This is a genomic window from Streptomyces sp. NPDC098789 (assembly GCF_044759975.1).
Taxonomy (GTDB): Bacteria; Actinomycetota; Actinomycetes; order Streptomycetales; family Streptomycetaceae; genus Streptomyces.
Map to the genome: position 1 here is coordinate 1 of NZ_JBIWAJ010000002.1, position 57671 is coordinate 57671.

Annotated in this window: 45 protein-coding genes, 1 rRNA gene, 1 other RNA gene and 1 pseudogene; 26 read left to right on the forward strand and 22 right to left on the reverse strand. The window is 72.9% G+C overall.

Translation table 11 applies throughout. The features are described 5' to 3' along the window. Positions 1–138: 138 nt before the first annotated feature. Positions 139–255: ribosomal RNA gene (rrf, locus tag ACIQWR_RS04250) — 5S ribosomal RNA — on the forward strand. Positions 256–338: 83 nt separating this feature from the next. Here the strand turns inward: rrf and ACIQWR_RS04255 are convergent. The 6 genes from ACIQWR_RS04255 to ACIQWR_RS04280 are packed head-to-tail and all read right to left on the reverse strand — an operon-like array spanning position 339 to position 6596. Then, a complete protein-coding gene (locus ACIQWR_RS04255; protein WP_404005051.1) occupies positions 339–935 on the reverse strand; it encodes a Uma2 family endonuclease in 597 nt (198 codons plus the stop codon). A gap of 35 nt (positions 936–970) precedes the next feature. Beyond that, on the reverse strand, positions 971–2281 hold the full coding sequence (locus ACIQWR_RS04260) for a DUF58 domain-containing protein (protein ID WP_404005052.1): 1311 nt from the start codon (positions 2279–2281) through the stop codon (positions 971–973). Beyond that, positions 2281–3282 carry an AAA family ATPase gene (locus ACIQWR_RS04265; RefSeq protein ID WP_404005053.1) on the reverse strand — a complete coding sequence of 334 codons (1002 nt, stop codon included), beginning with the start codon at positions 3280–3282 and terminating at the stop codon, positions 2281–2283. The genes ACIQWR_RS04260 and ACIQWR_RS04265 overlap by 1 nt, the downstream gene beginning before the upstream one ends. Further along, complete coding sequence (locus ACIQWR_RS04270; RefSeq protein ID WP_404005055.1) at positions 3279–4532, reverse strand: DUF4350 domain-containing protein; 1254 nt, start codon at positions 4530–4532, stop codon at positions 3279–3281. The genes ACIQWR_RS04265 and ACIQWR_RS04270 overlap by 4 nt, the downstream gene beginning before the upstream one ends. Continuing rightward, positions 4529–5224, reverse strand: a complete 696-nt coding sequence (locus tag ACIQWR_RS04275) for a DUF4129 domain-containing protein (protein WP_404005056.1) — start codon at positions 5222–5224, stop codon at positions 4529–4531. Before ACIQWR_RS04275 ends, ACIQWR_RS04270 begins: the two co-directional genes overlap by 4 nt. Positions 5225–5228: 4 nt before the next feature. Next, complete coding sequence (locus ACIQWR_RS04280) at positions 5229–6596, reverse strand: hypothetical protein (RefSeq protein WP_404005057.1); 1368 nt, start codon at positions 6594–6596, stop codon at positions 5229–5231. Positions 6597–6833: 237 nt separating this feature from the next. Here ACIQWR_RS04280 and mtrA point away from each other — a divergent pair, with 237 nt between their 5' ends. The 6 genes from mtrA to ACIQWR_RS04310 all read left to right on the forward strand — a co-directional run bounded on the left by mtrA (position 6834) and on the right by ACIQWR_RS04310 (position 14126). Continuing rightward, the gene (gene mtrA / locus ACIQWR_RS04285) at positions 6834–7523 is read left to right on the forward strand and encodes a two-component system response regulator MtrA (RefSeq protein ID WP_354383973.1); all 690 of its coding nucleotides are present in this window, start codon (positions 6834–6836) and stop codon (positions 7521–7523) included. 1 nt (position 7524) lies between these two features. Further along, positions 7525–9540, forward strand: a complete 2016-nt coding sequence (gene mtrB / locus ACIQWR_RS04290; protein ID WP_404005058.1) for an MtrAB system histidine kinase MtrB — start codon at positions 7525–7527, stop codon at positions 9538–9540. After that, complete coding sequence (locus ACIQWR_RS04295) at positions 9530–11389, forward strand: LpqB family beta-propeller domain-containing protein (RefSeq protein ID WP_404005059.1); 1860 nt, start codon at positions 9530–9532, stop codon at positions 11387–11389. Before mtrB ends, ACIQWR_RS04295 begins: the two co-directional genes overlap by 11 nt. Before the next feature lie 78 nt (positions 11390–11467). Next, positions 11468–12181 carry a ComF family protein gene (locus ACIQWR_RS04300; protein ID WP_404005060.1) on the forward strand — a complete coding sequence of 238 codons (714 nt, stop codon included), beginning with the start codon at positions 11468–11470 and terminating at the stop codon, positions 12179–12181. A gap of 322 nt (positions 12182–12503) precedes the next feature. Continuing rightward, the gene (gene hpf / locus ACIQWR_RS04305; protein WP_404005062.1) at positions 12504–13199 is read left to right on the forward strand and encodes a ribosome hibernation-promoting factor, HPF/YfiA family; all 696 of its coding nucleotides are present in this window, start codon (positions 12504–12506) and stop codon (positions 13197–13199) included. Between the two features lie 201 nt (positions 13200–13400). Continuing rightward, positions 13401–14126 carry a response regulator transcription factor gene (locus ACIQWR_RS04310; protein WP_354383978.1) on the forward strand — a complete coding sequence of 242 codons (726 nt, stop codon included), beginning with the start codon at positions 13401–13403 and terminating at the stop codon, positions 14124–14126. 55 nt (positions 14127–14181) lie between these two features. On the opposite strand, the gene ACIQWR_RS04315 is transcribed toward ACIQWR_RS04310, so the two are convergent. Beyond that, positions 14182–15348, reverse strand: coding sequence for a winged helix-turn-helix domain-containing protein (locus ACIQWR_RS04315; RefSeq protein ID WP_404005063.1), 1167 nt, complete (start codon positions 15346–15348; stop codon positions 14182–14184). A gap of 62 nt (positions 15349–15410) precedes the next feature. Further along, the gene (locus ACIQWR_RS04320) at positions 15411–15992 is read right to left on the reverse strand and encodes a GNAT family N-acetyltransferase (protein ID WP_404005065.1); all 582 of its coding nucleotides are present in this window, start codon (positions 15990–15992) and stop codon (positions 15411–15413) included. 242 nt (positions 15993–16234) lie between these two features. Here ACIQWR_RS04320 and secA point away from each other — a divergent pair, with 242 nt between their 5' ends. After that, the gene (secA, locus tag ACIQWR_RS04325) at positions 16235–19015 is read left to right on the forward strand and encodes a preprotein translocase subunit SecA (RefSeq protein WP_404005066.1); all 2781 of its coding nucleotides are present in this window, start codon (positions 16235–16237) and stop codon (positions 19013–19015) included. 604 nt (positions 19016–19619) lie between these two features. On the opposite strand, the gene ACIQWR_RS04330 is transcribed toward secA, so the two are convergent. Next, a complete protein-coding gene (locus tag ACIQWR_RS04330) occupies positions 19620–20021 on the reverse strand; it encodes an Rv3235 family protein (protein WP_404005067.1) in 402 nt (133 codons plus the stop codon). A 312-nt stretch (positions 20022–20333) separates the two neighbouring features. On the opposite strand from ACIQWR_RS04330, the gene ACIQWR_RS04335 reads away from it, so the two are divergent. The 3 genes from ACIQWR_RS04335 (at position 20334) to ACIQWR_RS04345 (ending at position 26862) form a co-directional block, all read left to right on the forward strand. Then, positions 20334–20834 carry a DUF6912 family protein gene (locus tag ACIQWR_RS04335; protein WP_404005068.1) on the forward strand — a complete coding sequence of 167 codons (501 nt, stop codon included), beginning with the start codon at positions 20334–20336 and terminating at the stop codon, positions 20832–20834. Between the two features lie 11 nt (positions 20835–20845). Next, positions 20846–21517, forward strand: coding sequence for an HAD family hydrolase (locus tag ACIQWR_RS04340; RefSeq protein WP_404005070.1), 672 nt, complete (start codon positions 20846–20848; stop codon positions 21515–21517). Between the two features lie 380 nt (positions 21518–21897). Then, positions 21898–26862: an NAD-glutamate dehydrogenase gene (locus ACIQWR_RS04345; protein ID WP_404005072.1), complete on the forward strand. Its 4965-nt coding sequence runs from the start codon at positions 21898–21900 to the stop codon at positions 26860–26862. 103 nt (positions 26863–26965) lie between these two features. Here ACIQWR_RS04345 and ACIQWR_RS04350 read toward each other — a convergent pair whose 3' ends face one another. Next, positions 26966–27793 (reverse strand): ABC transporter ATP-binding protein, encoded by an 828-nt coding sequence (locus ACIQWR_RS04350; RefSeq protein WP_404005073.1) that lies wholly within the window; start codon positions 27791–27793, stop codon positions 26966–26968. Next, complete coding sequence (locus tag ACIQWR_RS04355; protein WP_404005075.1) at positions 27786–28688, reverse strand: ABC transporter permease; 903 nt, start codon at positions 28686–28688, stop codon at positions 27786–27788. Before ACIQWR_RS04355 ends, ACIQWR_RS04350 begins: the two co-directional genes overlap by 8 nt. Positions 28689–28834: 146 nt before the next feature. Here ACIQWR_RS04355 and ACIQWR_RS04360 point away from each other — a divergent pair, with 146 nt between their 5' ends. Further along, a complete protein-coding gene (locus tag ACIQWR_RS04360) occupies positions 28835–29521 on the forward strand; it encodes a TetR/AcrR family transcriptional regulator (RefSeq protein WP_404005077.1) in 687 nt (228 codons plus the stop codon). 218 nt (positions 29522–29739) lie between these two features. Here the strand turns inward: ACIQWR_RS04360 and ACIQWR_RS04365 are convergent, their stop codons facing one another. From ACIQWR_RS04365 to ACIQWR_RS04385, 5 genes are all read right to left on the reverse strand, one after another. Beyond that, on the reverse strand, positions 29740–31977 hold the full coding sequence (locus ACIQWR_RS04365; RefSeq protein WP_404005078.1) for a CDP-glycerol glycerophosphotransferase family protein: 2238 nt from the start codon (positions 31975–31977) through the stop codon (positions 29740–29742). A 151-nt stretch (positions 31978–32128) separates the two neighbouring features. Further along, positions 32129–32995, reverse strand: a complete 867-nt coding sequence (locus tag ACIQWR_RS04370) for a carbohydrate ABC transporter permease (RefSeq protein WP_404005080.1) — start codon at positions 32993–32995, stop codon at positions 32129–32131. Then, positions 32992–34326, reverse strand: a complete 1335-nt coding sequence (locus ACIQWR_RS04375) for a carbohydrate ABC transporter permease (protein WP_404005081.1) — start codon at positions 34324–34326, stop codon at positions 32992–32994. The genes ACIQWR_RS04370 and ACIQWR_RS04375 overlap by 4 nt, the downstream gene beginning before the upstream one ends. A 5-nt stretch (positions 34327–34331) precedes the next feature. Beyond that, the gene (locus tag ACIQWR_RS04380; RefSeq protein WP_404005082.1) at positions 34332–35711 is read right to left on the reverse strand and encodes an ABC transporter substrate-binding protein; all 1380 of its coding nucleotides are present in this window, start codon (positions 35709–35711) and stop codon (positions 34332–34334) included. Positions 35712–35830: 119 nt separating this feature from the next. Beyond that, a complete protein-coding gene (locus ACIQWR_RS04385; protein WP_404005083.1) occupies positions 35831–38986 on the reverse strand; it encodes an FtsK/SpoIIIE domain-containing protein in 3156 nt (1051 codons plus the stop codon). Between the two features lie 436 nt (positions 38987–39422). Between ACIQWR_RS04385 and ACIQWR_RS04390 the strand changes: the two genes are divergently transcribed. After that, a complete protein-coding gene (locus ACIQWR_RS04390; RefSeq protein WP_404005084.1) occupies positions 39423–41174 on the forward strand; it encodes a serine/threonine-protein kinase in 1752 nt (583 codons plus the stop codon). Positions 41175–41338: 164 nt separating this feature from the next. Beyond that, positions 41339–42598: a serine/threonine-protein kinase gene (locus ACIQWR_RS04395; RefSeq protein WP_404005085.1), complete on the forward strand. Its 1260-nt coding sequence runs from the start codon at positions 41339–41341 to the stop codon at positions 42596–42598. A gap of 285 nt (positions 42599–42883) precedes the next feature. On the opposite strand, the gene ACIQWR_RS04400 is transcribed toward ACIQWR_RS04395, so the two are convergent. Beyond that, positions 42884–43921 (reverse strand): isopenicillin N synthase family dioxygenase, encoded by a 1038-nt coding sequence (locus ACIQWR_RS04400; RefSeq protein ID WP_404005087.1) that lies wholly within the window; start codon positions 43919–43921, stop codon positions 42884–42886. A 324-nt stretch (positions 43922–44245) separates the two neighbouring features. Here ACIQWR_RS04400 and prfB point away from each other — a divergent pair, with 324 nt between their 5' ends. Then, the gene (gene prfB, locus ACIQWR_RS04405) at positions 44246–45355 is read left to right on the forward strand and encodes a peptide chain release factor 2 (protein ID WP_404005089.1); all 1110 of its coding nucleotides are present in this window, start codon (positions 44246–44248) and stop codon (positions 45353–45355) included. A gap of 102 nt (positions 45356–45457) precedes the next feature. On the opposite strand, the gene ACIQWR_RS04410 is transcribed toward prfB, so the two are convergent. Continuing rightward, a complete protein-coding gene (locus ACIQWR_RS04410) occupies positions 45458–45652 on the reverse strand; it encodes a hypothetical protein (protein ID WP_283448847.1) in 195 nt (64 codons plus the stop codon). Between the two features lie 225 nt (positions 45653–45877). Between ACIQWR_RS04410 and ftsE the strand changes: the two genes are divergently transcribed. The 5 genes from ftsE (at position 45878) to ssrA (ending at position 49738) form a co-directional block, all read left to right on the forward strand. Further along, positions 45878–46567, forward strand: coding sequence for a cell division ATP-binding protein FtsE (gene ftsE / locus ACIQWR_RS04415; RefSeq protein ID WP_283448848.1), 690 nt, complete (start codon positions 45878–45880; stop codon positions 46565–46567). Between the two features lie 9 nt (positions 46568–46576). Then, positions 46577–47500 carry a permease-like cell division protein FtsX gene (ftsX, locus tag ACIQWR_RS04420; RefSeq protein ID WP_404005090.1) on the forward strand — a complete coding sequence of 308 codons (924 nt, stop codon included), beginning with the start codon at positions 46577–46579 and terminating at the stop codon, positions 47498–47500. A 67-nt stretch (positions 47501–47567) separates the two neighbouring features. Then, on the forward strand, positions 47568–48761 hold the full coding sequence (locus ACIQWR_RS04425) for a S41 family peptidase (protein ID WP_404005091.1): 1194 nt from the start codon (positions 47568–47570) through the stop codon (positions 48759–48761). Positions 48762–48779: 18 nt separating this feature from the next. Beyond that, positions 48780–49265, forward strand: coding sequence for an SsrA-binding protein SmpB (gene smpB / locus ACIQWR_RS04430; protein WP_404005093.1), 486 nt, complete (start codon positions 48780–48782; stop codon positions 49263–49265). A gap of 84 nt (positions 49266–49349) precedes the next feature. Then, positions 49350–49738, forward strand: a transfer-messenger RNA (tmRNA) gene (gene ssrA, locus ACIQWR_RS04435). Between the two features lie 89 nt (positions 49739–49827). Here ssrA and ACIQWR_RS04440 read toward each other — a convergent pair. The 3 genes and pseudogenes from ACIQWR_RS04440 to ACIQWR_RS04450 all read right to left on the reverse strand — a co-directional run. Next, a pseudogene (locus ACIQWR_RS04440) lies at positions 49828–50082 on the reverse strand (Txe/YoeB family addiction module toxin); the annotation flags it as partial. Then, positions 50079–50354, reverse strand: a complete 276-nt coding sequence (locus ACIQWR_RS04445; RefSeq protein WP_404005095.1) for a type II toxin-antitoxin system Phd/YefM family antitoxin — start codon at positions 50352–50354, stop codon at positions 50079–50081. The pseudogene ACIQWR_RS04440 and the gene ACIQWR_RS04445, both read right to left, overlap by 4 nt. A gap of 27 nt (positions 50355–50381) precedes the next feature. Beyond that, positions 50382–50663 (reverse strand): hypothetical protein, encoded by a 282-nt coding sequence (locus ACIQWR_RS04450; RefSeq protein WP_404005096.1) that lies wholly within the window; start codon positions 50661–50663, stop codon positions 50382–50384. Positions 50664–50666: 3 nt separating this feature from the next. Here ACIQWR_RS04450 and ACIQWR_RS04455 point away from each other — a divergent pair, with 3 nt between their 5' ends. Beyond that, complete coding sequence (locus ACIQWR_RS04455; RefSeq protein ID WP_404005098.1) at positions 50667–51011, forward strand: hypothetical protein; 345 nt, start codon at positions 50667–50669, stop codon at positions 51009–51011. Between the two features lie 91 nt (positions 51012–51102). Here the strand turns inward: ACIQWR_RS04455 and ACIQWR_RS04460 are convergent, their stop codons facing one another. Then, entirely contained in the window at positions 51103–52392 is a 1290-nt protein-coding gene (locus tag ACIQWR_RS04460) for an MFS transporter (RefSeq protein ID WP_404005099.1), read from the reverse strand. 102 nt (positions 52393–52494) lie between these two features. Here ACIQWR_RS04460 and ACIQWR_RS04465 point away from each other — a divergent pair, with 102 nt between their 5' ends. From ACIQWR_RS04465 to ACIQWR_RS04485, 5 genes are all read left to right on the forward strand, one after another. Continuing rightward, on the forward strand, positions 52495–53463 hold the full coding sequence (locus ACIQWR_RS04465; RefSeq protein ID WP_404005100.1) for a LysR family transcriptional regulator: 969 nt from the start codon (positions 52495–52497) through the stop codon (positions 53461–53463). A gap of 112 nt (positions 53464–53575) precedes the next feature. Beyond that, entirely contained in the window at positions 53576–54937 is a 1362-nt protein-coding gene (locus ACIQWR_RS04470; RefSeq protein WP_404005101.1) for a nitrate/nitrite transporter, read from the forward strand. Between the two features lie 99 nt (positions 54938–55036). Then, on the forward strand, positions 55037–56191 hold the full coding sequence (locus ACIQWR_RS04475; RefSeq protein ID WP_404005102.1) for a uroporphyrinogen-III synthase: 1155 nt from the start codon (positions 55037–55039) through the stop codon (positions 56189–56191). Between the two features lie 215 nt (positions 56192–56406). Further along, on the forward strand, positions 56407–56967 hold the full coding sequence (locus ACIQWR_RS04480) for a GNAT family N-acetyltransferase (RefSeq protein WP_404005103.1): 561 nt from the start codon (positions 56407–56409) through the stop codon (positions 56965–56967). Between the two features lie 64 nt (positions 56968–57031). After that, positions 57032–57601 (forward strand): CGNR zinc finger domain-containing protein, encoded by a 570-nt coding sequence (locus tag ACIQWR_RS04485; RefSeq protein WP_404005104.1) that lies wholly within the window; start codon positions 57032–57034, stop codon positions 57599–57601. The last annotated feature ends 70 nt before the right edge of the window (positions 57602–57671 follow it).

Consider the following 57671-nt stretch of genomic DNA (forward strand, 5'->3'; position numbering starts at 1 on the left):
CAGATGTGGAAGCCCGGTAACGGGTGGAGCTGACTGGTACTAATAGGCCGAGGGCTTGTCCTCAGTTGCTCGCGTCCACTGTGTTAGTTCTGAAGTAACGAACTGTGCCTATATCCGGTTTGGTTAACTTCATAGTGTTTCGGTGGTCATAGCGTTAGGGAAACGCCCGGTTACATTTCGAACCCGGAAGCTAAGCCTTTCAGCGCCGATGGTACTGCAGGGGGGACCCTGTGGGAGAGTAGGACGCCGCCGAACAATTTTTCCGGGAAAGCCCCGCACCTTATGGTGCGGGGCTTTTCTGCGTTCCGGACCCATTCCGTGAGGAATACGGCCGCGCCCTACCAATCGGTGGGGTAGCTCTTGAGGCTGCTCGTGTCGAGGGTCCAGCGGCCGGCGGTGACGGTGTCCCCGAAGGCGTACGGAACCTTCTTGCGGTAGCGGATGCCGTCGGGGCCCTCCGAGCGGTCGCTGTGCACCGTGACGCTCTTCTTGTCCTTGCGGGGGTCCACGACGACGTACAGCGGCACTCCCATCCTCGGGTAGTCGTGCAGCTTGTCGCGGATGTCAGTGAGGGAATTCGTGCGCGAGACGACCTCCACCACCATCAGGACATCCCGGGAGTTGACCACCTTCGCGGTGTCGTCGGTGTCCTCTTCGGCGATGACCATGAGGTCGGGGACCTTGGTGAGGCCGGTCACCGGATCGCCCATGTTCGTGCCGCCCAGCGCGACGACCTCAGGTGTCTGGGCCTCGATCTGGCGGCGCAGCCGGACCACGTTGAGCCCGTGCGGAGCCGTGGGGCTCATCATGGTGAGGGAGATCTGACCGTCGGTGGTCTGCACCTTCCAGCTGTCCTCCTGGTGTTCGGCCAGCTCCGCGAGCGTCTCCGCGAAATCGTGCATGCGGCGCATCTGCTCGGGGGTGAGGTCGGCCATGGTGTCCTCCTGGTGGGTGCCCCGCCAGCCTCCCCCTAGAGGCGGCCCGCGGCCTTCAGGGCGAGGTAGGCGTCGGCTAGGGCCGGGGCCAGGGTGTCGGGGGTGGCGTCGACGACGTGGACGCCGTGCCGGGAGAGCTGGTCGGCGGTGCGGCGGCGCTGGGCGCGGGTCTGGGTGCCCGCGGCGGCCTCGTAGACCGCGTCGACCGTGCCGCGGGCGGTGGCCATCCGGGCGATGTGCGGATCGGCGACGGAGGCGAGCAGGACGGTGTGCCGCTGGGTGAGGGTGGGCAGCAGCGGGAGCAGGCCCTCCTCGATCGGAGCGGCGTCCAGGCTGGTCAGCAGGACGACCAGGGAGCGGCGCGGGGCGCCGCGCAGGATGCTGGAGACCAGGCCGCGGGAGTCCGTCTCGACGAGTTCGGGCTCCAGCGGGGCCATCGCGTTGACGAAGGCGGGCAGCACGTCGCCGGGCGGGCGGCCCTGGACCTGGGCGCGGGTGCGCCGGTCGTGGGCCAGCAGGTCCACGCGGTCGCCCGCGCGGGTGGCGAGGGCGGCGAGCAGCAGGGCCGCGTCCATGGCGGAGTCCAGGCGCGGGGCGTCGCCGACGCGGCCGGCCGACGTACGGCCCGTGTCGAGGCAGATCAGGATGTGCCGGTCGCGTTCGGGACGCCAGGTGCGGACGGCGACCTTGTTCTGCCGGGCGGTGGCCCGCCAGTCGATGGAGCGGGTGTCGTCGCCGGGCACGTAGTCCCGCAGGCTGTCGAATTCCGTTCCCTCACCACGCGTCAGCACGCTGGTGCGGCCGTCGAGTTCGCGCAGCCGGGCGAGCCGGGACGGGAGGTGCTTGCGGCTGGTGAAGGGGGGCAGGACGCGGACCGTCCAGGGGACGACGTGGGTGCCCTGGCGGGCCATCAGCCCGAGCGGGCCGTACGAGCGGACGGTGACGCGGTCGGCCCGGCGGTCCCCGCGGCGGGAGGGCCGCAGCCGGGTGGTGACCCGGCGGCGTTCGCCCGCGGGGACGGTCAGGGCGTGCCGCGAGGCGGCCGCCTCGGCGTCCGGGACCCAGCTGCTCGGGGGCCACGCGTCGCGGATCCGGGCGCGCAGGGTGCGGCCGCCCGGGTTGGTGACGCTGAGGTGGACCTCGGCGCCCTCGCCCAGGCGCACCGCGGTGTCGCCGGAGCGGGCGAGCCGCAGGGTGCGCACCGGGGCGGCGAGGGCGTAGTCGACGGCGCAGGCCAGGGCCAGGGGTCCGTTGACGGCGAGGATCCCCGTCCAGCTCGGTTCGAGCAGGCCGACGGGGAGCGCGCCGAGGGCCGCGACCAGGGCGGCGCGTCCGGTGAGGGCCATCAGCGCGGGACGGGGACGTGGGAGAGGATCGCGGTGATGACCGCGTCCGCGCTGACGCCTTCCATCTCGGCCTCGGGGCGCAGTTGGACGCGGTGGCGCAGCGTGGGCAGGGCGAGGGCCTTGACGTCGTCGGGGGTGACGTAGTCGCGGCCGGTCAGCCAGGCCCAGGCGCGGGCGGTGGAGAGCAGGGCGGTGGCGCCGCGGGGGGAGACGCCGAGGGTGAGGGACGGCGATTCGCGGGTGGCGCGGCAGATGTCGACGACGTAGCCGGTGATCTCGGGGGAGACCGTGGTGGCGGCGACGGCGCGGCGGGCGGCTTCGAGGTCGGCGGGGCCGGCGACGGGGCGCACTCCGGCGGCGTCGAGGTCGCGGGGGTCGAAGCCGGCAGCGTGCCGGGCCAGGACGTCGATCTCGTCCGTGCGGGAGGGCAGCGGCACGGTGAGCTTGAGCAGGAAGCGGTCGAGCTGGGCCTCGGGCAGCGGGTAGGTGCCCTCGTACTCGACGGGGTTCTGCGTCGCGGCGACGAGGAAGGGGTCGGGGAGCGGGCGCGGGGTGCCGTCGACGGTGACCTGGCGCTCCTCCATCGCTTCGAGCAGGGACGCCTGGGTCTTGGGGGGCGTCCGGTTGATCTCGTCCGCGAGGAGGAGGTTGGTGAAGACCGGGCCCTCCTGGAAGGAGAACTCGGCGGAGCGGGCGTCGTAGACCAGCGAGCCGGTGATGTCGCTCGGCATCAGGTCGGGGGTGAACTGGACGCGCTTGGTGCCGATGTCGAGGGAGGCGGCCAGGGCGCGGACCAGCAGGGTCTTGGCGACGCCGGGGACCCCTTCGAGCAGGACGTGGCCGCGGCACAGCAGGGCGACGACGAGGCCGGTGACGGCGGCGTCCTGGCCGACGACGGCCTTGCCGATCTCGGTGCGCAGCGCTTCGAGGGAGGCGCGTGCGCGGTCCGCGTCCGGGTGGGCGGGGGCGGCCTGGTAGGCGTCGGCGGGCGTGGCCGTCATGAGGTACGGACCTCTCTTTCGAGGGCGTCGAGGTGATCGACGAGCGCGACGAGTGCCGCGTCGTCGGAGGGAGCGGGGCCGAAGAGCAGCCCGGGGAGGTCGCCTTCGGCGTCGGTCAGCCGGTCGGCGACCGCGGGCAGCAGGGCGGCGGGGTCCTGGGCGTGCGCGGGCGGTACGCCGACCAGCGCGGCCAGGCGCTCGCGGGTGGCTTCCCGCAGCACGGTGGCGGCCCGGTCGCGGGCCGCGGCCTTGCGGTAGAGGCGGGCGCGGCCTTCGGTGGCCTCGGAGGCGCGGACGACGACCGGGAGCCGCTCGGTGACCAGCGGGCCGAGGCGCCGGGCCCGCCAGAGCGCGGCGAGCACGGCGGCGACGGTGAGTTGGAGCAGGGCCCAGCCCCAGCCGGCGGGGACGAGGTCGAAGAAGCTCTTGTCCTGCTCCCGCACGCCGTCGGCGCTGTCGGCGGGCGAGGGGATGAACCAGACGAGGTCCGGCCGGGAGCCGAGGAGTTGCAGGGCGAGGGCCGCGTTGCCCTCGTCGGCCAGGGTCTCGTTCTGGAGGATCAGCCCGGAGCCGAGGACGACGGTGTCCGCGCCGCCCGCGCCGGGGAGCCGGAGCAGGGTGGCGGCGGAGCCGCTGGGGTAGCAGGACTGTGCGAGCGGGAGGTCGGTGGTGTAGCGCAGGCCGTCGCCGGTCGAGGCGCGCCCGGCCGCGGTGGCCGCGGGCAGGGTGCACCCGGGGGAGAGGTTCGTGTCGTGGGCGGTGCCCTTGAGGCGGACGCCGGGGGTGAGCCCGGCCAGGGCGCGGCCGGTGGGCGCGAGCAGGACCGTACGGCCGCCGGAGAGGTCCATCGCGGTGCGCAGGACCGCTCGGCGTTCCTCGCCGAGCAGGTCGGGTTCGGTGACCAGGAGGGTGGTGCCGGGGCCGGCGGCCGCGGTGGCTTCGGCGGTGGTGGTCACGACGCGGGTGGTGACGCCGCGCTGCTTCAGGAGCTCGGCGAGGGCCCGGCTGCCGGTGGGGTCGGCGGAGCGCGGGTCGAACTGGCCGTGGTGGCTGCCGGAGTGCAGGGAGGCCAGGGCTATGCCGGCGACGAGCAGGGCGGCGACGACGATGAGGAAGCCGCGGGCCCGGCGCCAGATCCCGGTGGGGCTCATGGCGGTGGAGGTGGCGGCGCGGGTGGTCGGGGCGGCCGGTGCGGGCGAAGGCGTGGGCGACGGCGCGGGGGTCGGCGCCGGCGTGGGGGCGGTGCTCATGCGGCCGGTCCTCCCGCGGTGGTCAGGACGGGCTTGGCGCGTTCCAGGGCGAGGTCGAGGTCGCGCAGGCGGCCGTACGTACCGGAGTCGGCGGGGCGACCGCCGTAGGTCACGTCGTCGAACGTCCGGGCGGCGGCGTGCAGTTCCGCGCCGTGGGCGGGGAGGGAGCGGGCCGCTTCGGCGGCGGCCTCGTCGGCGGTGCGGCCGGGGCGCGGGTCGAGCAGGGTGCGCTCCTCCAGGGAGCGCACGACGGCGCGCATGCGTTCCTGGACGGCCTCGGTCCAGTGTCCGGCGGCGGCGTGGGCCTCGGCGCTCGTGCGGTGGTCGGCGGCGCTGCGGACGCCCTCGTCGAAGAGGAGCCCGGCGCTGGTGGCGGCGCGGCGGGGGGAGCCGAGCCGCCACCACAGGGCGCCGATGAGCAGGGCGACCACGACGACGATCACGAGGATCCCCACCAGGCCGCCGGGCGTGGCGTCGGACGCGGAGTTCATGAGGTCGCCGAGCCACTCCCAGAGGCGGTCGATGGCCCGCTGGATCGGGCTCGGGTCGTTCTGGTGGTAGAGCGGCTTGGACAGCTCGCGCTCGGCGGCCTCGCGGGCCGCGTCGCGCGGAGTCGTCAGTGGCGGTACTTCGTCGGTCTGCGGCAGCAGGGCTGCCGTGGTGCGCGTGATCGGTCCCCCCGTGGTGATCACCGCATCAGCCGCCGGCGCCGGGGTGCGGGGTGCCGTTGGCCCCGTAGTTCTCGACGCCGGCCGCGCGGGCCAGTTCCAGGTCGAGGGCCTCGCGCCGGATGCGCTGGTCGATGTAGAGCAGGACGGTGACGCCGGACTGCATCGGCATGGTGATGGCCATGGCGATGACCCCGCCGATCGCCGAGATGAGCAGGTAGGCCCAGCTGTCGGGGGTCTCACCGGCGACCATGGCGTCGAATCCGCCGCCGAAGACGATGGCGAGGACGGTGAACGGCACGGCGATGATCATCGAGATGACGCCGACGATGAGGCCGGTCAGGATCGAGATCCCGAAGATCCGCCACCAGGCGCCCTGGACCAGCTTGGCCGAGCGGGCCAGCGACTTCATGACGGTCGCCTTCTCCAGCATCAGCGCGGGCGAGGCCAGGCTGAAGCGGACCCACAGCCAGGCCAGCAGCACGAGGCCGCCGAGCCCGCCGAGGACGGTGAGGGGGGCGCTGTCCGCGAGGATGCCCGGGAGCATCAGGACGAGGAGCAGGGCGGTGGAGGCGACGGTCAGCAGGAGCGTCAGCCCGGCGAGGCGCAGCAGCTGGGGGCGCGCGTCGCCCCAGGCGCCGGCGACCGTGGAGGACTGACCGAGCACCGCCCGGCTGAAGATCATGGTGAGCAGGGCGGTGGCGAGGATCCCGCCGATGATCTGGATGAAGATGGTCGCCGCCGTGACGGTGAGGCTGCCGCCCATGGCGTCGAGGACCTCGCGGGGTCCGGCGATGGTGTCCGGGTCGGCCGTGAGGCGGTCCAGCGCGTAGCGCTGGAAGACCACGGTGGCGAGCTGGACGATCACGGCGACGACGGCGGTGACGGACAGCACCGAGCGCCAGTGGGTGCGCATGGTGGTGACCGCGCCGTCGAGGATCTCGCCGAGGCCCAGGGGCCGCAGCGGGATCACGCCGGGCTTGGCCGCCGGGGGCTTGCCCCAGCCGCCGGGAACGCCGGGGTAGCCGTACTGGCCGCCGCCGCCGTAGGGGGCGCCGTACTGGCCGCCCTGGCCGCCTTGTCCGCCGCCGTACGAGCCCCAGCCCGCGCCGGGCTGCGGCTGCTGGGGGGCGCCGTCGGAGGGCGCGGTGGGGTCACCGGCGGCCGGGGGCGCGCCGGGGCTGGACCACTGGCCGGGCGGCGGCTGCTGGGCGGACCATTTGGAGTCGGCCGGGGGCTGCGCGGGCTGTCCGGGCTGCTCGGTCGCGGCCGGGTTCTGGGGTGAAGGTGGTGAGGATGGCGGCTGCGCCCCCGTACCGTTCGCGTCGGGAGCGCCGTTGCGCTCGCCTTCGGACGGAGAGGGTCCGGGCGTAGCCCAGCCCGGAGAGTCGTTCATCGTCGCTCCTTCACGTGTACCGCGCTGCCGGTGGCGCTGGATCGCTGCCATCGTGTCACGTGGGAACTCCGGACGGACCGGCTCCCTCCCCCCGGATATCGGGGCGGCCCGCACCTTCAAATGTCGTCCGGATCCGAGGCAGACTGGACGACTGGATCACGACGCAGGTCAGAGGGGCGATTTCCAGCCCTTTTGGCTGTGGGACAGCTCACCGCCAGGTAACGATTAGCTAATGGGATGATGTCAACCATGAAGGGACGCGTCCTTGTCGTCGACGACGACACCGCGCTGGCCGAGATGCTCGGCATTGTGCTGCGTGGAGAAGGTTTTGAGCCGTCGTTCGTAGCGGACGGCGACAAGGCACTTGCTGCTTTCCGGGAGGCCAAGCCTGACCTGGTACTGCTGGACCTCATGCTGCCCGGACGGGACGGCATAGAGGTCTGTCGGCTGATCCGCGCCGAATCAGGCGTGCCGATCGTGATGCTCACGGCAAAGAGCGACACGGTCGACGTGGTCGTGGGGCTGGAGTCCGGCGCCGACGACTACATGGTCAAGCCGTTCAAGCCCAAGGAGCTGGTGGCCCGTATCCGGGCCCGCCTGCGCCGCTCGGAGGAGCCCGCGCCCGAGCAGCTCACCATCGGTGACCTGGTCATCGACGTGGCCGGGCACTCCGTGAAGCGGGACGGCGGCTCCATCGCGCTGACCCCGCTCGAATTCGACCTGCTGGTCGCCCTCGCCCGCAAGCCCTGGCAGGTCTTCACCCGTGAGGTGCTGCTGGAGCAGGTCTGGGGCTACCGGCACGCGGCGGACACCCGCCTGGTCAACGTGCATGTTCAGCGACTGCGCTCCAAGGTCGAGAAGGACCCGGAGCGCCCGGAGATCGTGGTGACCGTACGTGGCGTCGGCTACAAGGCCGGACCGAGCTGACATGAAGCCCGGCAAGCCGCTCCGCGGCCCCCGTCGGGGGGCCCTGCGGGGCGGTCGGCAGCTCCGTCAGATGACTGACGGGGCGGCCGGCGGTCCCGTGCTGCGGCTGTTCGTACGGCTCGTACGCAGGCCGCTGCTCCCGGCTGTCCGCCTCTGGCGGCGCAACCTCCAGCTCAGGGTGGTCGCCGGCACCCTGCTCATGTCGCTGGCCGTGGTCCTCAGCCTCGGCTTCGTCGTGATCGCCCAGGTCAGCAAGGGGCTGCTCGACGCCAAGGAAGAGGCTGCCCAGAGCCAGGCGGCGGGCGGCTTCGCGGTCGCACAGGAGAAGGCCAACGCGCCCTCCACGACCGACGGGCCGGATCCCACCGCGGTCGACACCAAGGTCGGCCGGGACGCCAGCACCTGGATGAGTTCCCTGGTCAAGCAGCTGGCCAGTGGTGGCCAGACCGCCTTCGAGGTGGTCGCCCTCGGCGCCGGAACCGGTGAGCTGGGGCCCGGGGTGCGCGGAGCGCGTGCTTCCGGAGACGTGGACCCGACCGCCAGCGTCCCGCTGTCGCTGCGCAAGGCCGTCAACCACGCGACCGGCACCTTCCTGACCTTCTCCAGCATCCGCTACAGCACGCCGGGCACCGATTCCGAGGCGGCGCTGGTGATCGGCAAGCGGCTCACCGACATCAACGGCGAGCCCTACGACCTGTACTACCTCTTCCCGCTCACGCAGGAGCAGGAGTCCCTGAACCTGGTCAAGACCACCATCGCCACGGCCGGGCTGTTCGTGGTCGTGCTGCTCGGCGCCATCGCGTGGTTCGTCGTGCGCCAGGTGGTCACCCCGGTCCGGATGGCGGCCGGCATCGCCGAGCGGCTGTCGGCGGGCCGGCTCCAGGAACGGATGAAGGTCACCGGCGAGGACGACATCGCCCGATTGGGCGAAGCCTTCAACAAGATGGCCCAGAACCTCTCGCACAAGATCCAGCAGCTGGAAGAGCTGTCCCGGATGCAGCGCCGCTTCGTCTCCGACGTCTCCCACGAGCTGCGCACCCCGCTGACCACCGTCCGGATGGCCGCCGACGTCATCCACGACGCCCGGGTCGACTTCGATCCGATCACCGCGCGCGCCGCGGAACTGCTCGCGGGCCAGCTCGACCGCTTCGAGTCGCTCCTGGCGGACCTGCTGGAGATCAGCCGGTTCGACGCGGGCGCCGCCGCGCTGGAGGCGGAGCCGATCGATCTGCGCGACGTCGTCCGCCGGGTCATCGACGCCGCCGAGCCGCTGTCCGAGCGCAAGGGCAGCCGCGTACGGGTGCTCGGGGACTCCCAGCCCGTCATCGCCGAGGCCGACGCGCGGCGGGTGGAGCGGGTGCTGCGCAACCTCGTCGTCAACGCCGTCGAGCACGGCGAGGGCCGCGACGTGGTGGTCCGGCTCGCCTCCGCGGGCGGGGCCGTGGCCGTGGCCGTACGGGACTACGGGGTGGGCCTCAAGCCGGGCGAGGCCACCCGGGTCTTCAACCGCTTCTGGCGCGCCGACCCCGCGCGCGCCCGCACCACCGGCGGGACCGGCCTCGGCCTGTCCATCGCGGTGGAGGACGCCCGGCTGCACGGCGGCTGGCTCCAGGCCTGGGGCGAGCCGGGCGGTGGCTCCCAGTTCCGGCTCACGCTGCCGCGGACCGCGGACGAACCGCTGCGCGGCTCCCCGATCCCCCTGGAGCCGGAGGACTCGCGCGGGAACCGGGCGCGGGCCGCGGCCGAGGGGCGGCTGGCCGGTGCGGACGCCGCGCAGCCGGCTCCGGCGGACCGCTCGCCGATCCCGCCGCGCTCGGCGGTCGCCGGGGCGGTACCCGTACCCGCGGACCCGACGGCGCTGCCGGGGTCCGGGGCGCGGGTGGTGTCCCGGAGCCCGGAGCCGGGCGGCGGGGGCGGCAACGCGGGTGCCGGTGGCGCTGCCGGGGCCGGTGGGGTGGACGGTACGGATGGTGGAGCTGTGGATCACGCGCAGGAGGATGTGACCGGTGGACGCTGAGCCCGATCCCACGACATCCCCCGCCCGCAGGGACCGGGGCGCGCGGCGGCTGACGGTCGCCCTCGGCAGCGCCCTGTGCGGCGCGCTGCTGGCGTCGGGCTGCGCCTCCATGCCCGACCACGGCGAGATCACCGAGGTGCAGGCGTCCCAGGGCGTCGACTCGCAGGTGCGGGTGTTCGGCGTACCGCCCTCGGACAAGGCCACCCCGCCCGAGATCGTCGACGGCTTCCTCGAAGCGATGACCAGCGACGACCCGCAGCTGGAGACCGCCCGCAAGTACCTCACGGAGGAGGCGGCGAAGAGCTGGAAGCCCAGCTCGGCCACCACCGTGCTCTCCGGCGGCATCACGCGCATCTCGGTCCAGGGCGAGAAGGACCCCGAGGGGCCCCGGTTCAAGGTCACCGGCAAGCGCCTCGCGACGGTGGACGAGCGCAGCGCGTACCAGCCGGACGCCGGTGGCGGGCGCTACGAGGAGTTCATCCAGCTCGTCCAGGACAAGAACAAGCAGTGGCGGATCGCCGCTCCGCCCGGGGGCCTGGTCCTCAGCGAGTCCGACTTCCAGCGGATCTTCCGGCCCGTCAACAAGTACTACTTCGCGGACGGGACGCTCGTCGCCGACCCGGTGTACGTGCGCCAGCGCACCGATCCGGACACGCGCATGGACCCGATGACCCAGACCGTACGGTCCCTGCTGGCCGGCCCCTCCAAGTGGCTCGGCCCGGTCGTCGCCTCCAACTTCCCCACCGGAACGGAACTGCGCGAGGGCACCAAGTCCCTCTCGTACGACGGCCAGAACACGCTGCGGGTGCCGCTCAACGAGAAGGCGGACAACGTCGCGCACCCGCAGTGCCAGAAGATGGCGACCCAACTCTTCTACACCGTGCGGGACATGACGACCTCCCGGCTCGACCGGGTCGAACTGCTGCGCTCCGACGGCTCGTCGCTGTGCGCGGTGACCGAGGGCGCGGCGTCCACCATCGCCAACCGGGTGCCGTCGTCGCGCTTCCAGTACTACGTGGACAAGGACCGCCGACTGGTCCGGATGAGCCTGGCGGTCGAGAAGGAGGACCAGCAGGATCCGGCTGAACCGGTGCCGGGCCCGCTGTCCACCGCGGGGGCCGGTGCCGCGTTCCGGGTGGGCTCGGCGGCCGTCACCTACGACGAGCGGCGCGCCGCGGTCGTCTCCGAGGACGGGCACGCCCTGCACGTCGTCTCGCTGACCACGGCCGGACCGATGCCGGCGGCGTTGCTGACCAGCAAGGCGAACAAGCTGACCGCCCCGAGCTGGGACGCGCGCGGTGACCTGTGGATCGCGGACCAGGACCCGCAGAACCCGGGGCTGTACCGGGTGCCGGGCGGGACCGGGACGCCCGCCCGGGTGGACGTCGCGGGGCTCGACAACGGGCAGATCAGCCAGCTGCGGGTGTCCTCCGACGGGGTCCGGATCGCGCTGCTGGTGTCGAAGGACGGCCGCAAGAACCTGTACATCGGCCGGATCGAACGGCCCGAGGACAAGGCGGACGCGGCGACCGTCTCCGTGCGCGAGCTGCGGCCGGCGGCGCCGCAGATGGCGAGCGTGACGGCGATGAGCTGGGCCCCGCGCGGGCGGTTGCTGGTCATCGGGCGCGAGAACGGCGGGGTGGTGCAGGCGCGCTACGTGCTGGCCGACGGGTCGATGGTCGCGGCGAGCCTGCCGGGGGCGACCGGGCTGACGGAGGTCGCGGCGTCGGAGGACGAGAAGAAACCGGTGGTCGGGCGCTCCGAGGAGGACGGCATCGTGTGGCTGCCGCCGGGGGCGCAGTGGCGCACGGCGGCGGCCGGGGGGAAGGGCCCGGTGTACCCGGGCTGAGGTCGGCCGCGGTTGTCCACAGGCCGGCGTTGTCCACAGGAGGTGCGGGGTGGGCCTGGGGTGCGCGATGGTGGCGGGATGGGGTGGTGGGGGGAGGTCGCGGGGCTCGTCCTGCCCGCGCGGTGTGCGGGGTGCGGGGCGGTGCGCGAGGTGGTGTGCGCGGGGTGTCGGGAGGGGCTGAGCGGGGCCGGGGCGGGGGTCGTGCGGCCGCGTCCGGGGCCGCCGGGACTGCCCGTGGTGCACGCCGGCGCCGGGTACGCGGACGGCGTGCGGGCGGTGCTGCTCGCGCACAAGGAGCGCGGGGCGCTCCAGCTGGCCGGGGTGCTCGGCGGGGCGCTGGCCGCGGCCGTCCGGTCGGGCGGTGGGGACGGGGACCGGGCGGGCCTGGTCCTGGTGCCGGCGCCCTCGTCCCGGTGGCAGGTGCGGGCGCGCGGGCACGATCCGGCGCGCAGGATCGCGCTGGCCGCCTCGGCCCGACTGCGCCGGGGCGGGATCCCGGCGCGCGTGGCGCCCGTACTGCGCCAGCGGCGGCCGGTGGCGGACCAGGCGGGCCTGGGGGCCCGGCAGCGGCGGGAGAACCTGGCCGGGGCCCTGGAGGTGCGGCCCGGCGGCGCGCGGCTGCTGGAGGGGGCACGGATCGTGCTCGTGGACGACCTGGTCACCACCGGAGCCACCCTCGCGGAGGCGGCCCGCGCGCTGCGCGCGGTCGACGGGTGTCCCGCGGGGTTGCGCGCGGCCGTGGTGGCCGCCCCGGTGGGGTCTTTCGACTCGAACAGAGCAAAAAATCGGTGAATAGATTTGGAACTGAGTGGGAAGGCGCATCGTTGCAGGTAGTACGAGGGAATGGCCACCTGAACGGAGGTACGTTCCGGTAGCGGGTGCCGTCAACCGGCGAAGAGGGATATGTTCGGTTGAAGAGGAACTCGCGCTTCGGAGCTTCTCCGCATCGGGCAGGCGTGCCCCTCGACTCCGACGTCGGTGGGGTGGTGATCTTGCCGATGGGGGAGGAGGAGGTGAAAGTCGCCAAGTCCGAGGCTCCGGTGAACATCGGGGCCTGGTGCAAAAGGGAGACGCTTCGCCGCTGAGGCGGAGCTATCCGGGAACGGAGTTCTGCGTGGACATCGTCGTCAAGGGCCGCAAGACCGAAGTGCCCGAGCGGTTCCGCAAGCACGTGGCCGAGAAGCTGAATCCGGAGCGGATCCAGAGGCTCGACGCCAAGGTGATCAGCTTGGACGTCGAGGTGTCCAAGGAACACAACCCGCGTCAGGCCGACCGTTCCGACCGCGTGGAGATCACCCTTCGCTCGCGGGGCCCCGTGATCCGCGCCGAGGCGGCCGCCGCAGACCCCTACGCGGCGCTGGACCTGGCCCAGGACAAGCTCGAGGCCCGACTGCGCAAGCAGCACGACAAGCGCCACAACCGCCGCGGCAGCGGTCGACTCTCGGCGGCCGAGGTCGCCGACGTCGTACCGGGCGTCGCGCAGCTGAACGGCAACGGCGAGCCGGTCACCGAGGAGAAGGCGGACGCGGTTCCGACCACTCGGATCGGATCGCTCGAAGTGCAGGGCGAAGGCCCGCTGATCGTGCGCGAGAAGACGCACTCGGCGGCGCCCATGTCGCTCGACCAGGCTCTGTACGAAATGGAGCTGGTCGGCCACGACTTCTATCTGTTCGTCGACTCCGAAACGAAGTTGCCCAGTGTTGTCTACCGACGTCACGCATACGACTACGGCGTCATTCACGTGAACCCCGACGGTGCCTCCAGCTCGGAGGAATCGCCTGGTGGAGCGGGTGGAGCGCTCGGCGGCTGACGGTCCTTCGAGGCGCCCCCGGTGATGCTCGTTCGTCACCGGGGGCACCCGTATGCACCTGGGCAACCCCCGCCCGCAGCCCCGGGCATGGAATCATGTCGGGCAGTCAGCCGGCGTCCGACTGCGCCGGGTTGACGTCGGGCGCTGCGTGCGGCAGCGCCACACATGAATTCGGGCCACGGCCTTGCAGGGGGAGGAACGATGGCGGACAGCTTCGGACCGGCACGCGCTGACGACGGTGCGGACTGCCGGACCGGCCCGGGCGGTGAACCGATCCGTGTGCTCGTGGTCGATGACCACGCCCTCTTCCGGCGCGGGTTGGAGATCGTCCTCGCGCAGGAGGAGGACATCCAGGTCGTCGGCGAGGCCGGGGACGGCGCGGAGGCGGTGGACAAGGCCGCGGACCTGCTGCCGGACATCGTGCTGATGGACGTGCGGATGCCCCGGCGCGGCGGTATCGAGGCGTGCACCTCGATCAAGGAGGTGGCCCCCTCCACGAAGATCATCATGCTGACGATCAGCGACGAGGAGGCCGACCTCTACGACGCGATCAAGGCCGGGGCGACCGGCTACCTGCTCAAGGAGATCTCCACGGACGAGGTCGCCACCGCGATCCGCGCCGTGGCCGACGGGCAGTCGCAGATCAGCCCCTCCATGGCGTCGAAGCTGCTGACCGAGTTCAAGTCGATGATCCAGCGCACCGACGAGCGGCGGCTGGTGCCCGCGCCGCGGCTGACGGACCGCGAGCTGGAGGTGCTCAAGCTGGTGGCGACCGGGATGAACAACCGGGACATCGCCAAGGAGTTGTTCATCTCCGAGAACACCGTGAAGAACCACGTCCGCAACATCCTGGAGAAGCTCCAGCTGCACTCCCGGATGGAAGCCGTGGTCTACGCGATGCGCGAGAAGATCCTCGAAATCCGCTGATCGGCCGGTCCGCTCGCTGGTCCGCCCACTGGTCTGCTGATCCGGTCGCCCCGGGTCACAGGGCGGCCAGCTCCGCCGTGACGGCGGCCGCCTCCGCGGGGCTCTGCGCCCGGTCCACCCGGACCTCGTCGCAGCCCACCCAGGACGCCGCCTCGCGCAGCGCCTCGGCCATCGGGCGGGCCGCGGCGGGGGTGGTCAGGGAGAGCTGGCGGGCCACCAGGGTCCTGCCCTCGCGGCCCGGGTCCACCCGGCCCTGGAGCAGCCCGCCGGCCAGCAGCGGCATGGCGAAGTACCCGTGGATCCGCCGGGGCCTCGGCACGTAGGCCTCCAGCCGGTGGGTGAAGCCGAAGATCCGCTCCGTCCGGGGGCGCTCCCAGATCAGCGAGTCGAAGGGCGAGAGCAGCGTCGTGCGGTGGCGCCCGCGGGGGGTGGTGGCCAGGGCGGCCGGGTCGGCCCAGGCGGGCTTGTCCCAGCCCTCGACCGTGACCGGGACCAGTCCGGAGTCCGCGACCACCGCGTCGAACTGGTCGTTCTTGAGGCGGTGGTAGTCGGCGATGTCGCTGCGGGTGCCCACGCCCAGGGACCGCCCCGCGAGCGCGACCAGGCGGCGCAGGCACTCGGTGTCGTCCAGGTCGTCGTGGAGCAGGGCGTCCGGGACGGCCCGCTCGGGCAGGTCGTAGACCCGCTTCCAGCCGCGGCGCTCGGTGCAGACCACCTCGCCGATGTCGAGCAGCCACTCCACCGCGATCTTGCTCTCGGACCATTCGAACCACTCGCCGCCGTTCTTGGCGCCGCCCAACTCGGTGGAGGTGAGCGGGCCGTCGGCGCGCAGTCGGTCCAGGACCGCCTTCGTCGAACGCTCCTTCTCCGCCAGGACGTGCCAGCGGTGGCCCCGGGCCCGGCGCGCCCGGCGGCGGAAGGCGAAGTGCGGCCACTCCTCGATCGGCAGGATGCAGGCCGCGTGGGACCAGTACTCGAAGGCGTGGTTCCCCGACCAGTACGCGGCCTCCACCACGGACCGGTCCACCGCGCCCAGGCGCGCGTACGGGATCAGCTCGTGCGAGCGGGCCAGCACCGAGATGGTGTCCAGCTGTACGGCGCCCAGGTGCCGCAGGACGCCGCGCACCCCGCCCCGGCGGTCGGGGGCGCCGAGGAACCCCTGCGCGCGCAGGGCGATCCGGCGGGCCTCGGCGGCGGACAGGGACACGGTGGCGGAGGTCATGCTCCGCAGCCTAGGGGCCGCCACTGACAGAGCGGCCCGGCCGGCCGGTCGCGGGGCCACGGTCAGGCATCGCGACCGGGGTCGGGGAGGTACGGCAGGCGCGAGGGGAGGCCCAGGTCGGAGGGGAGGAGCGCGCCGATCCAGCAGTCCCGCAGGGTCTCGCGGTGCTCCAGGCCCGCGCGCTGCACGCCCTCGACCACGAAGCCGCACTTCTCGGCCACGGCGCGGGAGGCGGCATTGGCGATCCCGGCGCGCCAGATCAGGCGCACGCAGCCCGCCTCGGTGAAGGCCCAGCGGGTGACGGCGGTGACGGCTTCGGTCATGTGGCCGCGGCCGCGGTGCTCGGCCACCGACCAGTAGCCGATCTCGTGCGCGAAGGCGCCCCGGGCGTGGACGCCCAGGGTGGCGACGAGCGGGCCGTCCGCGCCGAGCCGGACGGCGAAGTTGTACTCGGTGTCCTCGCGCCAGCCGCGCGGCACGACCTCCGTCACGAAGGTCTCGGCGTCCTTGACCCCGTAGGGCACGGGCACCGGTATCCACTGCTGGATGGCGGGGTCCTGGCAGGCGGCGTGCACCTCCGCGACGTCGGCGGGCAGGTGCGGGCGCAGCACAAGGCGCTCGGTGATCAGCGTGCTCGGTTCCATCCGGCGATTCTGTGCGGTCCGCGGTGCACGGGCGAACAGTTTTCCCCCCATACCTTTCCCCCCACACCGGCACCTTCCGTGCTCCTCGTCCGTTCTCCTTGCGGGTGCCAGCCGCCCTGCGGATACGGCGGACCTCCCGGCGTGACCACGTCCTCGCTTACGATGGCCGTTGCGGTGGGGTCCACCTGCCGTGCCCGTGTACGAACAGTGCCCAGGCCCGACCGGCAAGGAGACAAACCTCGGTGTCCGTCTTCAACAAGCTCATGCGTGCAGGCGAAGGCAAGATCCTGCGCAAACTGCACCGCATCGCGGACCAGGTCAACTCCATCGAAGAGGACTTCGTCAACCTCTCCGACGCCGAGTTGCGGGCGCTCACGGATGAGTACAAGCAGCGCTTCCAGGACGGCGAGAGCCTGGACGACCTGCTGCCCGAGGCCTTCGCGACGGTGCGCGAGGCCGCCAAGCGCAGCCTCGGCCAGCGGCACTACGACGTCCAGATCATGGGCGGTGCCGCACTCCACCTCGGCTACGTGGCCGAGATGAAGACCGGTGAGGGCAAGACCCTCGTCGGCACCCTGCCCGCGTACCTGAACGCGATGTCCGGCAAGGGCGTCCACCTGATCACGGTGAACGACTACCTCGCCGAGCGCGACTCCGAGATGATGGGCCGGGTCCACAAGTTCCTCGGCCTGGAGGTCGGCTGCATCCTGGCGAACATGTCGCCGGCGCAGCGCCGCGAGCAGTACAACGCGGACATCACCTACGGCACGAACAACGAGTTCGGCTTCGACTACCTGCGCGACAACATGGCGTGGTCGAAGGACGAGCTGGTCCAGCGCGGCCACAACTTCGCCGTGGTCGACGAGGTCGACTCGATCCTGGTCGACGAGGCCCGTACGCCGCTGATCATCTCCGGCCCCGCCGACCAGGCCACCAAGTGGTACGGCGACTTCGCGAAGCTGGTGACCCGCCTGAAGAAGGGCGAGCCCGGCCAGCCGCTGAAGGGCATCGAGGAGACCGGCGACTACGAGGTCGACGAGAAGAAGCGCACGGTCGCCATCCACGAGGCCGGTGTCGCCAAGGTCGAGGACTGGCTCGGCATCGACAACCTCTACGAGTCGGTGAACACCCCGCTCGTCGGGTACCTGAACAACGCCCTGAAGGCCAAGGAGCTGTTCAAGAACGACAAGGACTACGTCGTCATCGACGGCGAAGTCATGATCGTCGACGAGCACACCGGCCGCATCCTCGCTGGTCGCCGCTACAACGAGGGCATGCACCAGGCGATCGAGGCGAAGGAAGGGGTGGACATCAAGGACGAGAACCAGACCCTCGCCACGATCACCCTGCAGAACTTCTTCCGCCTGTACTCGAAGCTCTCGGGCATGACCGGTACGGCCATGACCGAGGCCGCCGAGTTCCACCAGATCTACAAGCTCGGCGTCGTCCCGATCCCGACCAACCGGGACATGGTCCGCAAGGACCAGGCCGACCTGATCTACCGCACCGAGGTCGCCAAGTTCGCCGCCGTCGTCGACGACATCGCGGAGAAGCACGAGAAGGGCCAGCCGATCCTGGTCGGCACCACCTCGGTCGAGAAGTCCGAGTACCTCTCGCAGCAGCTCTCCAAGCGCGGAATCCCGCACGAGGTGCTGAACGCGAAGCAGCACGAGCGCGAGGCCTCGATCGTCGCCCAGGCCGGCCGCCGCGGCGCCGTCACGGTCGCCACGAACATGGCCGGCCGCGGTACCGACATCAAGCTCGGCGGCAACCCGGACGACCTCGCCGAGGCCGAGCTGCGCCAGCAGGGCCTGGACCCGGAGGAGCACATCGAGGAGTGGGCGCACGCCCTGCCCTCGGCGCTCACCAAGGCGGAGGCGGCCGTCAAGGCCGAGTTCGAAGAGGTCAAGGAGCTCGGCGGGCTCTACGTCCTGGGCACCGAGCGGCACGAGTCGCGCCGCATCGACAACCAGCTGCGCGGCCGCTCCGGCCGTCAGGGCGACCCGGGCGAGTCCCGCTTCTACCTGTCGCTGGGCGATGACCTGATGCGCCTGTTCAAGGCGCAGATGGTCGAGCGCGTCATGGCGATGGCGAACGTGCCGGACGACGTGCCGATCGAGAACAAGATGGTGACCCGCGCGATCGCGTCCGCGCAGTCGCAGGTCGAGACCCAGAACTTCGAGACGCGCAAGAACGTCCTGAAGTACGACGAGGTCCTCAACAACCAGCGCGAGGTCATCTACCGCGAGCGCCGCCGCGTCCTGGAGGGCGAGGACCTCCAGGAGCAGGTCCGTCACATGATGGACGACACCATCGACGCCTACATCACGGCCGAGACGGTCGAGGGCTTCGCGGAGGAGTGGGACCTGGAGCGCCTGTGGGGCGCCTTCAAGCAGCTCTACCCGATCAAGGTGACGGTCGAGGAGCTGGAAGAGGCGGCGGGCGACCGGGCCGGGATCACGGCCGAGTTCATCGCGGAGTCCGTCAAGGACGACATCCACGAGCAGTACGAGGCGCGCGAGACGCAGCTCGGCTCCGACATCATGCGCGAGCTGGAGCGCCGCGTGGTGCTGTCGGTGCTGGACCGCAAGTGGCGCGAGCACCTCTACGAGATGGACTACCTGCAGGAGGGCATCGGCCTGCGGGCGATGGCCCAGAAGGACCCGCTGGTCGAGTACCAGCGCGAGGGCTTCGACATGTACAACGCCATGCAGGACGGCATCAAGGAAGAGTCCGTCGGCTACCTGTTCAACCTGGAGGTCCAGGTCGAGCAGCAGGTCGAGGAGGTTCCGGTGCAGGACGCGGGTCCGTCGCTGGCGAAGCCGGAGATCCGGGCCAAGGGTCTGGACGCGCCGCAGCGGCCCGACCGGCTGCACTTCTCCGCTCCCACGGTGGACGGGGAGGGCGGCGTGGTCGAGGGTGACTTCGACGCCGACGGGGGCGAGGGTTCCGGCGACGGGATGACCCGGGCGGAGCGGCGCAAGGCGCAGAAGGCGTCCGGCGGGCGTCGGCGCAAGAAGTGACCCCGCTCCCCGTGTGAGCCACGGGGGCCCCGACCGGGGCCGGACGACCGCGTGCCGCGGCTGTCCGGCCCCGGTCGCGTTCTCCGCGCAGCGTGGCCCGGGGGTCGCTCCCTCAGCCTCAGCCTCGCCGCCGGAGGCACCCGTTGCCCTGCCCCTCCCGGCCTTGGGGTCCGCCCTTCCGGCCTTGGCCCGGGGGCCTCCTGCCTTGGTCCGGGGGCCCTTCCTGCTTTGACTCTGGGGGGTGCCCCTCCCGCCTCGGTCCGGGGGTCCCATTTCAGCCTCGCCGGCGTTTGAGGCGCGGGTCCGGGCGGAGCCTGGTCGGTTCGGGACGGGGCCCGGTGGGGTTGTGCGGGCCCGGTGGGGCCCTGGGTGCCTCCGGGCCGCGCCTCAAACGCCGGCGGGGCTGGATTGGTGGGGCTGGGCCTGCTGGGTGCCCGGTGGGGCCTTGGGTGCCTCCGGCGGCGCCTCAAACGCCGGCGGGGCTGGATTGGCGGGGCCGGGCCCCCAAGGCCCCAGCATGGGCGCTGGGGGCTCGTAGGGGCCTCACCGGGCCCCGTGTGCCGGCGGGCCAGGGGCCTTGCCGGGGTCGGCCGGGGCAGGGCCCTCATGGGCGGGGGCCGGTGATTTCTACTGCGGCGCAGCGCCAGCGGAGGTCGGGGCCCTGTTCCAGGCGGAAGGCCATGGCGGTGATGCGGTCGCCGGTGGCGATGCGGGCGAAGGCTTCGATCACGCCCGGGCCGGGGTGGAAGCGGCCGCACTGGCGCAGGACCGGGCGCAGCAGGCCCGGGAAGGGGCCCGCCGGGGCGGTCAGGGTGACCAGCTGTTCGTACGCCGGGCCGACGGTGTGCCCGAGCAGGCAGTGGACCGGCCGCTGCCCGCTGAGGACGGCCAGGAGCCGCTCCGCGAACCAGTGGTGGGGACCGGTCCGCGCCCCGCGGGGAGGGCTCGGCGGGCGGCGCTGGTCGTGGCGTCCCGCAGGGCGGGTGGTGCTCCGCGTGCTGGTCATGGCGCGTCCCCGATGAGGCCGGGCCCGGTGGTACCGGGCGGTAACTTGTCGGGTGACCTTCTACGGGTGCCCGCCCGGCCTCCGCAACGGCCCCCCGCCCCGGGCCCCGCGGCGGCCCGGGTTCGCCTATCAGGGGCGCCGCGCCGCCGCCCGGTCCCGCGGGGCGCGCGGGCGCCCGTACCGCCGTGGACGCGGGGGGCGGCGCGGGCGGCACCACGAAAGGGGACCGGGCGCTGGGCCGGACGCGGCCGTCGGGAACGGGCCCGGCGGTCGTATCCTGAGGGCGTTCCCGACTACCGAAAGCAGCCGGCCATGCGCGTGTACGTCCCCCTGACCCTCCCCGGGCTCGCCGAGGCGCACAAGGCGGGCGAGCTGGGCCCCGCTCCGCTGCGTGCGTACGCCGTCACGCCCGGCCTGCGCGAGTGGTACGTCTCGGACGACGTCGAGGAGCTGGAGTACGCCGCCCTGAACCGGGCCGCGATCGCCTCCCTGCGCCTGATCGCCGAGGACCCGGCCGCCCCCCGCAAGCGGGTGGTCGTCGCCCTCGACGTCGACGACGAGGCCGCCACCGCGATCCCCGGCGAGGACGAGGCGAGCCTCGGTCTGGTGTCCCTGGCCGCCGCGGTGCGCCTGAAGGTGGCCGCCGCCGTGCACGTGGACGCCGAGGACGCCGAGGGCGACGTGAGCGCCGCCGCGGCCGCCGTGAGCGCGGCCGACGCCGGTGACGGCGACGCGCAGTCCGCGGTGGACGGTGCCGAGGACCACGACCTGCTGTGGTTCGGGGTCCAGGAGATCCCGGGGCTGCTCACGTGACCGGCGCGGGCGTGACCGCGAGCGCGGGCGCCCACCTGGTGTGGGACTGGAACGGGACCCTGCTCCACGACATCGACGCCGTGATGGCCGCGACGAACGCCTCCTTCGCCGAGCTGGGCTTCGCGCCGATCACCCTGGAGCGCTACCGCGAGCTGTACGTCGTCCCCGTGCCGAAGTTCTACGAGCGGCTGATGGGGCGGCTGCCCACGGACGACGAGTGGCTGGTCATGGACGACACCTTCCACCGGCACTACTGGGCCGTGGCCGAGGACGCGGGGCTCGCCGAGGGCGCGCGCGAGCTGTTGGAGGGCTGGCGGACGGCCGGGCTCACCCAGTCCCTGCTGTCCCTCGCGCCCCACGACAAGCTCGTGCCCCTGGTCCGGCGGCACGGGATCCACGACCACTTCCTGCGCGTCGACGGGCGCGTCGGGCCCTCGCACACCTCGAAGGCCGGCCATCTCGTACGCCATATGGCCGCCATGGAGGGGACGGGTGTGAGCGCCACCCGTACGGTCCTCATCGGGGACGCCGTCGACGACGCCCTGGCCGCCGCCCACGTGGGCGCGCTGGCCGTGCTCTACACCGGCGGTTCGCACAGTCGCCGCAGTCTGGAATCAGCCGGAGTCCCGGTCGTGGACAGCCTGGCGGAGGCGGTCCGGACAGCTCGCGAATTGGCCGGATAACAGCGTTTAAATCCCCCGGAACGGCCCCACGCACGTGTGGGGGGCCCGCGTCGCTGTCCAGAGTGTCAAAGTTCCACCCCCGGATTTGTACACATACAGCTCATGACGGGTCGGGGGTGGGGCGAGATAGCCTTGTCCCGTGATCAGCGCGATAGTCCTCGGGGGCACTGAAGCCTCCGACCAGCGCCCGGCGCACATCCGTGCCCGGGCCATCGCTGATCCCCGCCTCCGGGGCCCCTGGCCGAGAATGGTCCATTCCGCCCCGGCCGGCTCATACGACGGCATAGCGTCGATTCCGAACGGACATCCCGCCTCGCGGCGCTATGTCATTCCTTCCTTCACCTACGTCACGCAATGGCGCGCGACAGGAGTCAGAGGACATGCAGACCAAGCTGGACGAAGCAAAGGCCGAGCTGCTCGCACGGGCGGCCCGGGTAGCTGAGAACAGCCCGGCCGGGGGGCTACTTCCGACTGGGTCCGAGCAAGGGGGGCGTCCGGATCCGGACACGATGCTCTCCTACCTCCAGCGCTACTACCTGCACACCGCACCCGAGGACCTCACCGACCGCGACCCGGTCGACGTCTTCGGCGCCGCGCTCTCCCACTACCGGCTCGCCGAGAACCGGCCGCAGGGCACGGCCCGCGTGCGCGTCCACACCCCCACGGTCGAGGAGAACGGCTGGACCTCCAGCCACTCGGTCGTCGAGGTGGTCACCGACGACATGCCCTTCCTCGTCGACAGCGTCACCAACGAACTGTCCCGCCAGGGCCGCGGCATCCACGTCGTGATCCACCCCCAGGTCGTCGTCCGCCGTGACGTCACCGGCAAGCTGATCGAGATCCTCGGTCCCGACTGTGACGCGCACGGCCCCGCCACCGCGCGCCCCCACGACTCCCTCGTCGAGTCCTGGATCCACGTCGAGATCGACCGCGAGACCGACCGCGAGGACCTCGCCCAGATCACCGCCGACCTGCTCCGCGTCCTGTCCGACGTCCGCGAGGCCGTCGAGGACTGGGAGAAGATGCGGGACGCCGCCCGCCGCATCGCCGAGGAGCTCCCCGCCGAGCACACCGCGAGCGACCTGCGCGAACACGAGCTGGACGAGGCCCGCGAGCTGCTGCGCTGGCTGGCCGGGGACAACTTCACCTTCCTCGGGTACCGCGAGTACAACCTGGTCGACGGGGACGCGCTGGCCGCCGTGCCCGGCACGGGCCTGGGCATCCTGCGCTCCGACCCGCACCACAGCGGCAAGGACGACGGCCACCCGGTCTCGCCGTCCTTCAACCGGCTGCCCGCCGACGCCCGCGCCAAGGCGCGCGAGCACAAGCTGCTGGTGCTGACCAAGGCCAACAGCCGCTCCACCGTGCACCGCCCCTCCTACCTGGACTACGTCGGCGTCAAGAAGTTCGACGCCGAGGGCAACGTCATCGGTGAGCGCCGCTTCCTCGGCCTGTTCTCCTCGGCCGCCTACACCGAGTCCGTGCGCCGCGTCCCGGTGATCCGCCGCAAGGTCGTCGAGGTCCTCGAAGGCGCCGGTTTCGCACCGAGCAGCCACGACGGCCGCGACCTGCTCCAGATCCTGGAGACCTACCCGCGCGACGAGCTGTTCCAGACCCCGGTCGACCAGCTCCGCGCCATCGCCACCTCCGTCCTGTACCTCCAGGAACGCCGCCGGCTGCGGCTGTACCTGCGCCAGGACGAGTACGGGCGCTACTACTCGGCCCTCGTCTACCTGCCCCGCGACCGCTACACCACGGGCGTCCGGCTGCGGCTGATCGACATCCTCAAGGAGGAGCTCGGCGGCACCAGCGTCGACTTCACCGCCTGGAACACCGAGTCGATCCTCTCCCGCATCCACTTCGTCATCCGCGTCCCGCAGGGCACCGAGCTGCCCGCGCTCACCGACGCCGACGCCGAGCGCATCGAGGCCCGCCTGGTCGAGGCCGCCCGCTCCTGGGCCGACGGCTTCGCCGAGGCCCTGACCGCCGAATGCGGCGAGGAGCGCGCGGCCGAGCTGCTGCGCCGCTACGGCGGCTCCTTCCCCGAGGGCTACAAGGCCGACCACTCGCCGCGCGCCGCCGTCGCCGACCTGGTCCGGCTGGAGCGGCTGAGCGCGAGCGCCAGCGACTTCGACCTCTCGCTGTACGAGCCGGTCGGCGCGGGCCCCGGCGAGCGCCGCTTCAAGATCTACCGGCAGGGCGAGCAGGTCTCCCTGTCCGCTGTGCTCCCGGTCCTGCAGCGGCTCGGCGTCGAGGTCACCGACGAGCGGCCCTACGAGCTGCGCTGCGCCGACCGCACGCACGCCTGGGTCTACGACTTCGGCCTGCGGCTGCCCGTGTCCTCGGGCGCCGTCGAGCACCTCGGCGGCGACGCCCGCGAGCGCTTCCAGAACGCCTTCGCCGCGGTCTGGCAGGGCGACGCGGAGAACGACAACTTCAACACCCTGGTGCTGAGCGCCGGGCTCACCTGGCGCCAGGCCGTCGTGCTGCGCGCGTACGCGAAGTACATGCGCCAGGCCGGGTCCACCTTCAGCCAGGACTACATGGAGGACACCCTCCGCAACAACGTCCACACCACCCGGCTGCTGGTCTCGCTCTTCGAGGCGCGGATGTCGCCCAGCCGCCAGGCCGCGGGCACCGAGCTGATCGACGCGATGCTGGAGGAGCTGGAAGGCGCCCTGGACCAGGTCGCCTCGCTGGACGAGGACCGCATCCTGCGGGCGTTCCTGACGCTCATCAAGGCCACCCTGCGGACCAACTTCTTCCAGGTCACCAAGGCCGGCGAGCCGCACTCCTACGTGTCGGTCAAGTTCGACCCGCAGGCCATCCCGGACCTGCCCGCGCCCCGCCCGGCGTACGAGATCTGGGTCTACTCGCCCCGCGTCGAGGGCGTCCACCTGCGCTTCGGCAAGGTGGCCCGAGGCGGGCTGCGCTGGTCCGACCGGCGCGAGGACTTCCGTACGGAGATCCTCGGCCTGGTCAAGGCGCAGATGGTGAAGAACACCGTCATCGTGCCGGTCGGCGCCAAGGGCGGCTTCGTCGCCAAGAACCTGCCCGACCCGTCGGTGGACCGCGACGCGTGGCTCGCCGAGGGCATCGCCTCGTACAAGATCTTCATCTCGGCGCTGCTCGACATCACCGACAACCTCGTCGGCGGCGAGGTCGTGCCCCCCAAGGACGTGGTCCGCCACGACGAGGACGACACCTACCTCGTCGTCGCCGCCGACAAGGGCACCGCGACCTTCTCCGACATCGCCAACGCCGTCGCCGAGTCCTACGGCTTCTGGCTCGGCGACGCCTTCGCCTCGGGCGGCTCCGCCGGCTACGACCACAAGGGCATGGGCATCACCGCCCGCGGCGCGTGGGAGTCCGTCGAGCGGCACTTCCGCGAGCTGGGCCACGACACCCAGACCGAGGACTTCACCACGGTCGGCGTCGGCGACATGTCCGGTGACGTCTTCGGCAACGGCATGCTGCTCTCCGAGCACATCCGCCTGGTGGCCGCCTTCGACCACCGGCACATCTTCATCGACCCGAACCCGGACGCGGCCACCTCGTACGCCGAGCGCCGCCGCCTGTTCGACCTGCCGCGCTCCTCCTGGGCCGACTACGACACCTCGCTGCTCTCCGCGGGCGGCGGCATCCACCCCCGCACGGCGAAGGCCATCGCGGTCACCCCGCAGATGCGCGCGGCCCTCGGCATCGAGGCCGGGACCGCCAAGATGACCCCGGCCGAGCTGATGCAGGCGGTCCTCAAGGCCCCGGTCGACCTGCTGTGGAACGGCGGCATCGGTACGTACGTCAAGGCGACGGCCGAGACGCACGCCCACGTCGGCGACAAGGCGAACGACGCCATCCGCGTCGACGGCCAGGACGTGCGCGCCCGGGTCATCGGCGAGGGCGGCAACCTCGGTCTGACCCAGCTGGGCCGGATCGAGTTCGCCCGCCTCGGCGCGGGCGGCGAGGGCGGCAAGATCAACACCGACGCCATCGACAACAGCGCGGGCGTGGACACCTCCGACCACGAGGTGAACATCAAGATCCTGCTGAACGCGGTCGTCTCCGACGGGGACATGACCGTCAAGCAGCGCAACACGCTCCTCGCCACGATGACCGACGAGGTCGGCCACCTGGTGCTGCGCAACAACTACGCGCAGAACGTGGCGCTCGCCAACGGCGCCGCCCAGGCGCCCAGCCTGCTCCACGCGCAGCAGCGCTTCATGCGCCGCCTGGGCCGCGACGGACGGCTCGACCGCAAGCTGGAGTTCCTGCCCGACGACCGGCAGATCCGCGAGCTGCTCAACAGCGGCAAGGGCCTGACCCAGCCGGAGCTGGCCGTCCTGTTCGCCTACACCAAGATCACGGTGGCGGACGAGCTGATCGGCACCGGGCTGCCGGACGACGCCTACCTGAACCGCCTGCTGCACGAGTACTTCCCGGGCGCCCTGCGCGAGAAGTTCCCCGAGCAGATCGAGGCGCACGCGCTGCGCCGCGAGATCATCACGACGATCCTGGTCAACGACACCGTCAACAGCGGTGGCTCGACCTTCCTGCACCGGCTCCGCGAGGAGACCGGAGCCTCCCTGGAGGAGATCGTCCGGGCGCAGCTCTCGGCCCGCGAGATCTTCGGCCTGGCCGAGGTGTGGGACGCGGTCGAGGCGCTGGACAACAAGGTCGCGGCCGATGTGCAGACCCGGATCCGGCTGCACTCGCGCCGGCTCGTCGAGCGCGGCACCCGCTGGCTGCTCAACAACCGGCCGCAGCCGCTCCAGATCAGCGAGACCATCGCCTTCTTCTCGGAGCGGGTCACCCAGGTCTGGTCCGAGCTGCCCAAGCTGGTGCGCGGCGCCGACCTGGAGTGGTACGGCTCGATCGTGGACGAGCTGACCGAGGCGGGCGTCCCGGCGGAACTGGCGGCCAAGGTCGCCGGGTTCTCCTCGGCCTTCCCGACGCTCGACATCGTCGCGATCGCGGACCGCACCGGCATCGACCCGCTGGGCGTGGCCGAGGTCTACTACGACCTCGCCGACCGCCTGGACATCACCCAGCTGATGGACCGGATCATCGACTTGCCGCGGTCCGACCGCTGGCAGTCCATGGCCCGCGCCTCCATCCGCGAGGACCTGTTCGCCGCGCACGCGGCGATGACCGCCGACGTGCTGGCGGTCGGCAACGGTTCCTCCACTCCCGAGGAGCGCTTCACGGCGTGGGAGGAGAAGAACGCGGCGATCATCGGGCGCGCCCGGACGACCCTGGACGAGATCAAGGGCTCGGACGCCTTCGACCTGGCGAACCTGTCGGTGGCGATGCGGACGATGCGCTCGCTCCTGCGGACGCACAGCTGAGCGGAGCGGGGCGCTCGTAACGCGCCCAGCAACACGGGGAGGGCCCCGGGACCGGAATCCGGTCCCGGGGCCCTCCCCGTCGTGGTGCTCGCGCGCGGCCGCCCTACTGCTTGCCGAACTCCTCGTACGCGTCGCAGACCTCCTGCGTCGGCCCGTCCATCCGCAGCACGCCGTGCTCCAGCCACAGGACGCGGTCGCAGGTCTCGCGGATGGTGCCGATGCCGTGGCTGACCAGGAAGACCGTGCCCGCGGTCTGGCGCAGCTCCTCGATCCGCTTCTGGCTGCGGCGCTGGAAGGAGGCGTCGCCGGTGGCGAGGGCCTCGTCGATCATCAGGACGTCGTGGTCCTTGGCGGCGGCGATGGAGAACCGCAGGCGCGCCCCCATGCCGGAGGAGTAGGTGCGCATCGGGAGCGAGATGAAGTCGCCCTTCTCGTTGATCCCGGAGAAGTCGACGATGCCCTGGTAGCGGTCCTGGACCTGCTGCTTGGACATGCCCATGGCCAGGCCGCCGAGGATCACGTTGCGCTCGCCGGTCAGGTCGTTCATCAGGGCGGCGTTCACGCCGAGCAGCGAGGGCTGGCCGTGCGAGAAGATCCGGCCGCGCTCCACCGGCTGCAGGCCCGCGATGGCCTGGAGCAGGGTGGACTTGCCGGAGCCGTTGGTGCCGATCAGGCCGATGGCCTCGCCCTTGTAGGCGATGAAGGACACCCCGCGCACGGCGTGCACCTCGCGGATGCCGGGCTTCGGCTTCTTGCGGTTGAAGATCCGGCTGAGCGCGGCGGTGGCGCTGCCGCGGCCGGCGCCGGTGCCGACGATCCGGTAGGTGATGTGGACGTCGTCCGCGATGACGGTGGGCACGCGGGTGTCGGCGGGGGCGACGGCGCCCGCGGTGGTGCTGGTGGCGCTGTCGGTCGTCTTCGTGTCAGCCACGTCCGTACTCCTCCTCGGCCTTCCAGAAGTAGATGAAGCCGCCGACGCCGGCGACGAGGGCCCAGCCGATGGCGATCAGCCAGACGTGGTGCGGGAGGGACGAGACCTTGGTGCTGTCGATCAGCGCGTACCGCATCAGGTCGATGTAGACGGCGGCCGGGTTCGTCTGGAGCACCGTGGTCACCCAGTGCGGCAGGTGGTCCTTCTTGAGCATGTCGCTGATGCTCCACATGACGCCCGAGGAGTACATCCAGGTGCGCAGGACGAACGGCATCAGCTGGCTGACGTCCGGGTTCTTGCTGCCGAGCCGGGCCATGATCATGGCGCAGCCCGCGCAGAAGACGGCCATCAGGAAGAGCGTGGGGAGGACCAGGAACCAGTTCAAGGTGGGCAGCTGGCCGAAGCAGACCAGCAGGACGACCAGGGCGCCCATGGTGACGAGCAGCTGCTGGAAGAGCTGGATCACGCTGGAGAGGGGCAGGCTCGCGCGGGGGAAGTGCAGGGCCCGGACCAGGCCGAGGTTGCTGTGGACGGCGCGGGTGCCGGCGTTGATGGAGCTGCCGATGAAGTCCCAGACGAAGACGCCCGTGATCAGGAACGGGAGGTAGTTCGGGACGCCGTGGCTGGCCTTCATGATGATGCCGAAGATGAAGTAGTACACGGCCGCGTTCAGCAGCGGGGTGACCAGGTGCCAGACCTGGCCGAGCTTCGCGGTGCTGTACGTCGACGCCATCCGCGCCGTCGCGTACGACATCACGAAGTGGCGCCGCTGCCAGAGCTGGCCGATGTACGAGGGCAGGGAGGGACGGGCGCCGCTGAGGGTCAGGCCGTGGGCGGCCGCCAGTTCCTCGATGTCCGGCTGGGGTGCCGGGGACTTGGCCAGGGTGGTGGTCACGAAGGTCGCTTTCGACGGGGGCGGGACGTCGCTGGCGATGGGACGGGTCCGTATCGTCGCTACGGCGAGGTTAGGGCGGGACGCGTCGGAACGCAACCGTATCGTCGTGACGGGTCTGGGGCGGCGTACGCGGTTATGCTCCCTGTATGACCCCGGACCCTGCCGCTCCCGCCGTCCCTGCCGCGCCCGTCCCTGCCGCCGCCGCTCCGCCCGAGCCCGTCGCCGCGCCCGCCGCGCCCGCCGCGGCCCGGCGCCGGGCGCCCGCCGGGGCCGCGGTGCTGCGCGAGGACGTGACCGAGGCGATCCGGGCGGCGGTGGTCGAGGAACTGGCCGCGGTCGGGTTCGCGCGGATGTCGATCGAGGGGATCGCGCGGCGGGCGGGCGTCGGCAAGACGGCCGTCTACCGGCGCTGGAGGTCCAAGCTGCACCTGGTGCTGGACCTGGTGGCCGCCTTCGCGGTGGACGGGCTGCCGGTGCCGGCCACGGGGTCGCTGTACGGGGACGTACGGGCCCTGCTGGAGGTCATGTCCCACGTCCTGCGGCACCCGGTGGCCTCGGCCGTCATCCCCGACCTGCTGGTCGAGGCGGCGCGGAACCCGGAGATCGCGGCGGCGGTGCGGGGGGCGCTGCTGGACGGGCAGCGGAGGCTCGCCGAGGGGATCGTGTCGGAAGCGGTGTCGCGGGGCGAGCTGGCGGAGGGGGCGGATCCGGAGCGGGCGCTCGATCTGGCGATCGGGCCGTTGTACTGGCGGGTGGTGGTCGTCAGCGATGCGGTTTCGCGGGAGTACCTGGATGCGTTGGCGGCCTCTGTGGTGGCGGGGCTCAAGGTCTGACCCTGCCGGGTCCTGCCGGGTCCTGCTGGGCCCTGGCCCTGGCCCGGTCCCGGGCCCCTGGTCGCCCCCTGGTGGGGTGGCCGGTGCGGTGTGTCCCTGCGGGTGCGTTTGCCCTCCGGGGGCGCCTCAAACGCCGGCGGGGCTGGATTGGCTGGGCTGGATTGGCGGGGCTGGATTGTGCCGGGCGGAGATGGCGGGGCTGGATTGGCGGGGCCGGGTCAGGGCCAGGTGGGGGCGGGGGTCGGGAGGGACGGGGTGGGTTGGCGGTCTTCCAGGGGGGTGACCGGGGGGAGGGGGGTGGTCTGGCCCAGGAAGACGTGGCGGACCACGCGTTCCGCTGCGTGGCCGTCGTCGTACGAGCAGAAGCGGGACCGGAACGAGGCGCGCAGTTGGGCCGAGCGCGAGCCCCGCCAGTGTCCGGTGGCGAAGATGTCCACCAGCTCGTCCTCGGTCCGGGCGATCGCCCCCGGGGGGAAGGCGCGCAGGTCGAAGTACGTGCCGCGGGACGCCTCGTAGGCCTCCCAGTCGTCCGCGTGGATCACGATCGGCCGGTCCAGCGCCGCGTAGTCGAACATCAGGGACGAGTAGTCCGTCACCAGCGCGTCCGACGCCAGGCAGAGCTCCTCCACCGACGGGTGCCCGGTGACGTCCAGCAGTCGCGGGTGCCGGTCCCAGGACGGCGGGGTGTCCGCGTACGTCAGGTGCGTGCGCGCCAGGATCGTGAAGCGCGGGCCGAGATCGCGCAGCACCCGCTCGAAGTCGAGGTGTTCGGGACGGCTGCGCCGGTAGTCGCGGTGCGTGGGCGCGTACAGGATCACGGTCGAGCCGGCCGGGATGCCCAGGCGCTCGCGCAGCTCCAACACGTCGCCCGGCGCGGCCCGGTGGAAGACGTCGTTGCGCGGGTAGCCGTACTCCAGCGTCGTGTAGGAGGACGGCAGCGCCTTCTCCCACACCAGCGTGGAGTGCCGGTTCCCGGACAGCAGGTAGTCCCACTGGTCGGCGCCCCGCAGCAGGCCCGCGAAATCGGTGGTCGGGGTCGCCGCCGGGCGGTCCTGGAGGTCCAGGCCGACGCGCTTGAGCGGAGTGCCGTGCTGGGTCTGGAGCAGGACCTGCCCGGGCCGCTTGACCAGCGCGCGCTCGAAGTTCACGTTCGTGACCAGGTGCGTGGCCCGGGCCAGCGCGGTCCAGTAGGCCAGCGAGCCGGGTCGCAGCGCGGCCGTCTCCTTCGGCAGGGTCGCGGCGTGCGCCGGGTCGCAGATCCAGGCCGTGCGCGTGCCGGGCGCGAGCTCCCGCAGCTTCGCCTCGATCGCGGCCGGGTTGCAGGCGTACCCGCCGTGCCAGTACGCGCTGAAGACCGCCAGGTCGGGGCGGAGCGGCAGCAGCCGCTGGATCCGGTAGTGGCAGCGCAGCGCGGCTTCGCGCAGGCCCCGCAGGCCGGCCCGCGCGCTGCGGCCCAGGCGGACGGCGAACGCCCGCAGCCCGGACAGCAGCCCGTAGGTGCGCCGGAGGCCGAAGCGCATCAGGGTGTGCCGCAGCCGGTCGGTGCGCGACAGGGACAACGGCTGCGCGTCGGAGCGCACCGCGACCCGGTAGCGGCGCAGCGAGACGGCCGCCCGCCGGAAGAACTCCGGCCGGACGGCGCGCGGGAGGCGGCGCGGGTTGGCGTACACGGCGCAGAAGTGCTCGGCCATCCGCCGGTGCAGGACCGGCCGCCACCGGTCGAGTTCGGGGCGGGAGGCGAGGTGGGCGAACACCCGGTCGTACTGGTCGAAGACGTCGAGGTGGGCCCGGCTGGGGGTGTTCAGGATCGAGCCGCTGCGGCGCTGGCGGTAGTGCACGCAGACCCGGTCCAGGACGGCGACGGACTCGGCGGCCAGCAGCACCGGGTAGGTCCAGGGGGTGTCCTCGTAGAACCCGGGCGGGAAGTCGAGGCCCTCGCGCTCCACGAACTCGCGCCGGTACGCCTTGTTCCAGGCCACCATCAGCATGCCCAGCAGCGCGGGGCGGTCGGCGATCCGGAAGCTGGCCGGGCCGTCCTCGCAGAGGCGGTGCGCGAGCCGGTTGCGGGTGGTCTCGCCGGTCCAGAAGGTGCGCGCGTAGTCGTAGACCAGCACGTCGGGGGAGCCGGTCGCCTTCAGTCGGTCCGCGATGGCCTGCAGGGAGCCCGGGACCAGGGTGTCGTCGCCGTCCAGGAAGATCAGGTAGTCGCCCGTGGCCCGGGTCAGGCCCACGTTGCGCGCCGGACCCAGGCCCACGTTGCGCGCCAGGTGCACCGGGGTGACCCGGGGGTCGCGGACCGCGTACTCGTCGATGATCTGACCGCAGGCGTCCGGGGAGGCGTCGTCCACCACGATCAGTTCCAGATCCGGGTACGACTGGCACAGGACCGAGTCCAGCGCCTCCTGGAGGTAGGCCTGGACCTTGTACGCGGGCACGATGACGCTGAACCGGGGCACGGCACATCCAGGGGTCGGCGCGGGCATATTGCCCAGCAACCCCCGGGGTGGCGATCGGGTTACGCGACCCGTGGCATTCGGGTTACCCAGCGTCAACGCGGCACGTCAACGCGGCGGTTCGCGCCGCGGAACGCGCCCCGGTGGCCCGGCGCTACTTGATCGCGCCCGCCATCACCCCCGACACGAACTGGCGCTGGAAGGCGAAGAACACGGCCAGCGGGATCACCATCGACAGGAACGCGCCGGGCGCCAGGACGTCGATGTTGTTGCCGAACTGCCGCACCTGCTGCTGGAGCGCCACCGTGATCGGCGGGTGCGCCGAGTCCGCGAAGACCAGCGCCACCAACATGTCGTTCCACACCCACAGGAACTGGAAGATGCCCAGCGAGGCGATCGCCGGACCGCCCAGGGGCAGCACCACCCTTGTGAACAGCCGCAGTTCGCCCGCCCCGTCCAGGCGCGCCGCCTCCAGCAGCTCCCGCGGGATCTCCGCGAAGAAGTTGCGCAGCAGGAACACCGCGAAGGGCAGCCCGAAGGCGGCGTGGAAGAGCACCACCCCGGCCGTGGTCTCGAACAGGCCGATGGAACCGAAGAGTTCGGAGACCGGGATCAGCGCCACCTGCACGGGGACCACCAGCAGCGCGACCACCACCAGGAACAGCGCGTCGCGGCCCGGGAACTCCAGCCAGGCGAATGCGTATCCGGCGAAGGCGCCCAGGACGAGCACCAACAGGGTGGCCGGGACGGTGATCGCCACCGTGCTCAGCAGCGAGCCGGTGATGGTGTCGTTGGACAGCAGCCGCTCGTAGTTGGCGGTGGTCAGCCGGGACGGCGCGGTCAGCACCTGCCACCAGCCCGCCTTGTTCAGATCGGCGGGCGCCAGGAGCGAGGAGACCAGCAGCCCGAGGGTCGGCAGCAGCCAGAACGCGGCCGCGAGGACCAGGAACACGCGCACGGCACCACCCGCGGCGCGCGCCGCGAGCCGGCTCGTGAGGGTCGGTGTGGGGGGCGTCGTCATCGGCGGGCCTCCCGGCGCATCCGGTGGATGTTGTAGAGCATGACCGGGAGGACGAGCACCAGCAGCAGCACCGCGATGGCACTGCCGAGGCCCGGGTTCGCGTCCGTGCCGAAGGAGGTCCGGTAGAGCTGGAGGGCGAGCACGTTCGCGTCGTCCTGCACCGAGCCCGGCGCGATCACGAAGACCAGGTCGAAGATCTTCATGACGTTGATGACCAGGGTCACCAGCACCACGCCCAGCACCGGCGCCAGCAGCGGCACCGTGATCCGCCGGAAGACCTGCCACTCGTTCGCCCCGTCCACCCGGGCCGCCTCCAGCAGCTCCCGCGGTACGGACGCCAGCCCGGCCCCGATCAGGACCATCGCGAAACCGGCCCACATCCACACGTACGCGCCGATGACGGCCGGGGTGACCAGCGTCGGCCCCAGCCACTGCACGCCCGCGTACGGCGCCGCGAAGTTCGAGGCGGGCAACCGCAGCAGCGCCCCGTCGGCCTTCGCGGACAGGGAGAAGGTGCCGTCGCCCGCCGCCGTGGTCGACTCCACCACCTTGCCGTCCTTGACCGCCTCGATCCGCATGCCCGCGTACCCCGACTCGGCCGGGTCGAGCGTGTTGGTGCGACCGCCCCCGCCGGGGCGGAAGTCCTGCCAGGCGGTCCCGGTCACCCGGCCCGGCTCGGCGGCGGCCGCCGCGGCCGGGCGGGTGCCCTTCGGGAGGTCGTCCGGCGCCACCCCGACCAGCGGGAGGAGCGCCGGCGTGCCCGCCCGTACCGGTTCGCGGGTGACGAGCGCGCCGCCGCCCGCGTCCACCAGCGGCGAGTCCCGGCCCGGCCGGGCCTTGGGGAAGGCCGAGGAGGGCGCGAAGGTGTCGTGGACCCCGACCCACACCGCGTTCGCCACCCCGCGGTCCGGGTCCGCCTCGTACACCAGCCGGAAGATGATGCCCGCCGCCAGCATCGAGATGGCCATCGGCATGAAGACCAGCAGCTTGAACGCCGTGCCCCAGCGCACCCGTTCGGTCAGCACCGCGAAGATCAGGCCGAGCGCGGTCGCCGTCGTCGGCGCCAGCACCACCCACAGCGCGGTGTTGCCCAGCGCCGTGCGGATGGTGTCGTCGTGCAGGATCTCCCGGAAGTTCGCGGCGCCCACGAAGGAGTCGCCGGTGCGGTCGAAGAGGCTGCGGTAGAGCGAGTAGCCGATCGGGTGCACGACGAGCGCGCCGAGCAGCACCAGGGCGGGCAGCAGGAACGCCCCCGCCACCAGCCGGTGCCGCCGGGCCGCGCGGGTGCGCGCCCCGGCGGGGGCCCCGGGGGGAGCCGTCTTGGGGGCCACCGGGATCAGTTCCCGAAGGCCTTGGCCGCGTCGGCCTCCAGTTTGGCCTGTGCGCCCGCGACGTCGGCCGGGTTCGCCAGGAAGTCCTGGAGGTCCTTCCACTCGCCCGCCCCCGGAGTCCCGCCGAAGGACGCCGGAGCCTGGTCGGACATGTCGAAGCGGAAGTCGTCGCCCGCCGCGAGCAGGTTCTTGGCGATGTCCCGCTGGATCTCGTTGGGGTAGGCGCCCGGGTTCACCCCGCGGTTCGGCGAGACGAAGCCACCCAGCTTCGCCTGGATCTCCGCCGCGTCCGCGGACGCCAGGAAGGTCAGCAGGGCCTGCGCGCCCTTCGAGGGCTTCAGCGCCACCGCCACGTCACCGCCCGAGACCACCGGGGCCTTCGCGCCGACCGCGGGGAAGGGGAACACCAGGGCGTCCGTGCCCACCTTGGCCTCCGTCTGCGCGATGTTCACCGCCACGAAGTCGCCCTCGAAGACCATCGCCGCGCCCGGCCGGTCCCCGCCGGTGAAGGTCTGGGTGACGGACTTGGGGAACTCGGTCGCCAGCGCGCCGGTCTGACCGCCCGCCAGGAAGTCCTTGCGGCCGAATAGCTGGCCCAGGGTGGTCAGCGCCTGCTTGACGCTGTCGTCCGTCCACTTGATCTCGTGCTTGGCGAGCTGGTCGTACTTCTGCGGACCGGCCTGCGAGAGGTAGATGTTCTCGAACCAGTCCGTGAGGGTCCAGCCGTCCGCGCCGCCCACCGAGACCGCCGGGACGCCCGAGGCCGACAGGGTGTCCGCGGTCTCCAGGAAGGCCGCCCACGTCGTGGGTACTTGCGCGCCCGCCGCCTTGAACGCCTTCGCGTTGTACCAGACCAGCGACTTGTTGGCCGCCTTGTAGTAGACGCCGTACTGGGTCCCGCCGACCGCGCCCAGCGCCTTCCAGCCCGCCGAGTAGTTCTGGTCGAGCTGCTTCTGCGCCTCCGGACCCACCGGCTGCGCCCACTTGTTCGTCACGGCCGATACCAGCGCCCCCACCTGGGGCAGCAGCGCCACGTCCGGCGGCTGGCCGCCCGCGACCTTCGTACCGAGGAAGGTGACGATCGGGTCCTGCGCCGGAACGAAGGTGACGGTGGCACCCGTCCGCTTCTCGAACTCCTTGAGGACCTTGGTGAAGTTCTCCTGCTCCGGACCCGTCCAGACCGCCGCGACCTCCAGCTTCTCCCCGGCCAGGGAGGGTAACTGGACCCGCGGACCGCTCTGCGTGCTCCCGTTGTCCGGACTCGGGGCCGTGTCCTTCTTCCCGTCGCCCCCGCCGCCGCAGGCGGTCAGTGCCAGCGCGCACCCGGCGGCCAGCGCCGTCCAGGTGCGCGTGCGTGTGGTGCGGCCCGTTCCGTGCGTGCGCATGGCTCTGCCCCCGATGTCCATGGTGTGTCCCGGACCACAAGGTCTACGCCGAGCCGTGCCACCCCGCAATACCGCGTCGGGCGCCCGCGCCCCGGGCCGCGCCCGGGGCCGGCGGGGCCTCAGGGGGCGGGCGGGAACAGCACGGGCACGGCCGAGACCAGGTGGGAGGCCCGGTCCAGGGCGCTGGCCAGCAGGGCGAGGTCGGTCGGGCCGTTGCCCAGCTCGCGCACCGGACGGCGGGCCGGAGGATCCCCCATCCGCTCCCACTCGACCGGAACCACAGTGGGTCTCTGGGTCGCGGTCCGCGGGATCCGACCGGTCACGCGGCCCGCCTGGAAGGGCAGGGTCCGTCCGTCGGCCCGCCGCAGCGACCCGCGGCCGGGGCCCGGCTGGTCGGGCGCGTCCAGCTCCACCCGCAGGGTCGAGGACCGGGCCAGCTCGGTGTCGGCCGTACGGTCCGGGCGCGCGCTGGTCGCCACGAGGTGGACGCCGAGCCGGGCGCCCTCCCGGGCCACCGCCTCCAGGGCCCGCACCACCGAACCGGCGGACGGGCGGCCCGTACTGCCCAGGGCGGGCGCGACGAGCGCGTCGAAGTCGTCCACCAGGACCACCAGGCGGGGCAGCGGAGCGGGTCCCGCGTCCGCGCGCGGACCGGCCGCCCGCAGCCGCAGGGTGCCCGAACGCTGCGGGTCCAGATCGCCGCGCAGCTCGCCGGCGCTCGGCCGGCGCGGCGCGACCAGCCGGTCGGCGACCTCGCGCCGGGCGTGCCACTCGGCGAACGGGACCCCCTCCAACAGCTCGTGCCGGCGCTTGAGTTCGGCGCCGAGGGCCTGGGCGAACTCGCGCATGCGCAGCGGATCGGAGGCCACCAGGTGCGCGGAGACGTGCGGCAGCTCGGTACAGGGCAGCAGCCCGTCCCCGCGCTCGCCGCCCGCCCCGTCCAGCAGCACCAGGCCGAGCCGGTCCGGGCGGGCGGCGGCCGCCAGGGAGGCGGCGACGGAGCGGAGCAGCTCCGTGCGCCCGCTGCCCGCCGGCCCCTCGATCAGCAGGTGCGGGCCGTCGGTGACCAGCTCGGCCCCGACCGGACCGCCCCGGCCGCTGCCCAGGACGACCTCCAACTGCCCGCCGACGCCCTGCCCCTGGTCGGTGGCGGCCGCCCAACGGGCCATCAGGGAAGCCGGGGTGGCCCGGGCCAGGCCCAGCTCGTCGAGCAGCCGGGCGGTCGCGGGCAGGGCGGCGCTGGCCGGGCGCGCCGGTTCGCCGCCGGCGCCCTCGGTGCGCAGCGGGGCCAGGGCGCGGGCGAACCGCTCGGCCCACGCGGCGGAGACGGCATCGGCGACGGAGCTCTCCCCGGGCGCCACCGGGCGGCCCCCCAGCACGCGGAAGCTGCGCACGACCGTGGCCACGTCACCGCTGAGCAGGGCGACGGCGCCGCAGTCCCGGAAGGCCGGGGCGCTCGCGCAGGCCTCCCGGTACGTCTCGTCGACGGGGGAGGCCGCGGTGGCGGCCGGCGCGTCGGCGAGGGCGAGGACGTGGATGCCGGCGGCCGGGCCGTGCGAGGCGAGCCGGCCGGTCACGTCGCGGAGCTGGCCGGGACCGGGATCGCCGTCGAGCAGGACGAGGGTGAGCGGGCCGTCGTACGCGCGGGCGGCGTCGGCCACGGCCTGGCGGTCGGCGGCGGCCCAGCTGGTCCCGAGCGGGGAGCCGTCGAGCCGCCGGGTCAGCTCGCCGGTCCGCGCGGTCGCCTGGTCCCGGTCGTAGGCGAGCAGCAGGCGGCAGTCCTGGCCGTGCGCGGGACGGGTGTGCGGGAGCCAGCCGAGCCAGCCCCAGTCCGCGCGCCGCTCGGTCAGCGGGCGGGCCCGGTCGGCGGCGATCAGCACGATCTCCAGCGCGGTGGGGGAGTGCAGGGCGGCGAGCTGGGCGACCACGGAGCGGGCCAGCCCGGTCAGCCGGGCGCGCGGACCGGCCAGGCCGAGCGCCCCGGCGGTGCGCAGCGGGACGCGGGCGCCCGCGCCGAGGTTGACGACGAGCCGTTCGGGGTGGCCCTGGCCGCGGCCCCAGAGCCGTTCGGTGGGACCGAGCGCGGCCAGCAGCAACGAGGCGGGGTCGTCCGCCGCCGGCTCCGCGCCGGCCGCGACGGCGGCCACGGGGATCTCGACGGGGACCTCGACCTCCTCGTCCCGGCCGACCCACTTGCGCGCCCAGGCCCCGATCCCGCGCCGCCGGGCGGCCGCCGGGACGCCGGATCCGGTGCCCGCTGCGGTGCTGTCCTCGGCGCGGGCGCCGGGGCCGGTGTCGGGGTCGGAGCCGCCCGCGGGGGGCCAGGCGGTGGCCGGGTGGCCGGAGCGCGCGGCGCCGGCCGGGGTGTCGGACCGGGAGTGCGGGGCGTGCGGTGCGTGCGGAGCGCGTCCGGCTCCGGTGGTGTCCGGGTGCCCGCCGGTCCTCCCGGGGGCGCCGTCGCGGGCGGGGTACGGGCCCGCGCCCGCGACGGCGGTCCGCGGGCCGGCCGCGGGGGGCCGGATCGGGGCGGGGGCGTACGCGGGGGCCGGGGCGTGCTCCGGGTGGTGCGCGGCGCCCGGGCCTTCGGGGCCGGGGTGCGGGTCGCCCGGGCCGGGGCCGGGGGCGGCCGGGGCCGGGAGGGCCAGGTGGCCCTGGAGGTCAGGGGTCAGCGGGAGCGGGGGCGCGGCCGGGCCCGCCAGCCGCAGGGTGGACTCGCCGACCCGCAGCAGCGCTCCCGGCGCCAGCCGGACCGGGGAGCCCGCCACCGGGATCCCGTCCAGGGCGGTGCCGTTCGTCGAGTCGAGGTCGGCGACGCTCACCCGGCCGTCCTCCGTGACCGTCACCGCGCAGTGCAGACGGGACACGTCGGGGTCGTCGAGCGGTACGTCCGCGTCCGCGGAGCGGCCGATCCGCAGCGAGCCGGGGTGCAGCAGGTGCACGCCGCCCGCGTCCGGTCCCGCCACCACGTGCAGCTGGGGCGCGCCGAGGCCCTCGTCCGGACCGGGCAGCGCCTCCGCGACCGGGGTGTGCAGGGCCAGGACGGCCCCGTCGACCAGGGGCGGCTCGCCCAGTACCCGGCGCTGCGGATCGAGCCGCTCCGCGCCGGCGTAGAGGACCACCGCGCCCCCCGTGTCCGGGCCCGCCACGGTCGCCGCCAGCCCGGAGGCCACCGCGGCCAGCGGGGTGCCGACGGGCGCGGTGACGAGGACGTCACACGTCGCGGGCGCGATCTGGTGGCCGCTGCGCGGCCCGAGGACGGTCAGCCGGATCTGCATCGCCGTCAGCGGTCCCTTCTGCGCGGTGCGCGCTGCGTGCGCCCGGCAGGGGAACGGCGGGACATGACTGCCCGTTGGCCCCCCACCCGGCGCGGACGCGTCGTCCGGTCAGGTCATCCGGAGAGGAGGGCTCCCGACCCCCCACTCCGTACGGGTGCATCCTCGCACCTGTCACCGACAACACGCCCGACACCCACCCACAAGTGATCTTGATCGATCGGGAGTCCGTCCACACCCCGAACGGATACGGACAGCAACCAGCGGAAAATCGCCACGGGCATACCCCGCAAATGTCACTCTTCGTATATATGTACGGCAACCATCGCTGGACGCCCCGCGTCTTCCCTCGGGACACCGCCTAGAGTGGGTCGGAAAAACTCTGGGAAGAGCAACAGTCGGAAGACGACAGCAGGACGACAGCAGGGGAGCGCGAGACGTGCGGCCAGTCGGCAGCAAATACCTGCTCGAGGAGCCGCTCGGACGCGGCGCCACGGGTACCGTCTGGCGCGCCCGCCAGCGCGAGGCCGCGGGCGCCGAGGCGGCGGTCGCCGGACAGCCCGGCGAGACCGTGGCCATCAAGGTCCTCAAGGAGGAGCTGGCCCACGACCCGGACGTCGTCATGCGCTTCCTGCGCGAGCGCTCCGTCCTGCTGAGGCTGACCCACCCCAACATCGTCCGTACCCGCGACCTCGTCGTCGAGGGCGACCTGCTCGCGCTCGTCATGGACCTCATCGACGGCCCCGACCTGCACAAGTACCTGCGGGAGAACGGGCCGTTCACCCCGGTCGCCGCGAGCCTGCTGACCGCCCAGATCGCGGACGCGCTCGCCGCCAGCCACGCCGACGGGGTCGTGCACCGCGACCTCAAGCCCGCGAACGTCCTGGTCGACGAGCGCGACGGCCAGATGCGCCCGATGCTCACCGACTTCGGCATCGCGCGCCTCGCCGACTCCCCGGGCCTCACCCGCACCCACGAGTTCGTCGGCACGCCCGCCTACGTCGCCCCCGAGTCCGCCGAGGGCCGCCCGCAGACCTCCGCCGTCGACATCTACGGCGCGGGCATCTTGATGTACGAGCTGGTCACCGGCCGTCCGCCGTTCGCGGGCGGCACCGCGCTGGAGGTGCTGCACCGCCACCTCAGCGAGGACCCGCAGCGCCCCTCGACCCTGCCCGAGCCGCTGTGGACGGTCATCGAGCGCTGCCTGAGCAAGGAGCCGGACCTGCGGCCCAGCGCCGTCAGCCTGGCCCGCGCGCTGCGCGTGGTCGCCGCGGGCATCGGCGTGCACTCCTCCGCGGCCGAGGTCGAGGCCGCGCTCGGCGTCGGCGCGCTGCTCGCGCCCGACCCGGCGCCCGCTCCGGTCCCGCAGACCCCCGGCGCCGCCGACCCGACCCAGGTGCTGCCGCCCGTCAGCGGACCCATGGGCGCCTACGACCCGAACGCGGCCACCAGCGTCATGCAGTCGATGCCGCCGGCCCCGCAGCACGCGCCCGGGGCCGACCCGACCGCGGTGCTGCCGCCCGTACAGGCGCCGGACCAGCCGCACCCGTGGCAGTCGCAGATGCGGGCCGCCCGGGACCGCAACGAGCAGACCCAGATGCACTACCTCGACCCGGCCGACGACCCGCTGCGCCGCAGGCCGCAACGCCAGGCCCCGCAGCAGCAGTACCAGCAGCCGCAACAGCCCCAGCAGTACCAGCAGGGACCGCCGCAGCAGTACCAGCAGCCGCAACAGCGCCAGCCCCAGCCCCAGCAGTACCGGCAGCAGCCGCAGCAGCAGCAGTACCAGCAGCCGCAGCAGCCCCAGTACCAGCAGCGACCCCAGCAGCCGCAACAGCCGCAGTACCAGCAGCAGCCGCGCCAGCAGCAGCCGCAGCACCAGCCCCAGCCGTACGCCGGGGCGCCGGCCCAGCAGCCGCGCCAGCCCCAGCAGCCCGCCCCGCGCGAGCCGCGCGAGCCGCGCCGGCGCGGTGCCAACCCGATGCGGATCCCCGGGCTCGGCTGCCTCAAGGGCTGCCTGTTCACCCTGGTCCTGCTCTTCGTCGCGGGCTGGCTGGTCTGGGAGTTGACCCCGCTCCAGGAATGGGTGGGCACCGGCAAGGGCTGGTGGGACCAGGTCTGGTCCTGGGGTACCGAGGTGAAGAACTGGGTCGGCGACCTCGGCGGTGGCGGCGGAGGCTCCACCGGCTGACGCCAGGACTGCTCCTTAGCGGTGAGTTCGTGGATTTGTCGACTTCCAGGACACGATTTCGCCCACAGAAGTGAAGGTCGCCGCGAATCGGGCCCCCTGCTGGCCTCCAACCCCCACGGGGCCGCGTAGCTTTGGTGTGTACGCCAGCCGCTGAGGGAGCAGTCGTGGCACGGAAGATCGGCAGCCGGTACACCGCGCACCAGATCCTTGGGCGCGGCAGTGCGGGCACGGTATGGCTCGGCGAGGGGCCCGAGGGCCCCGTCGCCGTCAAGCTGCTCCGTGAGGACCTCGCGTCCGACCAGGAGCTGGTGGGGCGATTCGTCCAGGAGCGCAGCGCGCTGCTCGGCCTGGAGCATCCGCACGTCGTCTCGGTCCGCGACCTCGTCGTGGACGGCAACGACCTCGCACTCGTGATGGACCTGGTCCGCGGTACGGACCTGCGGACCCGGCTCGACCGCGAACGGCGGCTCGCCCCCGAGGCGGCGGTCGCGATCGTGGCCGACGTCGCGGACGCGCTCGCCGCCGCGCACGCGGCCGGGGTGGTGCACCGCGACGTCAAGCCCGAGAACGTGCTGCTCGACATGCAGGGTCCGATCGGCCCGGGCGGGGCGCACCCGGCGCTGCTCACCGACTTCGGCGTCGCCAAGCTGATCGACTCCCCGCGCCGGGCCGCGCCGCCGCCGGGCGGCAGCCGGGCCGTGGCGCCGACCACCCGGATCATCGGTACGCCCGACTACCTCGCCCCCGAGATCGTCGAGGGCCTGCCGCCGCGCGCCGCCGTGGACATATACGCGCTCGCGACCGTCCTGTACGAGCTGCTCGCCGGGTTCACGCCCTTCGGCGGCGGGCACCCGGGGGCGGTGCTGCGGCGGCACGTCACCGAGACGGTGGTGCCGCTGCCGGGGATCCCCGACGAGCTGTGGCAGCTGATGGTCCAGTGCCTGGCCAAGGCCCCCGCCTCGCGGCTCAGGGCCTCCGAGCTGTCCGCCCGGCTGCGGGACCTGCTGCCCCTGCTGAGCGGGATGCCGCCGCTGGACGTCGACGAGCCGGACGACCTGGAGGAGGAGCCCGAGGAGGCCGCCCCGGCCCCCGCCGATCCGGTGCGCAGGCGGGGCGTGGTGCCGCTGGTTCCGGGGTCGGCGACGGACTCGAACCGGGACACGCACACGTCGATGCGGGTGCCGGGGCCGGACGAGTTGGCCGGGGGTGCGCTGGGGACGGCCCGGGTGCCGCGGCCCGCCGGCGGGCACCGGCCGGGGTCCGCGCGGCACCGGGCCGACACCGTGCGCAAGCGGCGGCTGATGCTGTCCCTGGCCGGGGCCGTGTTGGTGGTGGCCGTGTCCGTCGGCGGCTGGCTCGCCGCGTCCGGCGAGGACCCGGCGCCCGCCCAGGACAGCAAGCAGTCCGTCCCGTCCCGGCCGTAGCCGTTGGCGCCGCTCGTTCTGCCCTCCGGGGGCGCCTCAATCGCCGGCGAGGCTGGAGTGGGCCCGCCCCCGGTGGACGAGTTCAGGTGCCGGCCCCGCCCTCCGGGGGCGCCTCAATCTCCCCCAGCTAACGCTGGGAGGTGCCCCCGGGAGGGGCTCGACTTGGCCCGGCTCTTGTTTTGTCCGTCCCTCTGGGGCGCCTCGACTCCTATTCGTGCTGCACCCGACCGCTAGGGCCGGCAAGAACCAGCCCCGCCGGCGATTGAGGCGCCCCCGGTGGGAGGGTCAGGCGGCCAGGAGCGACGGGTGCCAGCGGCGGGCCACTTCCGGGTGGGCGCGGACCCAGCCCTTCAGCTCGTTGCGCCCGTACTCCGCGTGCAGCGGATTCGCCGCGTCCTGCGCGAGCCCCGGCGCCGCCCGCAGGTAGTCGCCCGGGACCGTCTCGACGACGGAGTCCAGCCGCGGGTTGTAGAAGAACGGCACCGAGTACCGCTCCACCGCCCCCGGCGGGCTGACCACCCGGTGGTCGGTGGCCCGCAGGTACCCCTGGGTCGCGATCTCCAGCAGCTCGCCCAGGTTCACCACGAAGGCCCCCGGCAGCGGCGGCACGTCCAGGAAGCCGTCCCTGCGGCGGACCTGGAGCCCGCCCACCGCGTCCTGGAGGAGGAGGGTGAGGAAGCCGTAGTCCTTGTGCGCCCCCACCCCCTGGTCCGTCCCGGACGGCGCGGAGCCGGGGTAGCGGATCAGCTTGGTGTGCAGGTGGGGGCGGTCCGCGAAGGCCGCGTCGAAGAAGTCCGCCGGGGCGCCGATGGACGCGAGCAGCTCCTGGAGGAGGCGGTGGGCCACCGCCGCCAGCCGGGACTGCCACTCCAGGACCACGGTCCGCAGCTCGGGCAGGGCCGCGGGCCACTGGTTGGGCCCCTCCAGCCACAGGTACGCCGGGTCCCCGGGCCCCACCGGCGGTGCGGCCCGCTCCGCGCCCACGTCCAGCTGGTCGCGCCAGTCGGAGGCGCCGCCGGTGAGCTCGTGCCCGATCCGCGTGTACCCCCGGAAGTGGGGGGAGTTCAGGTTGCTCACGGCGAGCCGGTCGGCTTCGGGGAGCGCGAAGAAGGCGCGGGTCACGGCCAGGATGCGGGCGCTCTCGTCGGCCCCGATCCCGTGTCCGGTCAGGTGCAGGAAACCGGTGTCCCGGGCGGCGGCGTGCAGCTCCGCGCGGAAGGCGTCCCGCTCGGCGGGGTCGTCGGCCCGGGAGAGGTCCAGGACCGGGAGGGCGGCGGGGAGGGTCGCGGGAAGGGAGAGAGGGGACGGGTGCGCGGACGGCATGACGGCTCCGTTTCGGATGTCACGTGGTCCTGTTCCCCAGAGGTGGCGGGGACAGCGGGTGGGAGGGGGCCGCCGACAGGGGTGGCGTCGGGGCCGCGCGAGCCGCGTACAGGACCGGGGGCGAATCGATCAGCTGGGGAAATCAGGCTGTGGTTCGGTCCGGCGGCAGACAGCCCGTCGTCGTGACACGCATGTAGTCCACATGGCGGCGGATCACGAGGAAGACGGTCATACGCCGAGCGTACGCCCGTTCGGGACGCCCTTCGTAGAGGGGTATCCGGCCTGGCCGGACGGGTCCGTCCGGGGACCGGCTACGCTGGACCCGTGGCAGTCGTCGATGTTTCCGAAGAGCTGAAGTCCCTCTCCTCGACCATGGGGTCGATCGAGGCCGTCCTGGACCTCGACAAGTTGAGGGCCGAGATCGCCGTGCTCGAAGAGCAGGCCGCGGTGCCGTCCCTGTGGGACGACCCGGAGGCCGCGCAGAAGATCACGAGCAAGCTTTCGCACCTCCAGGCCGAGGTCCGCAAGACCGAGACCCTGCGCGGTCGGATCGACGACCTCGAAGTCCTCTTCGACCTCGCCCAGGAGATGGACGACGCGGACACCCTGGCCGAGGCCGAGACCGAGCTGGTCTCGGTCCGCAAGGCGCTGGCCGAGATGGAGGTCCGTACCCTCCTGTCCGGTGAGTACTCCGAGCGCGAGGCCCTGGTCAACATCCGGGCCGAGGCCGGTGGCGTCGACGCCTCCGATTTCGCCGAGCGCCTCCAGCGGATGTATCTGCGCTGGGCCGAGCGGCACGGCTACCCGACCGAGGTCTACGAGACCTCGTACGCCGAAGAGGCCGGCATCAAGTCGACCACCTTCGTGGTCAAGGCGCCGTACGCCTACGGCACCCTCTCGGTCGAGCAGGGCACGCACCGCCTCGTCCGGATCTCGCCCTTCGACAACCAGGGCCGTCGCCAGACCTCCTTCGCGGGCGTCGAGGTGCTGCCGGTCGTCGAGACCAGCGACCACGTCGAGATCGACGAGACCGAGCTGCGCGTGGACGTCTACCGCGCCTCGGGCCCCGGCGGCCAGGGCGTCAACACGACCGACTCGGCCGTGCGCATCACGCACCTCCCGACCGGCATCGTCGTCTCCTGCCAGAACGAGCGCTCGCAGATCCAGAACAAGGCCAGCGCGATGAACGTCCTCCAGGCCAAGCTGCTGGAGCGGCGCCGCCAGGAGGAGAAGGACAAGATGGACGCCCTCAAGGACGGCGGAAGCTCCTGGGGCAACCAGATGCGCTCCTACGTCCTGCACCCGTACCAGATGGTCAAGGACCTGCGGACCGAGTTCGAGGTCGGCAACCCGCAGGCGGTGCTCGACGGCGAGATCGACGGCTTCCTGGAAGCCGGCATCCGCTGGCGCAAGCAGCAGGAGCAGGCCTCCTAAGGCCCCTGAACAGCCGAGAAGCCCGGACCCCTGGCAAGGGGTCCGGGCTTCTTCGATCGGTACGTGCGGCTCCCCGCGGGCCGTACGGGCCCAGGCGGCTGCCTACGCAGCCTGGTGCGCCACCAGCGCGAGCGCCGCCACGAGCACCACCATGAGCGCGATGAGCGTCATGGGGTTGAGGTTGGCGAAGGGGCGGTCCTCCTGCTGGAGGCGCTCCCTGTTCGCCCGGCACACCGGGCAGCGGCCCTGACTGACGGGCGCGGCGCAGTTAGCGCACACGAGCCGGTCATATGTCATGCGCTGTCCTCCTCTCGTCCCCATGTACAACGGCAGTGGGAACCAGTCCGTTCCCCCTACCACTGTGCCAGCTCCCACGACATTCGGCGCGGCCCGTCCGGGCAAACGCGATCCGAGCTCTCCCGCACCGGGGGATATAACGGACAACTCCGGATGCCGGGTCCCTAGCCTGCGCCCATTCGCGTATGGTCACGCTCACCTACTCCCGGCGACCGTGGTGCACCCGTGATCCGATTCGACAGTGTGTCCAAGTACTACCCGAAGCAGAGCCAGCCGGCACTCAGGGACGTCTCCCTGGAGATCGTCAAGGGCGAGTTCGTCTTCCTGGTCGGCTCCTCCGGCTCCGGCAAGTCCACCTTCCTGCGGCTGATACTGCGCGAGGAGCGGGCCAGCCAGGGGCAGGTCCACGTACTGGGCAAGGACCTCGCCAGACTCTCCAACTGGAAGGTCCCGCACATGCGGCGCCAGCTGGGGACCGTCTTCCAGGACTTCCGCCTGCTCCCGAACAAGACGGTCGCGGAGAACGTGGCCTTCGCCCAGGAAGTCATCGGCAAGCCCCGCGGCGAGATCCGCAAGGCCGTCCCCCAGGTCCTGGAGCTGGTCGGACTGGGCGGCAAGGAAGGCCGGATGCCCGGCGAGCTGTCCGGCGGTGAGCAGCAGCGCGTGGCCATCGCCCGGGCCTTCGTCAACCGCCCGGCGCTGCTCATCGCGGACGAGCCGACCGGCAACCTCGACCCGTCGACCTCGGTCGGGATCATGAAGCTGCTGGACCGGATCAACCGGACCGGCACCACCGTGATCATGGCGACGCACGATCAGCAGATCGTCGACCAGATGCGCAAGCGTGTCATCGAACTCGAACAGGGCCGTCTCGTGCGCGACCAGTCGCGCGGCGTCTACGGCTACCAGCACTGAAAGGACGCCATGCGCGCCCAGTTCGTCATGTCGGAGATCGGCGTAGGCCTCCGCCGCAATCTCACCATGACCTTCGCGGTCATCATTTCCGTGGCCCTGTCGCTGGCCCTGTTCGGTGGCTCCCTGCTCATGCGCGACCAGGTGAGCCAGATGAAGGGCTACTGGTACGACAAGGTCAACGTCTCGATCTACCTCTGCAACAAGAACGACGCCGAGGCCAGCTCCGGCGCCGCCTGTGCCAAGGGCGCGGTGACGGCGGAGCAGAAGAAGCAGATCGAGGCCGACCTCAAGAAGATGGACCTCGTCGAGACGGTCGCCTACGAATCGTCCGACGACGCCTACAAGCACTACAAGGAGCAGTTCGGGCACACCGCCCTGGCCGCCTCCATCACCCCGGACCAGATGCCCGAGTCCTTCCGCGTGAAGCTGAAGAACCCGGAGAAGTACAAGGTCATCACCACCGCCTTCGCGGGGCGGGACGGGGTCCAGTCGGTGGAGGACCAGCGGACCGTGCTGGACAACCTCTTCCGGCTGCTCGGCTACCTCAACGTGGCCGCGCTCGCCATCATGCTGATCATGCTCGTGGTGGCGCTGCTGCTGATCGTCAACACGGTGCGCGTCTCGGCGTTCAGCCGTCGGCGGGAGACCGGGATCATGCGGCTGGTGGGAGCCTCCAGCTTCTACATCCAGGTGCCGTTCATCATGGAGGCCGCGTTCGCCGGGCTGATCGGTGCGGCGCTCGCCTGCGGCATGCTCGTCTCCGGCCAGTACTTCGTGATCGACCACGGCGCGGGGCTGCGCCAGAAGATGGAACTGATCAACTTCATCGGCTGGGACGCGGTCCTCACCAAGCTCCCGCTGGTGCTGGTCATCGGTCTGCTGATGCCCTCCCTCGCGGCGTTCGTGGCGCTGCGCAAGTACCTGAAGGTGTGACGAGCGCCCCGCGGGCGGTCCGGCCAACCAGCCGTGCCGGCGCGGGGCTTGTCCTAGACTCGGCGCCATGCCGGGCCGCCGCGTCCCTCTCTGTCTCCGGCCCCGCGACCTGCGTCGCGGGGCCGCCGTGACGTTGGCGCTGCTCGGCGCCCTGGGCGGGCTGGGCGCCGCCGTCAGCTCCGGGTACCGACCCGACCCGGGCGAGGGGGGACGTACCCCCACCGGTACGAGGGCCCCCGCGCCCGCCGGCGCCGGGAAGCCCGGGACGGCCGACCGGGACGCCGTCGCCCGGGCCGCGGCCGAGGCCGTCGCTGAGGGCAAGTCGGGCAAGAGCGCCGCCCAGGACGTCGTCAGCCGCAGCGGGGACCGCTGGGGCGTGGTCTACGACCAGGGCGAGTACGCCTCCTTCGAGGACGACCTCGACGGCCGCTACACCGGGGTCGGGCTCTGGACCGAGCGCGGCCCCGACGGCCGGATCGCCGTGACCCGGGTGCAGCCCGACGGACCCGCTGCGCGCGCCGGACTGCGCGCCGGCGACCGGCTGACCCGGGTGGACGGGGAGCCGGTCACCGGCTCCACGGTGGCCCAGGTGGTGGCCCGGCTGCGCGGGGACGCCGGCACCGCGGTCACCCTGGAGGTCGTGCGCGACGGCGCGGACCTGACCGAGACGGTGCGCCGGGCGCGGCTGAGCACCGAGGCCGTGACGGTCCGCGAGCTGGGCAAGAAGGTGGTCGTCATCAAGGTGTCCTCTTTCACCCGCGGCTCGGGCGAGCGGGTCCGGGAGGCCGTGCGCGCGGCCCCCGCCGGGGCCGGGGTGCTGCTGGACCTGCGCGGCAATCCGGGCGGCCTGGTCACCGAGGCGGTGACGGCCGCCTCCGCCTTCCTGGACGGCGGTCTGGTGGCGACGTACGACGTGCGGGGCGCCCAGCGCGCCCTGTACGCGGACCGGGGCGGGGACACCGCCCGGCCGCTGGTCGCGCTGGTCGACGGCGGCACGATGAGCGCGGCCGAGCTGGTCACCGGCGCGCTCCAGGACCGGGGGCGGGCCGTGACGGTCGGCAGCCACACCTTCGGCAAGGGGTCGGTGCAGATGCCGACGGAGCTGGCGGACGGCTCGGTGGCCGAGCTGACGGTGGGGACCTACCGCACTCCGGCGGGCCGCAGCCTGGACGGCCGGGGCATCAGCCCGGACCTGACGGCCGCCGAGGGCGCCGAGGAGCGGGCCCGCACGGTATTGGGTGGCCTCGGGGTGGGTCCTTAGTGCAAAAATGGCCGCACTATGGCTAAGGAAAAAGGGCGCAAGCTGATCGCCCAGAACAAGAAGGCGCGACACGACTACACGATCATCGACACCTACGAGTGCGGTCTCGTGCTCACCGGTACCGAGGTCAAGTCCCTGCGCCAGGGCCGTGCCTCGTTGGTGGACGGCTTCGTCTCGGTGGAGAGCGGCGAGGCGTGGCTCTACAACGTGCACGTGCCGGAGTACAGCCAGGGCACCTGGACCAACCACAGCGCCCGCCGCAAGCGCAAGCTCCTCATGCACCGCGAGGAGATCAACAAGCTGGACTCGAAGACCGGCGAGACGGGCAACACGATCGTGCCGCTCGCGCTGTACTTCAAGGACGGCCGGGCCAAGGTCGAGATCGCGCTCGCGAAGGGCAAGAAGGAGTACGACAAGCGCCAGTCCCTGCGGGAGCAGCAGGACACGCGCGAGACGAACCGGGTCATTTCGGCCGTGAAGCGCAAGGAGCGCGGCCAGCTGTAATCTCCTGGCATCCCGTGGTCCACTTCGCGTACCATGGGCGCAGCACCTCCCCGCAAGGGTCGTGCGCCTTTGAAAAATCAACATGGGGATGATCGGTTTCGACAGCGGATGTCGATGCAGGGGAAGCGAGCCGAGGAAGCGGCAATGATCTCGTTAACCACCTGTCGCAAAAAATAATCGCCAATTCCAACAGCGATAACTCCCGCTTCTCCCTCGCTGCCTAATAACAGCGAACTGAAGCCTCTGTGAGGAGCGTCAGCCCGGGGATGGTCCCGACCCGGATCCTGGCGTCAATTAGGGATCTAAACCTCTAGCCCCGGTCACGGGGGGTAGGGGGAAACCAAACAGTGACTGAGCCCGTCGGAGACTTGTCCGTGTGATCTCCGGGGCCGAGAAAAGCGCAGCGGAATGCGCTCGGAGAAGCCCTGCTTCTGCACCGCTGGACGCGGGTTCGATTCCCGCCATCTCCACACCCCATGTGGGCGAAGGCCCCGCGAGCCGTAGAGGCTGCGGGGCCTTCGTCATGTCCGGCGCCGATGTCGGGTCGCTCGTCCCGCGGTAAGTAGTGGTAGCGGGCCTTGAGGACCTTCACTTCCTTCTCGTCGGCCCTGTACACGAGGCGGTGCTCATCGTCGATGCGGCGGGACCAGTAGCCCGTGAGGTCGCCCTTCAGGGGCTCGGGCTTGCCGATGCCGGCGAACGGGTCGCGTTGGATCTCGCCGATCAGGCGGTTGATCCTGCGTGCCATCTTCCGGTCGGAGGCGAGCCGGAACCGGAAGTCCTCCCAGGCGTCAGGATCGAAGTGGACGCTCCTCACTCCTCGCCCCCGGCCAACTCCCTCAGCTCGTCCATGGTCGTGGCGACGACGGCCGCGCCTTCCCGGTCACGGGCAACGGCCGCCATCAGGCGCTGGGCGTTGGCCGGTGACCGCAGCAGGTAGACGGTCTCCTGCCAGGAGTCGTAGTCGTCGGCGGACATGAGCACGGCATCGCCGTTGCGCGAGGTGATGCGCACCGGGGCGTGATCGGTGTTGACCCGCTCGATGAGCGGGAAGAGGCCGGCCCGCGCTTCGCTGGCACTTATGGACATGCTGGGCTCCCTTCGTCTCGTACGAGTTTACGGTACGAGAGTGGTACGGGAAAGTGGTGCGACCGTGACCGTCGCGATCAGGAAGGCCACCACCGCCGCGGTGGTCGGGAGGGCGTAGGACGTGGTGGGGCCCCAGTGGTCGACGGCGGCGCCCGCGGTGGCCGAGCCGGCCGCGATGCCCGTCCGGCCGGGGCGTGTACCGATCCGGTGGTCGCGGCCGTTGTCACTGCCCGGGCCCGGCCCCGGCGCTAGGCTGCGAACACGTCCCGCTGGTGGGCGGGCGGGCAGTTCGAGACGGAGGAGGGGCATCCCATGACCACCGCTACCGCGGGCGGCTCGGGCATCCCGGCGATGCCGGAGCGCACCCCGAGGGCGCTGCGCGAGGCCATCGCCCGGCACGCTCCCCAACTCCTGGCGGACTTCGACGCCCACTGGCGACGGGACATCGCCGATGCCTACGACATCGCACCGGTCCCGGCCTTCATGGCCCGCTGGTGGGGCGAGTACGCCATCGCCCGGGACCCGCTGCTGGAGCAGCGGGTGCACCGGCTGGAGGACGAGGCGGGCGAGGCGACGGACACCGACCGCGCCAGGGCGCTCCTGGAAGAAGCGGGGCACATCCGTCGGGACGCGCGCCAGACGGAGCCCGGCCGGTGATGGTGGACTTCATGGGGCCGCCGTGGCCGGCGGGCCGGGTGGCAGCGGCGCGCACGTACCGGGACGGCCTTCCCTGAAGTGCGCGGGCAGATCACCGAGGGCATGACCGAAGAGATCTTCTGGCAGTGATGCAGAGGGCGACCGCGGCCGCGGTGGTCGGGAGGGCGTAGGACGTGGTGGGGCCCCAGTGGTCGACGGCGGCGCCCGCGGTGGCCGAGCCGGCCGCGATGCCCGTCAGGATGGCGGTGACGGCCAGGGTCATGCCCTCGTTGAGGCGGGCCGCCGGGGTGGCGCGCTGGACCAGCGACATGGCGGTGACCATCGTCGGGGCGGTGGCCATGCCCGCGAGCAGCAGGGCCGCGGCCAGGGCGGGCACCGATCCGGTGGTCGCCGCCGCCCAGGGCAGGGCCATCAGTGCGGCCAGGGCGCTGACGCAGCCCAGCAGGCCGCGCGGGCGCACGGCGCCGTAGAGCAGGCCGGCCGCGCAGGAGCCCGCCGCCTGGAGGGCCAGTACCGGGCCGGCGGTCGCGGCCAGGCCGTGGCCGGTGAGGTAGGCGATCGAGGTGACCTCCATCGAGCCGAAGACCGCGCCCAGCGCCAGGAACAGCGCCAACAGCCCCGGCAGCCCCGGGGAGCGCAGTGGCGAGCGGTGCCGGGTGCGTCCGGCGGGCGGGGGCTCGGTGGCCCGCCGGGAAGCGAAGAGGAGCATGCCGGTGAGCAGCAGGGCCGCGCCGGTGAGGGTGCCCGCCTCGGGGAAGGCCAGGGAGCACAGGGTGGCGGCGAGGACCGGGCCGAGCAGGTAGCACAGCTCGTCGGCGGCCTGCTCGAAGGACATCGCGGTGTGCCGGGCGGCGGGGGAGTCGCGCAACAGGTGGGTCCAGCGGGCCCGGGAGAGGCCGCCGATGTTGGGGGTGGTCGCGGTGGCGGCGTAAGAGGCGAAGAGGGTCCAGGCGGGGGCGTGCGTACGGACGCACCACACCAGGCAGAGCGAGCCGAGGACCGCGATCAAGGTGGCGGGGAGGGCGATCCGGGCCTGGCCGTGCCGGTCGACGAGCCGGGCGGTGAAGGGCGCGACGACGGCGGTGGCGGCGAGGCCGGTGGCGGTGACCGCCCCCGCGAGGGCGTACGAACCGCGCTGGCCCGCGATCATCAGGACCGCGCTGATCCCGAACATGCCCATGGGGAGCCGGGCGAGGAGGTTGCCCGCGGTGAAGGCCCGGGCGCCCGGGACGGCGAACAGGCGCCGGTACGGGCCCGGGGCGCGGCGGCGCGCGGCGGCGGGGGTCCGGCCCCGGGCGGGTGCGGCGGCGAGGACGAGGGTCGCGCCGGTGACGGTCATCAGCGGGGCGGCGGGCCGGGCGGCGGGCGCGGTGAGGGGCATGCGACAAGCCTCGGGGCGGGGCCCGGGCGCGGTCCAACACCTGTTCCGGGGTGATTCACGCACCCCTGTTGTGAATCGGGGCGGGCCGGATAGGCTGCCGCGGTGAACGCGCGCGAGGTGGACCCCCGGCTGCTGCGCGCCTTCGTCGCCGTCGCCGAGGAGCTGCACTTCACCCGGGCCGCCGCCCGGCTGTACGTCGCCCAGCAGGCCCTCAGCCGCGACATCGGCCGCCTCGAACGCACCCTGGGCTCCCGGCTCTTCGTCCGCACGACCCGCCAGGTCGAGCTCACGGCCGACGGGGAACGGCTGCTGCCGCACGCCCTGCGCGTGCTGCGCGCCCACGCCGCACTCGCCGCCGCCTTCGGCGCGACCGAGCGGCCCCTGCTCGTCGACCTCAACTCCGAAGGCCCCGGCACCGCCCGCCAAGTACTGGACCGGGCCCGCGAACTGGCCCCGGACCAGGAGCTGATGGCCCGCTTCGAGAGCGGGCTGACGCACAGCGCCGGGGAGATCGCCGCCGGCCGCCTGGACGTGTCCTTCGGCCGGTTCGGCGGCCTCGCCCCGGCCCTGCGCGCCCGCCTCGCCCACCAGCCGGTGCGCTTCGAACCGCTGGCCGTCGTCCTGCCCGAGGACCACCCACTGGCGGCGCTGGCCACCGTGCCCGTCGCCGCGCTGGCCGGTGAGACCGTCTACGCGGGCGCCGGGAACCCGCGCACGCTGGAGTGGACCGACCTGGCCCGGCGCCTCTTCGCGGGACGCGGCACCGCGCTGGCCCCGCCCGCGCCCGTCGCGGTCGGCAAGGAGGAGTTCCGCCGGGTCATGGCCAGGACCGGCCACCCGGTGCTGGCCACCGTCGACTTCCCCGACATGCCGGGCTGCGTGCGCCGGCCGCTGACCGACCCCGTGCCGCTCTCACCGCTGTCCATGGTGTGGCGCGAGGGCTTCGACCACCCCGGGCTGAGCGCGCTGCGCACCGCCGCGGCCGGGCTGGGCGCCGTACGCGGCTGGCTCGACCTGCCGGACGGCGGCTGGCTCCCCGACGGCGACGCGGAGCTCATGCGCTCACACTGAGCCGCCGCGCCGGGTGAGTGCACGGTATCCCCGCGGTCATCCGGCGGGGACCGGGGGCGAAACGAGCCGTCCCTACGGTCGTCATCACGGACACGAGAGCAGTGGAGGCGTGATGACCGCACCGCGCACGGGCGGCCGCTGGATCGAGCGGTGGGATCCCGAGGACGAGACCTTCTGGCAGGAGACGGGGCGCCGGGTGGCCCGGCGCAACCTCCTCTACTCGGTGCTCTCCGAGCACATCGGCTTCTCGATCTGGTCGCTGTGGTCGGTGATGGTCCTCTTCATGGGCCCGGGCTACGGCATCGACGCGGCCGGGAAGTTCACCCTGATCGCCACCGCGACCTTCGTCGGCGCGCTGGTGCGGATCCCGTACACCTTCGCCGTCGCCCGCTTCGGCGGCCGCAACTGGACGATCTTCAGCGCGCTGACCCTGCTCGCGCCGACGGTGGCCGCGCTGGTGGTGATGGAGCCGGGGACCTCGTACGGGACCTTCCTGCTGGTCGCGGCCCTGACCGGGGTCGGCGGCGGGAACTTCGCCTCCTCCATGACCAACATCAACGCCTTCTTCCCGCTGCGCGAGAAGGGCTGGGCGCTGGGCCTGAACGCGGGCGGCGGCAACATCGGCGTCCCCGTCGTCCAGCTCGCCGGACTGCTGGTCATCGGCGTGGCCGGGGCCGGGCACCCGCGGATCCTGCTCGCCGCCTACATCCCGCTCATCGTGGTCGCGGCCGCGGCGGCGGCCGCGCGGATGGACAACCTGGCGCCCGTGCGCAACGACACCGGCGCCGTCCGCGAGGCCCTGCGCGACGCGCACACCTGGATCATGTCGCTCCTGTACGTCGGCACCTTCGGGTCCTTCATCGGCTACAGCTTCGCCTTCGGGCTGGTCCTGCAGACCCAGTTCGGCCGGACCCCGCTCCAGGCCGCGTCGCTGACCTTCATCGGGCCGCTGCTCGGCTCGCTGATCCGGCCCGTGGGCGGGCGGCTCGCCGACCGGTACGGCGGCGCGCGGATCACCCTCGCCACCTTCGTCGCCATGGCGGCGGCCACCGGCGTGGTCATCACGGCCTCGGAGCGGTCCTCGCTGCCCGTGTTCCTGACCGGGTTCGTGGCCCTGTTCGTGCTCAGCGGGCTCGGCAACGGATCGACCTTCAAGATGATCCCCGGCATCTTCCAGGCCAAGGCGCTCGCCCGGGGCATGGGCGGCGAGGCCGCGGCCGCCTACGGGCGACGCCTGTCCGGGGCCGCCATGGGCCTCATCGGGGCCGTGGGCGCGCTCGGCGGGCTGGGCATCAACCTCGCCTTCCGGGAGGCCTTCACCACCTCCGGCACGGGCACCACCGCCTTCGCCACCTTCCTCGGCTTCTACGCCGTCTGCTGCGCGGTGACCTGGGCGGTATACCTTCGCCGGACCGCCGCCCGGCCCGGCACCGCCCCGGACACGGCCGCGAAGCCGCAGCTCACGTCGGTGTAACGGCGGTTAACGGCGCCGAAATACGGGTGAACCGAGCCTGACACGACGCCTTGACAGGCTCGGCACACCCTCACACCCCCTTGCGCAAGGCAGGTCACCATGGACGACACACAGGCCGGCCCGTCCGCCACCGGACCGCTCGCCGGATTCACGGTGGGGGTCACCGCCGCGCGGCGCGCCGACGAGCTCATCGCGCTGCTGCGGCGGCGCGGGGCGGTGGTCCTGCACGCGCCCGCGCTGCGGATCGTGCCGCTCGCCGACGACAGCGAGCTGCTGGCCGCGACCAAGGAACTCGTCGCATGCCCGCCCGACACGGTGGTCGCGACCACCGCCATCGGCTTCCGCGGCTGGATCGAGGCCGCCGACGGCTGGGGGATCGGCGAGGAGCTCCTGACCCGGCTGCGGGCCACGGAGCTGCTGGCGCGCGGGCCGAAGGTGAAGGGCGCGGTCCGGGCCGCCGGGCTGGTCGAAGCCTGGTCGCCGAAGTCGGAGTCGCTCGCGGAGGTACTGGACCGGATGCTCGCCGGCGGGGTCGCCGGCCGGCGGATCGCGCTCCAGCTGCACGGGGAGCCGCTGCCCGGGTTCGTGGAGGCGCTGCGGGAGGCCGGGGCCGAGGTGGTCGTCGTACCGGTGTACCGGTGGATGCCGCCGGAGGACCTGGCGCCGCTGGACCGGCTGCTGGACGCGGTGGCCGCGGGGAGCGTGGACGCCGTCGCCTTCACCTCGGCGCCCGCCGCGGCCTCGCTGCTCGCGCGGGCCGCGGAGCGGGGGCTGACGCAGCCGGTGCTGGACGGGCTGCGCGCGGGCGTGCTCGCGGCCTGCGTGGGGCCGGTGACGGCGCTGCCGCTGGAGGCGCAGGGGGTGGACACCGTCCAGCCCGAGCGCTTCCGGCTGGGGCCGCTCGTGCAGGTGCTGTGCCAGGAGCTGCCGGGGCGGGCCCGGGTGCTGCCGGTGGGCGGCCACCGGGTGGAGATCCGGGGCCACGCGGCGCTCGTGGACGACGAGCTGCGGCCGGTGCCGCCCGCGGGGATGGCCCTGCTGCGGGCGCTGGCCCGGCGGCCCGGGTGGGTGGTGGGCCGTGCGGAGCTCCTGCGGGCGCTGCCGGGGGCGGGCCGTGACGAGCACGCGGTGGAGACGGCGATGGCGCGGCTGCGGGTGGCGCTGGGGGCGCCGAAGCTGATCCAGACGGTGGTCAAGCGGGGCTACCGGCTGTCCCTGGACGCGGGCGACTGCTCGGGGCCCGACGGGGGGTGAGCGGCCCGGACCCCGCGCCCGGAGGGCGGGTGCGGCGCCGCCGCCGGGGCTCTGCCCCGGACCCCGCGCCTCAAACTCCCCCAGCTACCGCTGGGAGGGGCCCCCGGGCGGGGCTGGGTTTCGCCCGGGATGGCCCTGCCCTCACCAGGGGCCACCTTTCAGCGCTGCTGGTGGCCATTCCCGCCCCGCCGGGCAGCGGTCGGTACCGTGGCCCGATGATCGCTGATGGAGTGGACATACGGGAGATCGTCCTCGGGGACGCCGCGGGGCTGGCCGACGTGCTCGTGCGCAATCGTGCGCACATGGCGCCCTACGAGCCGCCGCGCCCCGCGGACTTCTACACCGAGCACGGGCAGCGCGAGCGGATCGGGACGGCGCTCGCGGACCGGGACGCCGGGCGCACCCGGCAGTACGTCCTCGTCGACACGGAGACGGACGGCGGCGGCGCACCGCTGCTCGGCACCATCACCCTCCAGAACATCGTGCGCGGCCCCCTGTGCAGCGCCAGCGTCGGCTACTGGATCGACGGGGAGCGGACCGGCCGGGGCCTGGCCTCCGCCGCGCTCGCCGAGGTGATCCGCGTGGCCCGCGACGAGCTCGGCCTGCACCGGCTCGCGGCCGGGACCCTGCTGGACAACCTCGCCTCGCAGCGCGTGCTCGCCAAGGCCGGCTTCGAGGAGTACGGCGTCGCGCCCCGCTACCTGTACATCGACGGGGCCTGGCGCGACCACCGGCTCTTCCAGCTCCTCCTGCACGACGATCCGCCCGCTGCATGAGGCTTCCGCCCGGGCCCGCACCGGGGGCACTCTGGTGGGGCGTCGACCGAGGCGGGTGACGGGCATGTGGTTCGAGTCGGGACGGGTCTGCCTGGACCTGGTGGCCACCTCCGGGCCGCCCGAGGGGATCGCGGACAGCGGCGGGTTGAGCCTGTGGCTCACCGGGGCCGGGCTGGTGCCCGGGCGGACCCCGCCCGCCCGCGTGCAGGCGGACTGGCTGGAGCCCTTCCGCGCGCTGCGGGCGGACGTGGCCAGCCTGGTGGCGGCCGAGCTGAGCCACCGCGAGCCCGCCGAGGAACCGCTCGCCCGGGTCAACGCGCGGGCCGCCGGTCCACCCCCGGCACTGTGTGCCGTACGCGACCACGACGGCCACCTGGTGCGCGAACTGTGCGGCGGGGCCGCCGCGGTGGGCTGCGCGGCGCTGCTCGCGGCGGTCGCGCGCGACGCGGTGGAGCTGCTCACCGACCCCGGCGACCGCGACCGCCTGCGGGCCTGCGAAGGTGAGGGATGTACCCGGGTCTACCTGGACACCTCGCGCGGCCACCGGCGGCGCTGGTGCTCCAGCGAACTCTGCGGAAACCGGGAGCGGGTCGCCCGGCACCGCGCCCGGGTGCTCGCCGCGCGTCCCGCGTAGCGCATACACACTCATATCGGCCGCATGGCGCCTTTCGCGCCCGTGTTCCGCGCGCCCGCGCGCGGAACGG

Bases quoted from the DNA above. Each gene is read 5' to 3' on its own strand.
- ACIQWR_RS04265 (WP_404005053.1), bottom strand. From the start codon at position 3,282: ATGACGGCCACGCCCGCCGACGCCTACCAGGCCGCCCCCGCCCACCCG.
- ACIQWR_RS04385 (WP_404005083.1), bottom strand. From the start codon at position 38,986: ATGCAGATCCGGCTGACCGTCCTCGGGCCGCGCAGCGGCCACCAGATC.
- ACIQWR_RS04315 (WP_404005063.1), bottom strand. From the start codon at position 15,348: ATGACCTCCGCCACCGTGTCCCTGTCCGCCGCCGAGGCCCGCCGGATC.
- ACIQWR_RS04320 (WP_404005065.1), bottom strand. From the start codon at position 15,992: ATGGAACCGAGCACGCTGATCACCGAGCGCCTTGTGCTGCGCCCGCAC.
- ACIQWR_RS04270 (WP_404005055.1), bottom strand. From the start codon at position 4,532: ATGAGCACCGCCCCCACGCCGGCGCCGACCCCCGCGCCGTCGCCCACG.
- ftsX (WP_404005090.1), top strand. From the start codon at position 46,577: ATGCGCGCCCAGTTCGTCATGTCGGAGATCGGCGTAGGCCTCCGCCGC.
- ACIQWR_RS04300 (WP_404005060.1), top strand. From the start codon at position 11,468: ATGGGGTGGTGGGGGGAGGTCGCGGGGCTCGTCCTGCCCGCGCGGTGT.
- ACIQWR_RS04260 (WP_404005052.1), bottom strand. From the start codon at position 2,281: ATGGCCCTCACCGGACGCGCCGCCCTGGTCGCGGCCCTCGGCGCGCTC.
- mtrA (WP_354383973.1), top strand. From the start codon at position 6,834: ATGATGTCAACCATGAAGGGACGCGTCCTTGTCGTCGACGACGACACC.
- ACIQWR_RS04310 (WP_354383978.1), top strand. From the start codon at position 13,401: ATGGCGGACAGCTTCGGACCGGCACGCGCTGACGACGGTGCGGACTGC.
- ACIQWR_RS04425 (WP_404005091.1), top strand. From the start codon at position 47,568: ATGCCGGGCCGCCGCGTCCCTCTCTGTCTCCGGCCCCGCGACCTGCGT.
- ACIQWR_RS04410 (WP_283448847.1), bottom strand. From the start codon at position 45,652: ATGACATATGACCGGCTCGTGTGCGCTAACTGCGCCGCGCCCGTCAGT.
- ACIQWR_RS04330 (WP_404005067.1), bottom strand. From the start codon at position 20,021: ATGACCAGCACGCGGAGCACCACCCGCCCTGCGGGACGCCACGACCAG.
- ACIQWR_RS04450 (WP_404005096.1), bottom strand. From the start codon at position 50,663: ATGCCCCTCCTCCGTCTCGAACTGCCCGCCCGCCCACCAGCGGGACGT.
- ACIQWR_RS04445 (WP_404005095.1), bottom strand. From the start codon at position 50,354: ATGTCCATAAGTGCCAGCGAAGCGCGGGCCGGCCTCTTCCCGCTCATC.
- ACIQWR_RS04280 (WP_404005057.1), bottom strand. From the start codon at position 6,596: ATGAACGACTCTCCGGGCTGGGCTACGCCCGGACCCTCTCCGTCCGAA.
- mtrB (WP_404005058.1), top strand. From the start codon at position 7,525: ATGAAGCCCGGCAAGCCGCTCCGCGGCCCCCGTCGGGGGGCCCTGCGG.
- ACIQWR_RS04480 (WP_404005103.1), top strand. From the start codon at position 56,407: ATGATCGCTGATGGAGTGGACATACGGGAGATCGTCCTCGGGGACGCC.
- ACIQWR_RS04345 (WP_404005072.1), top strand. From the start codon at position 21,898: ATGCAGACCAAGCTGGACGAAGCAAAGGCCGAGCTGCTCGCACGGGCG.
- ACIQWR_RS04335 (WP_404005068.1), top strand. From the start codon at position 20,334: ATGCGCGTGTACGTCCCCCTGACCCTCCCCGGGCTCGCCGAGGCGCAC.
- smpB (WP_404005093.1), top strand. From the start codon at position 48,780: ATGGCTAAGGAAAAAGGGCGCAAGCTGATCGCCCAGAACAAGAAGGCG.
- ACIQWR_RS04470 (WP_404005101.1), top strand. From the start codon at position 53,576: ATGACCGCACCGCGCACGGGCGGCCGCTGGATCGAGCGGTGGGATCCC.
- ACIQWR_RS04485 (WP_404005104.1), top strand. From the start codon at position 57,032: ATGTGGTTCGAGTCGGGACGGGTCTGCCTGGACCTGGTGGCCACCTCC.
- ACIQWR_RS04455 (WP_404005098.1), top strand. From the start codon at position 50,667: ATGACCACCGCTACCGCGGGCGGCTCGGGCATCCCGGCGATGCCGGAG.
- ACIQWR_RS04370 (WP_404005080.1), bottom strand. From the start codon at position 32,995: ATGACGACGCCCCCCACACCGACCCTCACGAGCCGGCTCGCGGCGCGC.
- ACIQWR_RS04460 (WP_404005099.1), bottom strand. From the start codon at position 52,392: ATGCCCCTCACCGCGCCCGCCGCCCGGCCCGCCGCCCCGCTGATGACC.
- ACIQWR_RS04400 (WP_404005087.1), bottom strand. From the start codon at position 43,921: ATGCCGTCCGCGCACCCGTCCCCTCTCTCCCTTCCCGCGACCCTCCCC.
- ACIQWR_RS04360 (WP_404005077.1), top strand. From the start codon at position 28,835: ATGACCCCGGACCCTGCCGCTCCCGCCGTCCCTGCCGCGCCCGTCCCT.
- ACIQWR_RS04475 (WP_404005102.1), top strand. From the start codon at position 55,037: ATGGACGACACACAGGCCGGCCCGTCCGCCACCGGACCGCTCGCCGGA.
- ACIQWR_RS04255 (WP_404005051.1), bottom strand. From the start codon at position 935: ATGGCCGACCTCACCCCCGAGCAGATGCGCCGCATGCACGATTTCGCG.
- ACIQWR_RS04380 (WP_404005082.1), bottom strand. From the start codon at position 35,711: ATGCGCACGCACGGAACGGGCCGCACCACACGCACGCGCACCTGGACG.